42 protein-coding genes, 2 tRNA genes and 1 pseudogene (1 of these 45 only partly in view) are annotated in these 48,188 nt (G+C 61.5%); 35 read left to right on the plus strand and 10 right to left on the minus strand.

Going from position 1 to position 48,188, the window contains the following annotated elements; translation table 11 throughout:
* Window positions 1-813, plus strand: partial view of an FIST C-terminal domain-containing protein gene (locus CTR53_RS11680; RefSeq protein WP_290813215.1) — the 3' portion only. The gene continues 12 nt to the left of window position 1, outside the view; only the last 813 of its 825 coding nucleotides appear in the window; its start codon lies off the left edge, out of view; it ends in the stop codon at window positions 811-813.
* On the opposite strand, the gene CTR53_RS11685 is transcribed toward CTR53_RS11680, so the two are convergent.
* Window positions 810-1,865 carry an alcohol dehydrogenase gene (locus tag CTR53_RS11685; protein WP_290813218.1) on the minus strand — a complete coding sequence of 352 codons (1,056 nt, stop codon included), beginning with the start codon at window positions 1,863-1,865 and terminating at the stop codon, window positions 810-812. The two genes, CTR53_RS11680 and CTR53_RS11685, sit on opposite strands and share 4 nt — an antisense overlap.
* Before the next feature lie 108 nt (window positions 1,866-1,973).
* Here CTR53_RS11685 and CTR53_RS11690 point away from each other — a divergent pair, with 108 nt between their 5' ends.
* The 4 genes from CTR53_RS11690 to CTR53_RS11705 are packed head-to-tail and all read left to right on the plus strand — an operon-like array spanning window position 1,974 to window position 6,995.
* Window positions 1,974-2,738: an SDR family oxidoreductase gene (locus CTR53_RS11690; RefSeq protein WP_290813221.1), complete on the plus strand. Its 765-nt coding sequence runs from the start codon at window positions 1,974-1,976 to the stop codon at window positions 2,736-2,738.
* 6 nt (window positions 2,739-2,744) lie between these two features.
* Window positions 2,745-4,115 (plus strand): cytochrome P450, encoded by a 1,371-nt coding sequence (locus CTR53_RS11695; protein WP_290813224.1) that lies wholly within the window; start codon window positions 2,745-2,747, stop codon window positions 4,113-4,115.
* A gap of 10 nt (window positions 4,116-4,125) precedes the next feature.
* Window positions 4,126-5,526 (plus strand): amidase, encoded by a 1,401-nt coding sequence (locus tag CTR53_RS11700; RefSeq protein ID WP_290813227.1) that lies wholly within the window; start codon window positions 4,126-4,128, stop codon window positions 5,524-5,526.
* The gene (locus tag CTR53_RS11705; RefSeq protein ID WP_367158969.1) at window positions 5,523-6,995 is read left to right on the plus strand and encodes an NAD(P)H-hydrate dehydratase; all 1,473 of its coding nucleotides are present in this window, start codon (window positions 5,523-5,525) and stop codon (window positions 6,993-6,995) included. Before CTR53_RS11700 ends, CTR53_RS11705 begins: the two co-directional genes overlap by 4 nt.
* Here CTR53_RS11705 and CTR53_RS11710 read toward each other — a convergent pair.
* Complete coding sequence (locus CTR53_RS11710) at window positions 6,955-8,643, minus strand: SulP family inorganic anion transporter (protein ID WP_290813230.1); 1,689 nt, start codon at window positions 8,641-8,643, stop codon at window positions 6,955-6,957. The two genes, CTR53_RS11705 and CTR53_RS11710, sit on opposite strands and share 41 nt — an antisense overlap.
* A 465-nt stretch (window positions 8,644-9,108) precedes the next feature.
* Here CTR53_RS11710 and CTR53_RS11715 point away from each other — a divergent pair, with 465 nt between their 5' ends.
* The 4 genes and pseudogenes from CTR53_RS11715 (at window position 9,109) to CTR53_RS11730 (ending at window position 11,275) form a co-directional block, all read left to right on the plus strand.
* Window positions 9,109-9,813, plus strand: coding sequence for a hypothetical protein (locus tag CTR53_RS11715; RefSeq protein WP_290813233.1), 705 nt, complete (start codon window positions 9,109-9,111; stop codon window positions 9,811-9,813).
* 101 nt (window positions 9,814-9,914) lie between these two features.
* Window positions 9,915-9,999 (plus strand) — tRNA-Leu (locus tag CTR53_RS11720).
* A 69-nt stretch (window positions 10,000-10,068) separates the two neighbouring features.
* Window positions 10,069-10,896 (plus strand): annotated as a pseudogene (tig, locus tag CTR53_RS11725) (trigger factor); the annotation flags it as partial.
* Window positions 10,897-11,008: 112 nt separating this feature from the next.
* Complete coding sequence (locus CTR53_RS11730) at window positions 11,009-11,275, plus strand: hypothetical protein (protein ID WP_290813317.1); 267 nt, start codon at window positions 11,009-11,011, stop codon at window positions 11,273-11,275.
* 55 nt (window positions 11,276-11,330) lie between these two features.
* Here the strand turns inward: CTR53_RS11730 and CTR53_RS11735 are convergent, their stop codons facing one another.
* Window positions 11,331-11,882, minus strand: a complete 552-nt coding sequence (locus CTR53_RS11735) for a putative glycolipid-binding domain-containing protein (RefSeq protein ID WP_290813236.1) — start codon at window positions 11,880-11,882, stop codon at window positions 11,331-11,333.
* A gap of 129 nt (window positions 11,883-12,011) precedes the next feature.
* On the opposite strand from CTR53_RS11735, the gene clpP reads away from it, so the two are divergent.
* From clpP to CTR53_RS11765, 6 genes are all read left to right on the plus strand, one after another.
* Window positions 12,012-12,638: an ATP-dependent Clp endopeptidase proteolytic subunit ClpP gene (clpP, locus tag CTR53_RS11740; protein WP_290813238.1), complete on the plus strand. Its 627-nt coding sequence runs from the start codon at window positions 12,012-12,014 to the stop codon at window positions 12,636-12,638.
* Between the two features lie 258 nt (window positions 12,639-12,896).
* The gene (clpX, locus tag CTR53_RS11745) at window positions 12,897-14,159 is read left to right on the plus strand and encodes an ATP-dependent Clp protease ATP-binding subunit ClpX (protein ID WP_290813240.1); all 1,263 of its coding nucleotides are present in this window, start codon (window positions 12,897-12,899) and stop codon (window positions 14,157-14,159) included.
* A 412-nt stretch (window positions 14,160-14,571) separates the two neighbouring features.
* Complete coding sequence (lon, locus tag CTR53_RS11750; RefSeq protein ID WP_290813241.1) at window positions 14,572-16,986, plus strand: endopeptidase La; 2,415 nt, start codon at window positions 14,572-14,574, stop codon at window positions 16,984-16,986.
* A gap of 31 nt (window positions 16,987-17,017) precedes the next feature.
* On the plus strand, window positions 17,018-17,290 hold the full coding sequence (locus CTR53_RS11755) for an HU family DNA-binding protein (RefSeq protein ID WP_144069354.1): 273 nt from the start codon (window positions 17,018-17,020) through the stop codon (window positions 17,288-17,290).
* A gap of 112 nt (window positions 17,291-17,402) precedes the next feature.
* Entirely contained in the window at window positions 17,403-17,930 is a 528-nt protein-coding gene (locus CTR53_RS11760) for a PAS domain-containing protein (RefSeq protein ID WP_290813246.1), read from the plus strand.
* Between the two features lie 73 nt (window positions 17,931-18,003).
* A tRNA-Val gene (locus CTR53_RS11765) sits at window positions 18,004-18,078 on the plus strand.
* A 231-nt stretch (window positions 18,079-18,309) separates the two neighbouring features.
* On the opposite strand, the gene CTR53_RS11770 is transcribed toward CTR53_RS11765, so the two are convergent.
* Entirely contained in the window at window positions 18,310-18,552 is a 243-nt protein-coding gene (locus tag CTR53_RS11770; RefSeq protein WP_290813248.1) for a hypothetical protein, read from the minus strand.
* A gap of 491 nt (window positions 18,553-19,043) precedes the next feature.
* On the opposite strand from CTR53_RS11770, the gene CTR53_RS11775 reads away from it, so the two are divergent.
* Both CTR53_RS11775 and CTR53_RS11780 read left to right on the plus strand, forming a co-directional pair.
* The gene (locus CTR53_RS11775) at window positions 19,044-19,448 is read left to right on the plus strand and encodes an antitoxin Xre-like helix-turn-helix domain-containing protein (protein ID WP_290813250.1); all 405 of its coding nucleotides are present in this window, start codon (window positions 19,044-19,046) and stop codon (window positions 19,446-19,448) included.
* Window positions 19,449-19,561: 113 nt separating this feature from the next.
* A complete protein-coding gene (locus tag CTR53_RS11780) occupies window positions 19,562-20,131 on the plus strand; it encodes an RES family NAD+ phosphorylase (protein WP_290813252.1) in 570 nt (189 codons plus the stop codon).
* Here CTR53_RS11780 and CTR53_RS11785 read toward each other — a convergent pair.
* From CTR53_RS11785 to CTR53_RS11800, 4 genes are all read right to left on the minus strand, one after another.
* On the minus strand, window positions 20,128-21,375 hold the full coding sequence (locus tag CTR53_RS11785; RefSeq protein ID WP_290813255.1) for a site-specific integrase: 1,248 nt from the start codon (window positions 21,373-21,375) through the stop codon (window positions 20,128-20,130). The genes CTR53_RS11780 and CTR53_RS11785 overlap by 4 nt on opposite strands.
* Window positions 21,376-21,520: 145 nt before the next feature.
* A complete protein-coding gene (locus tag CTR53_RS11790; protein ID WP_290813257.1) occupies window positions 21,521-22,174 on the minus strand; it encodes a GntR family transcriptional regulator in 654 nt (217 codons plus the stop codon).
* An 8-nt stretch (window positions 22,175-22,182) separates the two neighbouring features.
* A complete protein-coding gene (locus tag CTR53_RS11795) occupies window positions 22,183-23,265 on the minus strand; it encodes an aldose 1-epimerase family protein (RefSeq protein ID WP_290813259.1) in 1,083 nt (360 codons plus the stop codon).
* Window positions 23,266-23,280: 15 nt separating this feature from the next.
* On the minus strand, window positions 23,281-24,000 hold the full coding sequence (locus CTR53_RS11800; protein WP_290813261.1) for an SDR family NAD(P)-dependent oxidoreductase: 720 nt from the start codon (window positions 23,998-24,000) through the stop codon (window positions 23,281-23,283).
* Between the two features lie 128 nt (window positions 24,001-24,128).
* Between CTR53_RS11800 and CTR53_RS11805 the strand changes: the two genes are divergently transcribed.
* The 7 genes from CTR53_RS11805 to CTR53_RS11835 all read left to right on the plus strand — a co-directional run bounded on the left by CTR53_RS11805 (window position 24,129) and on the right by CTR53_RS11835 (window position 31,343).
* Window positions 24,129-25,325, plus strand: coding sequence for a mandelate racemase/muconate lactonizing enzyme family protein (locus CTR53_RS11805; protein ID WP_290813263.1), 1,197 nt, complete (start codon window positions 24,129-24,131; stop codon window positions 25,323-25,325).
* A 141-nt stretch (window positions 25,326-25,466) separates the two neighbouring features.
* Window positions 25,467-26,723 carry an extracellular solute-binding protein gene (locus CTR53_RS11810; RefSeq protein WP_290813265.1) on the plus strand — a complete coding sequence of 419 codons (1,257 nt, stop codon included), beginning with the start codon at window positions 25,467-25,469 and terminating at the stop codon, window positions 26,721-26,723.
* Window positions 26,724-26,845: 122 nt separating this feature from the next.
* Entirely contained in the window at window positions 26,846-27,661 is an 816-nt protein-coding gene (locus CTR53_RS11815; protein ID WP_290813268.1) for a carbohydrate ABC transporter permease, read from the plus strand.
* Entirely contained in the window at window positions 27,658-28,497 is an 840-nt protein-coding gene (locus tag CTR53_RS11820) for a carbohydrate ABC transporter permease (RefSeq protein WP_290813270.1), read from the plus strand. The genes CTR53_RS11815 and CTR53_RS11820 overlap by 4 nt, the downstream gene beginning before the upstream one ends.
* A 76-nt stretch (window positions 28,498-28,573) precedes the next feature.
* The gene (locus tag CTR53_RS11825) at window positions 28,574-29,632 is read left to right on the plus strand and encodes an ABC transporter ATP-binding protein (RefSeq protein ID WP_290813272.1); all 1,059 of its coding nucleotides are present in this window, start codon (window positions 28,574-28,576) and stop codon (window positions 29,630-29,632) included.
* Complete coding sequence (locus CTR53_RS11830) at window positions 29,613-30,539, plus strand: SMP-30/gluconolactonase/LRE family protein (RefSeq protein WP_290813274.1); 927 nt, start codon at window positions 29,613-29,615, stop codon at window positions 30,537-30,539. The genes CTR53_RS11825 and CTR53_RS11830 overlap by 20 nt, the downstream gene beginning before the upstream one ends.
* Window positions 30,540-30,542: 3 nt before the next feature.
* The gene (locus CTR53_RS11835) at window positions 30,543-31,343 is read left to right on the plus strand and encodes an SDR family NAD(P)-dependent oxidoreductase (protein WP_290813276.1); all 801 of its coding nucleotides are present in this window, start codon (window positions 30,543-30,545) and stop codon (window positions 31,341-31,343) included.
* A 654-nt stretch (window positions 31,344-31,997) separates the two neighbouring features.
* Here the strand turns inward: CTR53_RS11835 and CTR53_RS11840 are convergent.
* Entirely contained in the window at window positions 31,998-32,951 is a 954-nt protein-coding gene (locus tag CTR53_RS11840; protein WP_290813279.1) for a helix-turn-helix domain-containing protein, read from the minus strand.
* A gap of 248 nt (window positions 32,952-33,199) precedes the next feature.
* On the opposite strand from CTR53_RS11840, the gene CTR53_RS11845 reads away from it, so the two are divergent.
* The 6 genes from CTR53_RS11845 (at window position 33,200) to CTR53_RS11870 (ending at window position 42,635) form a co-directional block, all read left to right on the plus strand.
* Complete coding sequence (locus tag CTR53_RS11845; protein ID WP_290813281.1) at window positions 33,200-34,174, plus strand: ABC transporter permease; 975 nt, start codon at window positions 33,200-33,202, stop codon at window positions 34,172-34,174.
* 36 nt (window positions 34,175-34,210) lie between these two features.
* The gene (locus CTR53_RS11850; protein WP_290813283.1) at window positions 34,211-35,206 is read left to right on the plus strand and encodes a sugar ABC transporter substrate-binding protein; all 996 of its coding nucleotides are present in this window, start codon (window positions 34,211-34,213) and stop codon (window positions 35,204-35,206) included.
* A 67-nt stretch (window positions 35,207-35,273) separates the two neighbouring features.
* Window positions 35,274-37,397, plus strand: a complete 2,124-nt coding sequence (locus CTR53_RS11855) for an SMP-30/gluconolactonase/LRE family protein (RefSeq protein WP_290813285.1) — start codon at window positions 35,274-35,276, stop codon at window positions 37,395-37,397.
* Window positions 37,394-38,470 carry a hypothetical protein gene (locus CTR53_RS11860; protein ID WP_290813287.1) on the plus strand — a complete coding sequence of 359 codons (1,077 nt, stop codon included), beginning with the start codon at window positions 37,394-37,396 and terminating at the stop codon, window positions 38,468-38,470. Before CTR53_RS11855 ends, CTR53_RS11860 begins: the two co-directional genes overlap by 4 nt.
* Before the next feature lie 14 nt (window positions 38,471-38,484).
* Window positions 38,485-39,981 carry a sugar ABC transporter ATP-binding protein gene (locus CTR53_RS11865; protein WP_290813289.1) on the plus strand — a complete coding sequence of 499 codons (1,497 nt, stop codon included), beginning with the start codon at window positions 38,485-38,487 and terminating at the stop codon, window positions 39,979-39,981.
* Between the two features lie 8 nt (window positions 39,982-39,989).
* Entirely contained in the window at window positions 39,990-42,635 is a 2,646-nt protein-coding gene (locus tag CTR53_RS11870; RefSeq protein ID WP_290813292.1) for an AMP-binding protein, read from the plus strand.
* 344 nt (window positions 42,636-42,979) lie between these two features.
* On the opposite strand, the gene CTR53_RS11875 is transcribed toward CTR53_RS11870, so the two are convergent.
* Window positions 42,980-43,663 (minus strand): GntR family transcriptional regulator, encoded by a 684-nt coding sequence (locus CTR53_RS11875; RefSeq protein WP_290813294.1) that lies wholly within the window; start codon window positions 43,661-43,663, stop codon window positions 42,980-42,982.
* On the opposite strand from CTR53_RS11875, the gene CTR53_RS11880 reads away from it, so the two are divergent.
* The 5 genes from CTR53_RS11880 to CTR53_RS11900 all read left to right on the plus strand — a co-directional run bounded on the left by CTR53_RS11880 (window position 43,638) and on the right by CTR53_RS11900 (window position 47,998).
* Window positions 43,638-44,216: a TRAP transporter large permease subunit gene (locus CTR53_RS11880; RefSeq protein ID WP_290813296.1), complete on the plus strand. Its 579-nt coding sequence runs from the start codon at window positions 43,638-43,640 to the stop codon at window positions 44,214-44,216. The genes CTR53_RS11875 and CTR53_RS11880 overlap by 26 nt on opposite strands.
* Window positions 44,217-44,269: 53 nt before the next feature.
* Window positions 44,270-45,151 (plus strand): amidohydrolase, encoded by an 882-nt coding sequence (locus CTR53_RS11885; RefSeq protein ID WP_290813298.1) that lies wholly within the window; start codon window positions 44,270-44,272, stop codon window positions 45,149-45,151.
* A complete protein-coding gene (locus CTR53_RS11890; protein ID WP_290813300.1) occupies window positions 45,152-46,168 on the plus strand; it encodes a hydroxyacid dehydrogenase in 1,017 nt (338 codons plus the stop codon).
* Window positions 46,169-46,194: 26 nt separating this feature from the next.
* Window positions 46,195-47,157 carry a hydroxyacid dehydrogenase gene (locus CTR53_RS11895; protein ID WP_290813302.1) on the plus strand — a complete coding sequence of 321 codons (963 nt, stop codon included), beginning with the start codon at window positions 46,195-46,197 and terminating at the stop codon, window positions 47,155-47,157.
* Between the two features lie 67 nt (window positions 47,158-47,224).
* Window positions 47,225-47,998, plus strand: coding sequence for a phytanoyl-CoA dioxygenase family protein (locus tag CTR53_RS11900; RefSeq protein WP_290813305.1), 774 nt, complete (start codon window positions 47,225-47,227; stop codon window positions 47,996-47,998).
* Window positions 47,999-48,188 lie beyond the last annotated feature (190 nt).

The raw sequence follows: 48,188 nt of genomic DNA on the forward strand, positions 1-48,188 counted from the left end.
GGCACCGTGCCCGAAGGCAGTGCGACGGTATTCACGCGGCCGACGGAACGCCCGCAGGGCTGGCTTGGCGTGGTGCATGCCGATCCGCAGGTGCCGGCCTTGCCCGAACTGATCGAGGATTTCGCCGAAGCGGCGGGTGCCTATCTGGTCGGCGGCCTGGTGGCAGCGCGTGGCCCGCGTCCGCAATGGGCCGGCAAGAGCATCGAAGGCGGCATGTCGGGTATCCTGTTCAGCGAAGCACAGCCGGTGATGACCAGCCTGACGCAAGGCTGCAGCCAGATCGGCGGTGTGCATGAGATCACGGCGGCCGATGGCAATGTGATCCTCGAACTCGATACCAAGCCGGCCTACGAAGTGCTGCGCGACAGTTTCGCCGTGCAGTCGCTCACCGATCTGCGCAAGCTCTCCAGCGGCCTGATGGTCGGCCTGCCGATCAGCGGCACGGATCGCCCGGATTACCTGGTGCGCAACATCATCGGCATCGATCCGCAGGCCGGTGGCATCGCCATCGGCGCGATGGTGGAAGAGGGCGACCAGGTCTTCTTCTGCCGCCGCGACATCGACTCCGCGGGCCGCGACATGGACCGCATGCTGGCCGACCTGAAGCGCCGCTGCGGCGACCGCATGCCGCGCGGCGCGCTGTGGTATTCCTGCATGGCGCGCTGCCAGGACCAGTTCGTGCAGTCGCCCAGCGAACTCGCCCGCATCCAGGCGGTGTTCCCCGACCTGCCGCTGGTCGGCATGTATTGCGGCGGCGAGATCGCGCAGTCGCGGCTCTATGGCTATACCGGCGTGCTGTCGCTGTTCCTCTAGGCGTCCAGCACGATGCGTCCCACCACTTCGCCGGCTTTCAGCTTCACCAGAGACTCATAGGCCTGCTCCAGCGGTGCGGCAGTGATCGGCAGCGGCGGCAGTTTCGTGGTCTGCGCCAGCGCCAGCAGTTCCTTCAGTTCGATCAGGCTGCCGACATAAGAGCCGCTGACCCGCACGCTTTTCATCACATGCAGGCCGATTGGCAGTGTCGCCGTGCCGCCGAGCAGGCCGACGGTGACCAGATGGCCGGCCTTGCGCAAGGCGCCGTAGGCGAAGTCGAAGCTGGAGGTTGAACCGGCAAAGTCGATGGCCGCCATCACGCCGCCGGTGGCTTTCAGCAATGATTTCAGCGCGCCGTCGGCCCGCGGATCGATGGCTTCCTTTGCGCCAAGCTGCAGCGCCATCTCGCGCTTGGCCGGATCGAGATCGGCCACAATGGGTGCCACGCCGGTTATGGCCTTTGCCAGCGCGACGCCATTCAGCCCGACGCCGCCGGCGCCGACGATCAGCAGGTTATGGTCGGGCTTGAGCGGGCCGATTTTCTTCAGCGCCGAATAGGCGGTCAGGCCGGAACAGGCATAGGTCGCGGCCAGCGCCGGATCGAGGCTGCCAATGTCGAGAAGATATTGCTCGTCGGGCACCAGCACATGGCTGGCATAACCGCCGTCGATGAAGATGCCGATGGATTTCTGCGCGCCGCCGCACAGATGCTCATTGCCGTCGCGGCAGGGCGGGCAGGTGCCGCAACCGATCCAAGGAAACACCAGTTTGCGCTGGCCGGCCCTGACTGTGGTCGCATCGGGACCGACCGCCGCCACCGTGCCGGTGATCTCATGGCCCGGCGTCAGCGGCAGGGCGGCGCCGCCGTTGGCTGCCACCACGCGCTTGCCGCCGCCCAGATCGAAGAAGCCTTCCCAGATATGCAGGTCGCTGTGGCAGACGCCGCATTTCTCGACGCGGACCAGAACCTCGCGACCCTTGGGCTGCGGCAGCGGCTTCTGATTCAGGGTCAGCGGCTTGCCGAATTCGGCCACCTGATAGCAGCGCAGCATGGGCGTTCCTCCTGTTGGAATGGGGGATCGTAAAAAGCGCGGCGGGCTGGTGTCCAGCCCTCAAACCGGTAAACTCCCGTGCGAAACAGGGAATCGCCGGGAGGGCCAATGCTCAAGCAGATGTTCGATCTAACGGGCCGGGTGGCGCTGATCACCGGTGCCTCGCGCGGCTTCGGTCTGGAATTCGCCAAGCTGTTCGCCGAGGCCGGCGCGCTGGTGATCCTGAATGGCCGCCATGCCGAGACGCTGCAGACCGCTGCCGATGTGGTGCGCAAGCATGGTCTGGTCGACATCGCCGCCTTTGACGTGGCCGACATTCCAGCCGGCATTGCCGCAATTGCCGCCATCGAAAAGACCCATGGCAGCCTCGACATCCTGGTCAACAATGCCGGCATGAATATCCGCAAGCCGCTGACCGACTACAAACTGGACGACTGGCGCCAGGTGCTGGAGGTCGATCTCACCGCTGCCTTTGCCCTGTCGCAGGCGGCCGGTCTTGGCATGGCGAAACGCGGCTATGGCCGCATCATCAATATCGGCTCGGTCATGTCGGTCTGGGGCCGCGCCGGCATTCCGGCCTATGCGGCGGCCAAGCATGGCATCCTTGGCATGACCAAAGCCTTCGCCGCCGAACTGGGTGTGAAGGGCGTCACCTGCAACGCCATCGCGCCGGGCTATTTCGAGACCGAGCTGAATGCCGAGCTGATGAAGAATGCGGACTTCGTGAAATACGTCACCGACCGCACGCCGCTGCGCCGCTGGGGCAAGCCCGATGAACTCGCCGGCGCCGCGCTGTTCCTGGCCTCGCCGGCCGGGTCTTACGTGAATGGCCATCTACTTACCGTCGACGGCGGCATGACCACCACGATGTAAACGCGCATGACAGCGGCCAGCAGCATCGGATTCATTCCGGCCTTCCCGGCGCGGCACGAACGCCGCCTGCCGCTGCTGCAACTGCTGAAAACGTTGCGCGAGAATGCCATCGGTACCTATACGCAGGATGCCTTCGAGCGCGACATCATCATCTATCGGCTTGGCTTCAAGCCGATGATCCTGGCCAATCACCCGAATCTGATCCGCCATGTCATGCTCGACAACGCGGCCAACTATGAGCGCGATCCGGTCGGCAAGCGGCTGCTGGAGCCCGGTCTGGGGAAGGGGTTGCTGACCAGCGAGGGTGCCGACTGGAAACGCCAGCGCCGCATGATGGCGCCGATCTTCCAGCCGCGCCGGCTTGCCGGCTTTGCCGCGATCATGACCGAGTATTCCGAGCGTCTGGCCGGCAAGCTGGCTGCGCTGCCGGCCACCTGCACGGTCGATATGGCCGAGCAGATGATGCTGCTGACATTGGATATCATTGCCCGCACCATGTTCGGCTCCGACGATGGCGCCGATGTTTCCGCCGTGGGTCCGGCGATGGACCGTTATCAGGCCACGGTGCGGCCGAATATCCCCGACCTGATCGGCCTGCCGCGCTGGGTGCCGCGCCCGGCCGCCGGCGAAGGCCAGCGCGCGCTGGCCGAAATGGATGCGATCATCAACGGCCTGATCCAGCGTCGCCGCGAGCGTAACGATCTCGGTAACGATCTGCTCGGGCTGCTGCTGGCGGCGCGCGATGACGAGACCGGAGCGGCACTGGACGACCGCGAAGTGCGCGACCAGATGGCGACCTTCTTCCTCGCCGGCCACGAAACCACCGCCACCGCGCTGGCCTGGACCTGGTATCTGCTCAGCCATGCGTCGGACGTCGAGGCTAAGCTGCATGCCGAACTCGACGGCCTGCTCGGTGGCCGCGCCGCCACCTATGCCGATTACGAGAGGCTGACCTATACGCGCATGGTGCTGGAAGAGGCGATGCGGCTCTATCCGCCAGCGCATACTACGGCGCGGCAGGCGATTGCCGAGGATCGCTTCGGTGAAATCGCCATTCCGCCCGGCACGATGGTGATCGTCTCGCCGTATATCATGCAGCGGCATCGGCTCTACTGGCGGAATCCGGATGTCTTCGACCCGGAGAATTTCGCACCGGAAAGGACCGCGCAGCGCCGGCGCTATACTTATCTGCCCTTTGGCGCCGGGCCGCGGATCTGCATCGGCCAGGGCTTTGCCATGATCGAGGCGGTGCTGATTCTCGCCACGCTGGCGCAAAAGCTGCGTGCGCGTCTCGTGCCCGGGACGAAAGTTGCACCGGTGGCAAAAATCACGCTGCGGCCTTCGCCGGGCCTGCCGATGACCATCCAGCCGCGTTGAGGAAAACGGAATGAGCGAAGACCTTTGCTATATGTCGGCTGCCGATCTGGTCGCCGCCTATCGCGCCGGAAAACTTTCGCCAGTGGAGGTGACGCAGGCCCTGCTCAAGCGCATCGCCGCAATCAATCCGAAGCTGAACGCCTACAATCTCGTGGATGAAGAGTCGGCCTTGCGCGACGCGAAGGCTTCCGAGGCGCGCTGGAAAGCCGGCAAGCCGCTCGGCCCCATCGACGGCGTACCGGCCTCGATCAAGGACATCATCCTGACCAAAGGCTGGCCGACGCTCCGCGGCTCGAAAACCGTCGATCCCAAGCAGGACTGGAACGAGGATGCGCCGGTGACAGCGCGGCTGCGCGAGGCCGGTTGCGTCATTCTTGGCAAGACCACCACGCCGGAATTCGGCTGGAAGGGCGTGACGGATTCGCCGCTGACCGGCATCACGCGCAATCCCTGGAACACCGATCTCACGCCGGGCGGCTCCTCGGGTGGCGCTTCAGCGCAAGTGGCAGCCGGACTGGGCCAGCTTGCGGTTGGTACCGATGGCGGCGGCTCGATCCGCATTCCGGCCGGCTTCACCGGCATTGCCGGGTTGAAGCCCAGTTTCGGCCGCGTGCCGGCGGCGCCGTTGAGCCCCTTCGGCACGGTGGCGCATCTTGGTCCGATGACGAAAACAGTCCGCGACGCGGCGCTGATGCTGAACGAGATGGCGAAGCCCGATGCGCGCGACTGGTTCGCGCTGCCCTATGATGACCGCGACTACACCGCGAACCTGAATGACGGCGTGAAGGGGCTGAAGATCGCTTACAGCCCGACACTGGGGTTTGCCAAAGTCGACCCGGAAATTCTGGCCGCAGTGGATGTGTCAGCAAAACAGTTTGCGGCTTTGGGCGCGACGGTCGAGCAGGTCGATCCCGGTTTTGCCGATCCCATCGAGATGTTCCATACCCACTGGTTCATGGGGGCCTTCAATGCGCTGATGGCGTTGCCGAAGGAGAAATTCGCCCAGATCGACCCGGGCCTGCAGCGCACCTTCGAGCGCGGCGCGGCGATCACCACGCGACAGTATATGGAGGCAGTGAATGCGCGCGGCAAACTCGGCGTGCAAATGCGGCAGTTCCACGAAAAGTATGACCTGCTGCTGACGCCCAGCCTCGCCGTGCTGCCGTTTACCGCCGGTCGCCTTGCGCCGGAGAATATGGGCGATGCCTACTGGACCGAGTGGACGCCCTTCACCTATCCCTTCAATCTGACGCAGCAGCCGGGCCTGTCGATCCCCTGCGGTTTCTCGAAATCCGGCCTGCCGATTTCATTGCAGCTGGTCGGCCCGATGCATGGCGATGCGCTGGTGCTGCGTGCCGGCGCCGCCTACGAGGCTGCCACCGACTGGCACAAGGCGAGACCGAAACTGTGACGCAGGCCGCCGCGCTCCTCACTGTTGGCGAAATGGCGGGTGCCGATCGCGCCGCCATCGCGCGCGGTGTGCCGAGCCTCGACCTGATGGAAGCCGCTGGTGCTGCTGTCGCGCGCATGGTGCAGCGGCATCATCCGAAAGGCGCCGTGCTGGTGCTCTGCGGTCCGGGCAACAACGGCGGCGACGGTTTTGTGGCGGCGCGGCTGCTGAAGGTGGCAGGGCGGGATGTCACGCTGGCGCTGTTCGGCGCGCGCGATGCCGTGAAGGGCGACGCCGCGGTGATGGCGCAACGCTGGAGCGGCGCGGTACGCGCTGCCACGCCTTTGCTGGTGATGCAGGCCGATGTGATCGTCGATGCGCTCTTTGGCGCGGGCCTGAGCCGCGACCTCGATGGCGCAGCGCTGGCGCTGGTCGATGCGGTCAACGAGTCCGGTGCGGCTGTTATCGCGGTCGATCTGCCCAGCGGCCTGCATGGCGACGATGGCCAGCCACGCGGGGCGGCGGCGATCCGTGCCACGCGTACGGTTACCTTCTTCCGGCCCAAGCCGGGTCATCTGCTGCTGCCGGGCCGGCTGCTCTGCGGCGAGCTTCACGTGGCCGAGATCGGCATTCCCGATGCGGTGGTGGCGGAAATCCGCCCGCTGCAATGGCGCAACGATCCGGCCTTGTGGAAGGCCGAACTGCCGCGTCTTCGTATTGATGGCCATAAATACCAGCGCGGCCATGTGTTGCTGCGCGGCGGCGACAAGCCGGGCGCGGCTTTGCTTGCCGGTCATGCGGCGCTGCGCATCGGCGCGGGACTGGCGACGCTGGCGCTGCCGCAGGAAGCGATGGCGCTGCCCGGCGGACCCGACGCGCTGATGCGCCAGCGCTGCGATGGTATTCCTGACTGGCGCGCCGCGCTGAAGGACGCGCGCCGCAATGCGCTGCTGCTCGGTCCCGGCAACGGCGCGGGCGCAGCAACCCGCCAGATGGTGCTGGATGCGCTGGCGACCAAGCGGCCGACCGTGCTGGATGCCGATGCGCTCACCGCATTCGCCGAGAATCCCAGAGCGCTGTTCGCCGCCATCAAAGGCCCGGTGGTGCTGACGCCGCATGACGGCGAATTCGCCCGGCTGTTCCCCGATCTCGGCATGCTGCCGAAACTGGCGCGCACGCGGGCGGCAGCGAAGATGAGCAATGCGGTGATCCTGCTGAAGGGTGCCGATACCGTCATTGCATCGCCGGACGGCCGCGCGGCGATCAACGCCAATGCGCCGCCCGATCTGGCCACTGCCGGTGCCGGCGATGTGCTGGCAGGTTTCGTCACCGGGCTGCTCGCGCAGGGCATGCCGGCCTTCGAAGCCGCCTGTGCAGCCACCTGGCTGCATGGCGAGGCGGCCAGAGAAGGAGGGGCGGGACTGATCGCCGACGACCTGCCGCTGCTGGTCAGGATGCCGCTGGCGCGGCTTCGGATGCAGCCAGGATAGGCTGCGCCTTTGCCAGCGCGGCGGTCAGGTTCGGCTGCAGCGCATCGGGCCCCAGCCGGTTCAGCAGTCCCATTTCGCGCAGCACCTGCAGGGGCTGCGGCTGTACGCGGGTGAGAAAGACCGCTGTGCCGCGCGCCCGGTTCTTCGCGATGAAACTGTCGAGCGCGTCGATGCCGCTGGCATCGATCAGCGGCACATTGCCCATGCGCAGGATGAAGACCCGTGGCGGTTTTTCGATACGGTCGAGGATATCGGCCAGCATGGCGGCGACGCCGAAGAAGAACGGTCCGCTGATCTCGAAGACCTCGACGCCTTTCGGGATGTCGATGGCCGCCAGCGCAGTCGCCCCCGCCTCGGTTTCGGCGCGTTCCGCCAGGTCGCGGCCGGCGATTGCGCTCACCTCGGTGGTCTGCACCAGACGGCGGATGAAGACCAGCGCGGCCAGCACGATACCCACTTCCAGCGCCACGGTGATATCGACCAGAACGGTCAGGATCAGGGTCGTTGCCAGCACCAGCTGGTCACCGCGGGGGGCATGCAGGAAATGCTTCAGCCGTTCGGCCTCACTCATATTCCAGGCCACCACGGCCAGGATGCCGGCCAGCGCGGCCAGTGGCACCATGCCCGCCAGCGGCGCCAGCAGCCACATGAAGACGAGCAGGAAAACGGCATGCAGCATGCCCGAGACAGGGGTCAGCGCGCCGGCCTTGATATTGGTGGCGGTGCGCGCCAGTGCGCCGGTCGCCGGCAGGCCGCCGAACAGTGCCGAGACGACATTGGCCACGCCCTGGCCGACCAGTTCGATATTCGAACGGTGGCGGCGGCCGGTCATACCGTCGGCGATCACACAGCTGAGCAGGCTTTCGATGCCAGCCAGCAGTGCGATGGTGACGGCGCTCGGCAGCAATTCGTACAGCCGGTGCAGCGTGATGCCTTTGGGCAGTTCGGGGAAAGGCAGCGTGTTGGGAATGGCGCCGAAGCGGCTTTCGATCGTGTCGATCGGCAGCTTGAGCAGATGCACCGCCAGCGTGGTCAGTACCACCGCGATCAGCATGCCGGGCCAGGCCGGCTTCCAGCGCCGCAGCGCGACGATCACCGCCACCGTGGCCAGTGCGATCGCCGTGCTGGCGGCGCTGAAGCTCGGTGCGGCTTTGGCATAGTCGCCCCATTTGGCGATGAAATCGGCCGGCACATGCTCCATCCGCAGGCCGAAGAAATCCTTGATCTGGGTCGAAAAGATGGTGATGGCGATGCCGGCGGTGAAGCCGGTCACCACCGGATAGGGGATGTATTTGATCAGGGTGCCAAGCTTGAATGCGCCGAGCAGCACCAGGATGGCGCCAGCCATCAGTGTCGAGATCACCAGCCCGTCAAAGCCGTGTTTCTCGATCACGCCATAGACAACGATAACGAAGGCGGCGGTCGGCCCACCGATCTGGTGCCGGCTGCCGCCCAGTGCGGAGATCAGGAAACCGGCGACGATGGCTGTGAAGAGGCCTTTGTCGGGCGTGGCGCCCGAGGCGATCGCGATGGCCATGGCAAGCGGCAGCGCAACGATGGCGACGGTGAGCCCGGCCAGCGTATCGCGACGCAGGCTGCCGAGGCCGTAGCCTTCGCGCAGACAGGTCAGCAATTTGGGTACGAACATTGTTACGGCTGCCCCTGGGGGAGGGAAGGGGAGATGGGGTATTATAATACCGCAACCCGGCTTTGGCTATGGAAAAATGCGTCCGGTTATGTATTGCGAAGGATTTGCATTAACCCTGACTCTCATCGCATGTTGCTGTATTGTTCTTTATACGATTTGTGTTTCACGGCAGGTTTCACGGAATAAGCAAAAATAAGACTCGTATAAGCATGCAATAAGCCGGAACAAGCACTGGATATAGGGTCCCGATAAGCCACCCCAAGCCTGCTTCAGGGTCGGATAAGCTGCTGATTAGACTAGTTAAAGCCATTCGGCGCCACGATCTGGCCTTTGAATCGATTGTATTCCGGTCGCACGGCCTGATCTGGATCGGCCCGCCCCGTTAACCTTCAGTAGAGTTTGCCGGTGTAAGGACAATCTGCCCCGTTTTGTCTCCCGTCTTGCTGCCGGGGCCAGGAGTTTCGGATGATCCGCGTCTTCATCGGCTACAGCCGCTCGGCCCCGGTGGCCTCCAGCGTGGCCGCCCTCAGCATCAACCGCCGCGCCTCGCAGCCGGTGGCAATCACGCATCTGGTGCTCAACCAACTGGCCGGCATCTACACCCGCCCGCATCACGAGCTGCAGTCGACCGACTTTTCCTTCTCGCGCTTCCTGACGCCGTATCTGGCCGGTTTCGACGGCTGGGCAATCTTCATGGACGACGACATGCTCGTTCTGGACGACATCGCGAAGCTGTGGGCGCTGCGCGACGAGCGCTATGCCGTCCAGGTGGTCAAGCACAATCATATCCCGAAGGAAGATGTGAAATTCCTGGGCAAGGCGCAGACCAGATACGAGAAGAAAAACTGGTCCAGCGTCATGCTGTTCAACTGCGCGAAATGCACCGCGCTGACCCCGGATTACGTCAATTCCGCCACCGGGCTGGAACTGCACCAGTTCAAATGGCTGGGAAACGATGGGCTGATCGGTGAAATCCCGCATCGCTGGAACCACCTGGCCGACTACGACCCCCATGAAAAGGACGTCGCCATCGTGCATTACACGATCGGCGGGCCGTTCTATGACGACTTCAAGGATTGCTCCTACAGCAAGGAGTGGCTGGACGAGCGCCAGCAGATGCTGCACTGCGACCAGAGTAAGGGGAAAAAGCCCGCCAGGACGGGCACTTAACGGTCAAGCTGGGGTGGGCCGGAAAACCGGCCAAAAGCCTCGCGCCGCCGTTTTGCCCGTGCTATAGACTGCGGCCTTCGCGCCGGCCCCGGTGCGGGCAAGCGGGCGTGGTGGAACTGGTAGACACGCAGGATTTAGGTTCCTGTGCCGCAAGGCGTGTGGGTTCAAGTCCCTCCGCCCGCACCAGCTTCTCCCGAGGCTGACTTACAGGGCGGCGACATCGGAATTCTAAGGACAGAGACAGGTAATTCGGTCATGCAGATCACGGAAATCAGCGCCTCGGGCCTGAAGCGCGAATACAAGGTCGTCATCAACGCCGCCGCGCTGGAAAGCACCGTCAACGAGAAGCTCGAAGCCGTCCGCGGCCAGGTGAACATGCCGGGCTTCCGCCCGGGCAAGGCGCCGGCCGCGCTGGTCAAGAAGCAGTATGGTCGCGCGCTGCTCGGCGAGGCGATGGAAGAGTCGGTGAACTCGGCCCTGCAGAAGACCCTGGAAGACAACAAGCTGCGTCCCGCCATGCAGCCCAAGGTCGACATCCAGACCTTCGAAGAGGGCAAGGATTTCGAATGCACCATCGCGGTCGAAGTGCTGCCCGAAATCATCCCGGGCGACTTCAAGCAGATCAAGCTGGAGCGTCTGGTCGTTGAGCCGAACGACACCGAGGTCGACGAATTCATGACCCGCCTGTCGGATCAGCAGAAGACCTACGAGAAGGCCGACAAGGTGTCCGAAAAGGGCGACCAGGTCGTGATCGACTTCTCGGGCAGCGTCGACGGCGTGAAGTTCGATGGCGGCACCGCCACCGACTATCCGCTGGTGCTGGGCTCCAACAGCTTCATTCCCGGTTTCGAGGATCAGCTGGTTGGCATGAAGGTCGGCGAGCAGAAGATCGTCAAGGTCACCTTCCCGGAGGCCTATGGCAACAGCGACCTGGCAGGCAAGCCGGCCGATTTCGACTGCACGATGAAGGAAGTGCGCGCCGCCGGCGCCGTCACCATCGACGACGAATTCGCCAAGCGCTTCGGCCTGCAGTCGCTGCAGGAGCTGAAGGACAACATCAAGCGCGACCTTGGTTCGGAATATAAGAACCTCTCGCGCATGAAGATGAAGCGCAGCCTGCTCGACCAGCTGTCGGACCAGCACAGCTTNNAAGGCCGAGTACAAGAAGATCGCCGAGCGTCGCATCCGGCTTGGCCTGCTGCTGTCGGAAGTCGGCCGCATCAACAATATCGAAGTGAAGTCGGAAGAAATCACCCGCGCCATGGTCGAGCAGGCCCGCCGCTTCCCCGGCCAGGAGCGTCAGGTGATGGAATACTTCCAGAAGAACCCGGAAGCAGCCCAAAGCCTGCGCGCGCCGATCTTCGAGGACAAGGTGGTCGACTTCATCGTCGAGATGGCCAGCGTCACCGACAAGACCGTGACCAAGGAAGAGCTGCAGAAGGAAGTCGAAGCGGTTTCGTAATCACCTCGCTCTCTGCGGACTGAAATCAACGCCGGGGTTCACGCCCCGGCGTTTTTCATTCCACCATGCGCCACAGTTCCGGATACAGCCTGGCAAAGCCGTTGGGGGCGATCTCCAGCACGGCTTCGTAAGGCCCCTGCGGCGAGGCGTAGCGGTAGGCCTCGCCGTCCAGGCAGGCGTAATGCTGCGGCAGTTCGATCAGGCTGGTCTGCTTCAGGTCGAACCACACGACCGGAATATCGGCCGTCTGGCCCGGCTGCAGACTTACCCGGCGCAGCTGCTGCAGGTTGGTCGCCGGCGTGAAGCCGAAATCGAGATCGACCAGATGGGCGAGGCCGTGGTTGTGTCCGTCCAGATGCCAGCCATCCTCGCGGCGCTCGATCACATGGTCGAATGGCTGCCCGGCCAGCCAGCCCTGTACGCGGCCGCGGCGGCTCTGCCAGTCGGCGCCGATCTCCACGCCGTAGCTGACCCGTGCGGGGCCATCGTCGTGACGGAAAACCGTCGTGCCGTGCAGCAGCCAGCCACCGTCGGCGCCATTGCGCTCCAGGACAGCCGAGTCATGGCCGGCGGTGTACAGGCATTCCCAGAAGGCGAGTTCGGGCATGGCTTCCTCCGATCAGATGCGATCGGAACCGGCGGTGCCGACGCAGGTTCCAGCCCCCCACCCATTGAAGGAAGCACAGGTCTGCGCCACATTACGGCAGCAACATTCCTCGTATTTCAGGGTACCCCCATGGAAAAGATGGTCGACACATACATGAACATGCTGGTGCCGATGGTGGTCGAGCAGACCAATCGGGGCGAGCGCTCGTATGACATCTATTCCCGGCTGCTGAAGGAGCGGATCATCTTCATGGTCGGCCCGGTCAATGACGTGGTCGCCTCCGTGGTGACCGCGCAATTGCTGTTCCTGGAAGCCGAGAATCCGGACAAGGAAATCTCGCTCTATATCAACAGCCCAGGCGGGCTGGTGACGGCGGGCATGGCGATCTACGACACCATGCAGTATGTCCGCCCCAAGATCGCCACGCTGTGCATCGGCCAGGCAGCTTCGATGGGCTCGCTGCTGCTCGCCGCTGGCGAGAAGGGCAAGCGCTTCGTACTGCCCAATGCGCGAATCATGGTCCACCAGCCGTCCGGCGGCTTCCAGGGCCAGGCCGCCGATATCGAGATCCATGCCAAGGAAATCCTCGATATGCGCGCCCGCCTGAACGGTCTCTATGCCAAGCATACCGGCCAGAGCATGGACAAGATCGAGGCCGCCATGGAGCGTGACCGGTTCCTGACCCCGACCGAAGCCAGGGAATTCGGCCTGGTCGACGAGGTGGTCGAGCGCCGCCCGGAACCGGCTAAGAAATAAGGCCGCCCGCCGCCTCGGCGAAATAAGCCGGAACGCCGGCCTGGGGGAGACGTTTTACCCCCTCACCGGGTTGCCGGCCGATCGTCTTGCCAGACCGCCCTTAAGCGTTAAATCATGGTTATGTGACCAGATTCCCGGACCTTAGGGTCGGGTCGGTGGGGCATCTCCGTTGTGCCGGGCGTCAGGCTTCCTTATGATGACGATTCGATGGATTAGGGCCCCGCGTCGCCCGGCGCCGGCCCGCTCAGTGGAGCAGGTATGACCAAATTGAGCGGCAGTGATTCCAAAAATACGCTGTACTGCTCGTTCTGCGGTAAGAGCCAGCACGAGGTGCGCAAGCTGATCGCCGGTCCGACGGTGTTCATCTGCGACGAGTGCGTTGAGCTCTGCATGGATATCATCCGCGAGGAGCATAAGTCGGCCCTGGTGAAGACCCGGGATGGCGTGCCGACCCCGCAGGAGATCAGCCGCGTCCTGGACGATTATGTAATCGGTCAGAGCCACGCCAAGAAGGTTCTGTCGGTAGCGGTGCACAACCACTACAAGCGCATCGGCCAGGGCGGCAAGAACAACGAAGTCGAACTCGCCAAGTCGAACATCCTGTTGGTCGGCCCGACCGGTTGCGGCAAGACGCTGCTGGCGCAGACGCTGGCCCGCATCCTGGAAGTGCCTTTCACGATGGCCGATGCCACCACGCTGACCGAAGCCGGTTACGTGGGCGAGGACGTCGAGAACATCATTCTCAAGCTGCTGCAGTCGGCCGACTACAATGTCGAGCGTGCGCAGCGCGGCATCGTCTATATCGACGAAGTCGACAAGATCAGCCGTAAGTCCGACAATCCGTCGATCACCCGCGATGTGTCGGGCGAAGGCGTGCAGCAGGCGCTGCTGAAGATCATGGAAGGCACTGTTGCCAGCGTTCCGCCGCAGGGCGGTCGCAAGCATCCCCAGCAGGAATTCCTGCAGGTGGACACCACCAACATCCTGTTCATCTGCGGCGGCGCCTTTGCCGGCCTGGAGAAGATCATTGCCGGTCGCGGCAAAGGCACCTCGATGGGCTTCGGCGCCGAAGTGCGTGGTCCCGATGAGCGCCGCGCGGGTGAAATCCTGTCGGAAGTCGAACCGGACGATCTGCTGAAATTCGGCCTGATCCCGGAATTCATCGGCCGCCTGCCAGTGATCGCCACGCTGAACGACCTGGATGAAGCCGCTCTGGTCGACATTCTGACCAAGCCGAAGAATGCACTGATCAAGCAGTATCAGCGCCTGTTCGAGATGGAAGACGTCAAGCTGACCTTCTCGGACGAGGCGGTGGCTGGCGTCGCCCGCAAGGCGATCGCGCGCAAGACCGGCGCGCGCGGCCTGCGTTCGATCCTGGAAGCCATCCTGCTCGATCCGATGTTCGATCTGCCCAACATGAACGGCGTCGAGGAAGTGGTGATCTCGCCCGACGTGGTCGAGGGGCGCGCCAAGCCGCTGCTGATCTACGCAGATCGCAAGCAGGAAGACGTCAGCGCCTGATCGCGGGCGCACGGGTTTGTGAAATTTTTTACGGGCCGCACTCCAAAGGGGCGGCCCGAAATCTTCGAGCGGCGGAAAAGCTTCGTTAAGTCCGTACCGTAGGGCAGGACGCCTGCACTGTTGCCCGGTTAACCCAACGGCATGGCTTCGCTGAGTGCGGTCTCGAATGCCGGTGCATGTCTGCCGCAAACGTCAAACAGTGCCACTTCCGGTACGCCTTGCGTGAGGCCGGCAGCGTAGCCTGTGAACGACTCGGTGACCGTCGTCACGATGTTCCCGCCGGGGTGTGGAAAAACCGCCCGTGCCTTGACGGACCTTGTTGGAATTCCCATGTTAATCGCAGTCAGGCGGCACAAAAGGACGCCTCCGCGGACCCGACTTGGTCTTGCCGCCCTCCAGGATGAAGCCACGCATGTTCACATCACCCCGCGCCCAAGTTTTCCCGGTCCTGCCGCTGCGGGACATCGTCGTATTCCCGCACATGATCGTGCCGCTCTTTGTCGGTCGCGAGAAGTCGGTGCGGGCGCTCGAGGATGTCATGAAGGACGATAAGCAGATCCTGCTGGTCGCCCAGAAGAATGCCGGTCAGGACAATCCGAACCCGGAAGACATCCACAGCGTCGGCACGATTGCGTCGGTGCTGCAACTGCTGCGCCTGCCGGACGGCACCGTGAAGGTGCTGGTCGAGGGCAGCCAGCGCGCGAAGATCGTCAAGTTCAACGAGAACGCCGAATTCTTCCAGGTTCAGGCCGAGGTCATTTCAGATGACTCCGGCGAGGGCCGTGAGACCGAGGCGCTGTCGCGTTCGGTGATCAACCAGTTCGAACAGTATGTGAAGCTGAACCGGAAGATCCCGCCCGAAGTGCTGGTGTCGCTCAACCAGATCGACGATGCCTCGAAGCTGGCCGACACGGTCGCTTCGCATCTCACGATCAAGATCAGCGACAAGCAGGAACTGCTGGAGATCGCCAGCGTGGTGGAACGTCTTGAGCGCGTTTACGCCATGATGGAAGGCGAGATCGGCGTGCTGCAGGTCGAGAAGAAGATCCGCTCGCGTGTGAAGCGCCAGATGGAGAAGACCCAGCGCGAGTATTACCTCAACGAACAGCTCAAGGCGATCCAGAAGGAGCTGGGCGAAGGTGAGGACGGCCGCGACGAAGTGGCCGAGATCGAGTTGCGCATCAAGAAGACGCGCCTCAGCAAGGAAGCCCGTGAAAAGGCGATGGCCGAGGTGAAGAAGCTGCGCTCGATGAGCCCGATGTCGGCCGAAGCGACCGTCATCCGAAACTACCTCGACTGGATGCTGTCGATCCCGTGGGGCAAGCGCAGCAAGATCAAGAAAGACATCAAGAACGCCGAGAAGGTGCTGAACGATGACCATTACGGTCTGGAGAAGGTCAAGGAGCGCATCCTTGAGTATCTCGCCGTGCAGCAGCGCTCGGGCAAGCTGAAGGGCCCGATCCTGTGCCTCGTCGGCCCGCCCGGCGTCGGCAAGACCTCACTCGGCAAGTCGATCGCGAGATCGACCGGCCGCAACTTCGTGCGCGTGTCGCTTGGCGGCGTGCGGGACGAAGCCGAAATCCGCGGCCATCGCCGCACCTACATCGGCTCGATGCCCGGCAAGGTCGTGCAGTCGATGAAAAAGGCGAAGGCCAATAATCCGCTCTTCCTGTTCGACGAAATCGACAAGATGGGTCAGGACTTCCGCGGCGATCCGTCTTCGGCGCTGCTGGAAGTGCTCGACCCCGAGCAGAACAGCACCTTCAGCGATCATTACCTGGAGGTCGATTACGATCTTTCGGACGTGATGTTCATCTGCACTGCCAACAGCCTGCGCATGCCGCAGCCGCTGCTGGACCGCATGGAGATCATCCGCATCCCCGGTTACACCGAGGATGAGAAGATTGAAATCTGCAAGCGCCACCTGATCGACAAGCAGATCGAAGCCGCTGGCCTGAAGAAGGGCGAGTGGTCAATCACCGACGATGCGCTGCGCGACCTGGTCCGCTATTACACCCGCGAAGCCGGCGTGCGTTCGATGGAGCGCGAGCTGGCCAACCTGACCCGCAAGGCGGTGAAGGAAATCCTGTCGAAGGGCGTGAAGTCGATCAAGGTGACGTCGAAGAACCTCGACAAGTATGCCGGCGTGCGGCGGCATAGCTACGGCGAGGCCGAACTGGAAGATCTGGTCGGCACCGTCACCGGCCTGGCCTGGACCGAGGTGGGCGGCGAACTGCTGACCATCGAATCCGTGATGCTGCCCGGCAAGGGACGCATGACGATCACGGGCAAGCTGGGCGAGGTGATGCAGGAGTCGGTGCAGGCTGCCCGGTCCTATGTCCGTGCCCGTGCCGTGGCCTTTGGTGTGAAGCCGCCGGTCTTCGACAAGCGCGACATCCACGTCCACGTCCCGGAGGGCGCCACCCCTAAGGACGGTCCCTCGGCCGGTATCGCCATGGTGACCTCCATCGTCTCGGTGCTGACCGGCATTCCTGTCCGCAAGGACGTCGCGATGACCGGGGAAGTGACCCTGCGCGGTCGCGTGCTGCCGATCGGCGGCCTGAAGGAGAAGCTGCTGGCCGCCCACCGGGGCGGCATCAAGAAGGTGCTGATCCCGAAGGATAATGAGAAGGACCTGGTCGAGATCCCCGACAATGTGAAAAAGGGGCTCGAAATCGTCCCGGTTTCTACCTGCGAGGAGGTGCTGAAACACGCCCTGGTCGCGGAATTGAAACCAATTGAGTGGAGCGACGTTGACGATCTCAGCAAGCCCGCCGTGGTCGAGCCTGAAAAGGAAGGCGACCGCGAGGGTGTGGTCAAACACTGACCGTGATCAGAGCAGTCCGGAGGACGCCAGCGTGAACAAGCAGGACCTGATGGCCCAGGTACGTGATACCTCGGGTCTCAGCAAGGAACAGGCCGAGCGGGCCGTGGAATCGGTCTTCGAACTCATCACCGAGGCTTTGCGCCGCGGTGAGGAGGTCAGGATCGTCGGCTTCGGCAGCTTCTTTGTTGGCACCCGGGCGGCCAGTCCGGGCCGCAATCCCCGTACGGGTGAGCGGATCGACCTGCCGCCGACCAAACAGCCGAAATTCCGTGCCGGCAAGACGCTGAAGGAAGCCGTCGGCTGACGCAGGTATTCCCCTGCAGCAGATTTCAGCGGCCGGCAGTCTCTGCCGGCCGTTTGCTGTTTATGGTGCATGTGGCAATCGCCTGCCATGATGGCGGCATGGGTGATCGGCGATGACCAGGAAAACCGGAACCACTGGCGAGCGCGCCATGCTGGAGGGCGCCAGCGGGGAGGGTGAACTGCTGGTCGAGATCGAGGGTCCGCGCCATCCGGGTGCAGTGGCACTATATCGGCTGTGGCAGAAACTGAAGCCTGCGGGAGACGGCCTTCCGCTGCGCGACGACCTCGGCTTCGAGCGGCTGACCGAACTGGGCATCGTCAGCAACTGCTTCGTGATCGAGCCGCTGGATGGCGGGCGCGACTGGCGCTACCGGCTGCTGGGCACGGCGATCACCTGGCTGTTCGGCGGCGATGCCACCAACATTCCCTTCTCGCAGCATTTCATGCCCGAGGAGGCCGAACTGTGCATCCGGCTGTCCAACCGCGTGGCGCAGTCGCGCAAACCGGTGTTCCTGTTCGGCCGTTTCCAGCCCGGCGATTTCAGCGGCACGCTGGAAACCATGTCGCTGCCCGTGCTGGGTCGCGATGGCGAAACCGTCTGGCTGATCGGTGCCAGCTTTCCGGTTGAAACCAAGCCCTGACCCGCCTTGCCGGGCGGTGGCGTCATCTGGTATGAAGACCGCCTTTGCAGCCTCGGATTTCGGGGATTGCGGCGGGCGATTAGCTCAGCGGTAGAGCGCCTCGTTTACACCGAGGATGTCGGCGGTTCAATCCCGTCATCGCCCACCATTTTTTAGGTCTCACGCCGATTTGGCGACAATTTGGCGACAAAACTCCGGGCTGTCAAATAGCGCGGAGTCTTTGCTCAACTAAAGCGCGTAGCTCTCAAAGAATGACTTGGCGGGATGGCTCGGGAGCTGCAGGGATGTAGCCTCCTCAAGAAATCGTCTTATGCTGTGAGCAGCTCGTAGCAGTCGATCGACTCTTCGGTCCTCCATCGCTGATGGCCAAATAATGCCACTACAGAATCGAGTGACGCCATTTGGCGAGATTGTCGCTGTTGCACCGCGTGGCCTTTTCACTGGCAATCGCGGCATCATTCACGACCCGTCCAACCGGACCTTGCTCAAACGTCGCTGGACGACCCGGGCCTGGATCATCTGCCTCTGCGAGTTCAAAGGGCGTCGCCGAGCGGTCATGGGCGGCCGAAGCTGGACTGAGCTTTTCTTTCTGGACGAGGCGACGGCTTTGGCGGCTGGTCATCGACCCTGTTTCTATTGCCAGCGGCAGAGGGCGACTGAGTTCAGGGATGCCTGGGCAGCCGGCAATAAATGGCCGAGACCATATGCTCCCGACATCGACCGCGTTCTCCATGCCGAGCGTTTAGATGGCCGTAGCAAACGGCTGCATCCGCTCCCAGGGCCGCTAGAGCGCTTACCGGATGGATGCTTGGTCACGGAGGGCCAGACGAGTTACTTGGTGCTAGGCGGCAGGCTCTTGCGCTGGAGTGCTTCAGGTTATGAAGCGGCGCCAACATTGCCCGCTGGCCTCCAGCTCCTAACTCCCCCATCAATCTGGTCGGCCCTCAAATCAGGCTTTAGGCCAGTTCTCCACCCCACCGCAGGTGAAGGCTCAGTATTCGGCCTAAGTATTTGATCTTCATGGATAGGTATATAGTCCGATATTGGACTTATTGTTGAATAAAGTACAAATCAATACTAAATTTATAGACAAACCATGTGAGGAGAGACGACATGGAGAAGTCAGCAAAAGCTGCTTCCCAGCTCAATCGGAAGGGTTTGTCTGGGCCTGCTCTGCGGACTTTCTTTAGGATCGCTGAAGCCTGGGGTTTGTCTGCCGAACAGCAGATGACGTTACTCGGCCAAACGACGCGTTCGACCTTCTTCGGTTGGAAGAAGGATCCCAATGTTACGCTGTCAAAAGACACGCTCGAGCGGATTTCCTACATCCTCGGCATCTACAAGGCACTGCAGATTCTGTTGCCAGACGAGAAGGCGGCTGACGCTTGGGTGAAGCGCCCCAATCAAGCGCCCTGCTTCAGTGGTCGGTCGGCACTAGATCGCATGCTGTCAGGCCAAGTAGCCGATCTATTCGTAGTCCGTCAGTATGTGGATGCGCAGCGGGGTGGCTGGTCGTAATGATGCCAGTCAGTCGCATCAGCTGGAAACCAAGCTGGCGCATAATCCCAAGCCGCTTTCCACCGATTCAACTTTTCGAGCGTGTCGCAGACCCAGCCGATCTGGATGCGGTCATGGACCTCGAAGGCTTGACCAACCCCCGTCTGCGCGACGAGGTCGGTGATATTCAGCTCGTGCCGAAAGACGAACGCGTCTCGGGGCCAGGCTCGAGCGTCATTATGGCAGCCTTCACACATTTGAACCCGGACGGCAGTCGATTTACAGACGGCTCATATGGCGTGTTCTATTCAGCTAAAGATTTCGACACGGCCATTGCTGAAACGAAATTCCATCGTGAAGCGTTTATGCGGGCGACCGACGAGCCACGCATGGAGCTCGATATGCGCGTCTATCTGGTCGATGTCGAAGGGCAGCTACATGATATTCGTGAACGGCAGGCCGATCTGCCACTTGCATATCACGCCTCGAATTACGGCGGCAGCCAGAAATTGGCGACAGAACTGCGCGACGCTGGCTCGAACGGCATTGTCTACAGCAGTGTCCGTTATGACGGCGGTGAGTGTGTTGCTGCCTTTCGCACGACGGTTCTGACAAACGCCAGGCAGGAGCGCCATCTTTGCTACATATGGGATGGCAAGGCGATCTCAACAGTCTACGAAAAACGAATTGTATCGTCAGATTAAGCCACACTACCTAAATTCAGCTCTGGCATATGGTTGCGCACTTCTGAGCCGAGATAGCTCGGGCTCAAGTGAGCATAGTAGCGCTCAGAGATCTCAGTTTTGGTATGGCCGAGATTCTTGGAAACAGCTGTTAGAGACGCGCCAGACATGACCAGAAGTGATGCATAGGTATGGCGAAAGCCATGAAAGCTGATGTGTTTAATGCCGGCGGCCTGACAGGCCGACTGTAGGCGGTAGCCGGGATCGGCTACGCGCCAGGCCTCGCCATCGGCACGACGAAAGATCAAATCACCGGGCATGAGATTATGGGTCAGCTCTTTGAAGAAGCTCTGACCTTCGTCGGTCAGGATGACGTGGCGAGCTCTAATCGTCTTTGCCGGCGCAAAATGCACGCTGCCGGCGATCGGGTCAAAATCTGCAGCCGTCAGCCGGCTGAGTTCCATGAGGCGGCCACCTGTATAAAGTGCGCCGCGCACAATCTTGCGAAAATCAGGCGCCAAGAATGGCATCAGCTTGCGGCATTCATCGGCCGTCAGATAAGCCGCATTGGCGATGAGAACGCCTTTAAACATCTTAACGCTACGCCAAGCTGTGTCATTTGCGACTTTGCCATCGCGGGCGGCAAAATTGAGTGCGGCCTTCAGGATCATTAATATGCCATTGGCGCTCTGCCGGCGCTTACGCTTCTCTTCATCTGTCTGCGGGGGTGGCGCTAAGCGACGCGGCTGGCCGAGGCCGACATGAATTGAGCGTGGGCTATTCGACAAGGCGATATGCCAGGCGCGTAGTTCAGGCGCGGTGAGATCTTCGACTCTGCGATGGCCGAATTGCGGGATGATATAGGCGTTGATCGAATACTGCGTGCGCGAAAACGACTTACGGTGTTGGCGAAACCAATCGCAATAATCGCTCATAGCTTCAGCGACGGTGTAGGGGTTGTTGCTGCGTTTTGCCGTAGGCAGTGATGCGGTACGCTTGATGGGCTCAAAAGCATTGCCGATAGGCGCCGCTTGCGGCGGGTGCAGGCTATAACGGCCGCGATCTAAGCCGCTTAAATGATCGAGCCACTTGTCGATGACATGACGATCCCAAAGCCCCAATATTGGCACCGGATGCGGAAAGCCTTTCTTGCGCAACTCGGGCAATAGTTTTGAGTAGGTCTGTTTGGTCAGGCCGAGATACGCGCACAGTGGCGCAAGGCCGATCAGGCGCGGTTGAATGGACGCTGGTTTTTGATTTGCCATGGCGCACCCTCGAGCTCGAGAAGCCAGTGACAACAAGAATTACAACAGACGGCTGATTAATCTACCGGCCAGAGGGGAATCTGATTTCCGTACTGAGTGAGAATCTGCTGTATTCAATACGCAGTCGGATAGGTTGTTGGACATCTCAAGGCCGGCTTCGTTCCAGGTGACGCCGCAGTGCAGAAATCGTCTCGTGTGACGAGACCATAATGTGATTGATCATAGCCTGCTCAGCAGTCTGCGGGCTCTGGGTCAGCAGCGCGGCTAGGATCGCGTTGTGCTCGTTGATGCGCTGCTCGCTGAATTCCTCCAGCGAGGCGACAATGTGGCGATAGCGACTGGTGCGGGCGCGGAAGCCCACTAAGCATTCCTGCAGGGGCTTGTTACTGCAAGCTTCGATAATGATGCGGTGAAAATCGGCCCCGAGTGCCAGCGCCTGTCCAAAATCACGGCTCAAGCCGGCCTGCTGCATGCCGTCGATATTCAATTTTAGCCGTTGCGTATCCTTGCGCGTCAGATTCTCAACCGCCAACCGGGTCGCCAGGCCTTCCAGCGTCGCGCGCACGGCGAACAGCTGCTCGGCTTCTTCGATGTTCAACGCGCGCACCGCGACGCGGCCCGTATTGCTGCGTTCGACGAAGCCTTCCTGTTCCAACTGCACCAGCGCTTCGCGGATAGGGCTGCGGCTGGTCTTAAAATGCTGGGCCAACTCCGGTTCGCTCAGCTTTTCGCCGGGCTTGAGCGTTCCAAGGATGATCGCTTGCCGCAATTCGCTGGTGGCTTTTTCCTGAAGCAGCATGCTCGATCTCAATCTTGGCGCAATCTTTCCAGCGCGGCTGCGCCGGCATGGATCGATAGCGTCAGGGAATAGACGATTTCTTCGCCCGGTTCTAGAAAACGGATATGTCCGCTCTGGTCCAGCTCGGCCCGCCGACTTGCGCGGTTGGTGGCCGGTTCGATCGCCAGCACATTCATACCGGGGCCGAGATGGCGCCATATCTGGAGCGCGGGCAGGGCCTTGGCGTCGTAGTCCACCTGCACCGCCAGGCCACCATTAAGACCCGGGTTGACCAGTGTTACCGAAACTCGGCCATCCGGTCCGGGGCGGGGATCAACCTCCAGGATTTCATCTGCTGCCTCCGCAGAAGGCAGCTGCTGCGTCAGGAAAGCGGCACGTGCTTCGGTTTGAGGTCCGCGACCGGGCGGCAGTAGCAAGGTGGCCTCGGCATCAAGCAGCGGGAAACCGAAATTCAGGTGATAAAGCTGCATATGCGGCGTCGGGCGGTGACCGGCATTGCGCACGCGGTCTGTGATGGTGAGCGACGCGCTGCCCAGCAGCATCTCGATGCGCCGCTGCAGTTCAAGCGTTTCGCCATACATCATGCTTTGGCGCACGAGGCCTTCGCAATGGAAGCGGCAGTCGTCGTTGTCCCAGTTTTCGCCTTGGCTTAGAAAACGCGCCGGCGTCTGACTGATGCGGCCGTGTAGCGGATACTGCGCCGTCTCGCGGCGCGGCCCGAAATGGCCGGCTGGCCCTTCGGCGGCACCACGCACATGGTCGAGACCGCAGGTCACCATCATGCCGTCCATACTGCGCAGCAGGCCAGCACCTTTCTCTTCCTCGGGGACATGCAGACCCGGCGCGCGGAAACCGTTCGCCGAGCGCCAGGACAGTGGAACGCCGTTGAAGCGCAGTTCGCCGATATCGAAACCGCGGTCCACCATCACACGCGCTTCGAGGCCCCCGCCAGAGCGCAGGTCAAGATAACGTACCGCACGCTCTGGCCCGTCGTCGTAGCTGCCAGGAACGATGCCAGCGACTTGCTCCAGCCGGCCGATGCGGCGAAGGAGTTCCGCGCGGGTGAAAGACTGGCCGAACAGGCTAACCATTGTTTGCTGAACCGTTCAGTAAGTGGCGCGACCGCCGGTGGCGTCGAACACCGCGCCGGTGGTGAAGCTGCATTCCTGGCTGGCCATCCAGCAAATCATAGCGGCGATCTCGTCGAGTTCGCCGAATCGGCCCATCGGAATCTTTGACAGCATATAGTCGATATGCTGCTGCTTCATCTGGGCAAAGATCGGCGTACGCACCGCCGCCGGCGCCAGGCAATTGGCCGTGATGCCGGTCGTTGCAAGTTCCTTGCCCAGTGATTTGATCAAGCCGATCACTCCCGCTTTCGACGCGCTGTAGGCGCTGGCATTCGGATTGCCCTCCTTGCCGGCCACCGAAGCGAGCGCGACGATTCGCCCGTAATTGCCCTTCAGCATAGGTGGGACCACAGCGCGGCAGCAATGAAACATACCGAGCAGGTTGACCTGGATGACACTGGTCCAGTCCGCCACCGGATAATCCCAAGTGGTCGTATTCGGGCCGGTGATGCCGGCGCTGGCGACCAGGATGTCGAGCCGTCCGTGCCGGGTCATCACTTCATCGGCCGCGCGTGCCACATCGGCGGCGTCGGCGATATCGACGAGCCGCGTTTCGCCGATGTCGGCGGTCTGCCGGTCCCACACTACGATCTTCGCACCTTCGGTTGCCAAACGCTCCGCCACCTGACGACCGATACCGGACGCTCCGCCGGTGACCACGGCCACCTGACCGACGAATCTACTGCCTTCTTTCATAAACCCTCTCTGCACTGGCGGCCTTTCCGCCTGCGCACAACCTACGCTTGACAGAATAAATTGTCGACCATATTCTAAAACTGTCGACAGAAATCGGCTATACAGGCCGAGACCGGGAGGAATGGGACATGAGTCGGATTACCAAGGTGGCCTGCAAACTGATCTCCGAGCCGCTGCCGGCCGGTTGGACCGCAGCGCATGGCACCAGTCACAAGCGCGATGAATGCCTGGTCTTCGTCACCACCGAGGATGGCCTGGTGGGGATGGGCGAGGCCTATCACGCGTTCTCGCCCAAGGTGATGGCCTCGATCGTCGAGGAGCATTTGGCCGATATCATCGTCGGTCGCGACTCGTCCGAGATCCAGCTGCTGTGGGAGGAGATGTTTTTCTCAGCTGGCCAGCTCGGTTCGGCGGCGGTTGCTGCGATCTCCGGCATCGACATCGCCCTGTGGGACCTGATGGGCCGGCGGCTCAATCGCCCGATCGCCGATCTGCTCGGCGGCGGCGGCGTGCGGCGTGTGCCCACTTATGTTGGCTGCATGTGCCTGGGCTTCCAGGACGCCAAGTCGCTGCGCGAGGAAGTACGCGGCTATGTCGCCGACGGTTTCACCGCGCTGAAGGTGCGCGGCGGTCTGAATCTGGAGGCCGATCTCGAGGCCGTAGCGGTCACCCGCGAGGCCGCTGGCGCATATATCGACATCATGATCGACGCCAATTCTGCGTATTCGCCGCCCGAGAGCCTGCAGCTGGCGCGCAAACTCGAGCGCTACAACACTTTCTGGCTGGAAGACCCGTTTGATTTCAGCGTCGCTTATCACCATGCCGATATGGGCTGGCTGCGCCGCAACTCGCCGGTGCCGATCGCCTCGGGCGGCAATGTCTACACGCGCTTCAACGCACGCAGCCTGATTGATGCCGGCGGCGTCGACTATCTGACGCCCGATGTCACCAAATGCGGTGGCATCTCCGAAGGCCTGAAGATCGCGGCACTGGCCAGCGCCTTCAACATCACCGTTGCACCACATACCGTGGTCGGCGTCGGCACTGTAGCCGGCGTGCATTACGCCGCAGCCCTGCCAACGCATATCCGCGGTCATCTCGAATGGGACGCTTCGGTGACGAATCCGCTTCGGGACGAGCTATGCGTGCCGGCGCTGGATATCGCCAACGGTTCGGTGTTGGTGCCGCGTGGGCCCGGTCTGGGCATAGCTCTGCCGGGACCGGATGCGCTGGAACGCTTCGCCTTCATCGCCGGCCGAGAGATTTCGATGCCGCCGCGCCAGCGCCGCTGGGACCCGAACCGACCGCAGGCAGCGGCCGAATGACCGGCCGAACTGTCGACAGAAGCTGGAGGCTTCAGCCACCTAGTCCTTGAGCAGTGTAGTTATCTGATAAAACCAACAGAACCCTAGGGAGGGGTATTCAAAATGAGGACGAAATCAAAACTTCGCTTGGCCGCGTTGGCCATGGCCGGAGCGCTGCTAGCGCCGATGGCAGCCCTGGCGCAAACGGTCACTATGTGGACGTTCCTCAATCCGGCGAACGAGACACCGCGCGATCGCGCGCTGAAGCAGATCATCGACAAGTTTGAAGCGGCCAATCCGAGCATCAAGATCAAGGTCGAGAGCCAGGTCTGGTTCACGCTGGCAGAAAAGTTCGTTATGGCGCATCGCTCGCGTAGTGCGCCTGATATCGGCTGGGTCAATGGCGAGAATATGGGCCTGTTGGTGAATGCCGGTGTGGCCGAAGATCTGGGGCCACTGATTACATCAAAATGGACGCCGGCGCAGCGTCAAGACCTGGTGCTGCCGCAGGCCTATGAATGGGTGAAGACTGGCGGCAAGCAGGTGGCGGTACCGATCATGGCGCTGTCGATCGTGCTGTTCTACCGCAAGGACTTGATGCGTGAAGCCGGCATTGATCCAGCCGGAGTCAAGACCTGGGACGACCTGGCCAGTGCTGCGGCCAAGATGCAGCGTACCAACGGCCCGAATGTCGAGCGCTGGGGCGTTGGCATGCATCTGTCGACCGACAAGACGACGATGTCGTTTGGCGCCAATGCACTGGCTGCCGCGCAGGACGGCAAGCTGTTTGGCGACAAGTGCAAAGCACTGCTGGCCAACGACAACGGTGTGCGTGCGCTCAATATGCAGGCGGACCTGATTCGCAAGCACAAGGTCGCCAGCCAGGAGAGCTTTGCCTACACGCTGGACGATGTGATCGAGCAGTTCATTGCGGGCAAGGTGGCGCTGGCTAGCAGTGGCAACGGTCGTTATGGCAACGTGATGGAAAAAGCCACCTGGAACGGCAAGGAACTCGGCATGTTGCCTTGGCCGAGCCTCGACGGCAAAAAGCCGGGCCCACAGATTATGTCGGGTTGGTTCGCCTCGATCTCGAAAGACTCGAAGCAGAAAGAGGCGGCCGCCAAATTTGTTGCCTACATGACCGGGCCGGAGGGAATGGAACTCTGGGCCGAGCCGGGTGGGCAAGTGCCGCTGTTCAAGTCCATCTTTGACAAACCGGTTTTCAAGGACGCGAAATATGACCCACTGCGCCAGTTGTCGCAGATGTGGGCCGATGCAGAAGTCTGGCTGCCGGCGGAATGCAATGCCGCACGCACCTTCGTCGACCTCAATACGGCGACGCAACGCGTAGTGCTTGGCAATGTCGATCCGATGGCGGCGCTGCGCGAAGCCGAAGCGGCTTCGGCCGGCCGGCAGTAAGTCATAAATACCAGTAAGATTTGAACGAGTGACCGGCAGAGGATGGTTGGTGCGTTATGATGGACGGACAGCGTACGCCCTTCCAGGCTTACCGATATCTTCTGCCGGCACTGGTTCTCGAAGTGGGTTTCGTCTTCGCCCCGCTTGCGCTCAGCCTGTATTACAGCGTGCACCGAGTGCGCTATTATCAGCTCGGTGATTTCAACGGCCTGCAAAACTACATCGACATTCTCAGCCACCGGCTGTTTCTAAATTCGTTCCTAGTGACCTGTAGCTTCAGCCTGATGGCACTGACGCTCACCTTCGCCACCGGCTTCGGCCTGGCACTCTTCTTGAACCGCGACACCGCCGGCAGTATTCTGCTGCGCACCGTCGTTCTGCTGCCTTACGTGATCGCCATGCTGGTTGGCTCTATGCTGCTGAAGTGGATTTTCTCCACCGATGCAGGGCTGGTACCGCTGGCTGCAGCCTGGTTTGATGTCGCCAGCCCGACCGTTCTGGCCGACCCCGAATATGCGATGGCCGCGATGGTGGCCAACGGCATTTGGCGCGACTCAGCTTTTGCCATGGTGATGCTGTTGGCGGGCTTACGCAGCATCCCGCCTAACCTGATCCAAGCGGCGCGCATCGACGGCGCCGGCTCATATATGATCTTCCGTCGCATCATCTTGCCCCTGCTGCGGCCCGCAATCTTGATTACGCTGATACGGCTGCTGCTACATTTCGCCAATGTGTTGACCTTCCCGCTGATACTCACCGGTGGCGGACCGAACAACGCGACCGATACGCTGGCGTTGCGTATCTTCCGCATCGGTTTCGAGGATTTCGATCTTGGCAAGGCCAATGCCATGGCCATTGTGCTCTGCCTCTTCAATATTGCCGCCGTGGTCTTACTGCTGGCAGTGTTCCGGAAAACACGCGGAGGGCAGAGCCTGTGATCTTCGAATCCCATTCTGGCCTGTTGCGCCGACTGTTGCGCGGTCTTCTCTCTGTGATCATCGTCGTGGCTGCGCTGTTTCCGATCTTCTGGGGCCTGATGACCTCACTGAAGCCAACGCGTGACATTGTGCAGTTCCCGCCCAGTTTGCTGCCTGCGACAGTGACCTTCGAGCATTATGTCACAATCTTTAAAGCTGGCGCTTTCGGCTTTCTGCTGAACAGTCTGCTGGTTTCGGCCGGCACCGTGGTTATATGCCTCGGCATCGGAGCTCTGGCAGCTTATGGTCTTGCCCGTTTCGAATTCCCCGGTAAACGCGCCGTAATGGTCGCTATCATCGCAGTGATGAGCATTCCGGTCGCCTCACTGCTGATCCCAACCTATACGCTGATCGCCGAAATCGGCCTGGTAAACACCCATATCGGGTTGATCCTGGTCTACAGCGCCTATCAGTTGCCGATCGTCATCTGGATCCTGGCAGCTTATTACCAAAGCCTGCCCATTGAACTTGAATGGTCGGCCATGATGGACGGCTACAGCCGATTGCAGGCTCTGTGGAAGGTAGTGTTGCCGCTGTCGCGTCCTGGGTTAATCGCGGCCGGGCTGTTCGTGGTGGTCTTTGCCTGGAACGATTTCGTCGTAGCGGTGACGCTGTTGTCGTCGGAAGAGACGCGCACGCTGCCCATTGGCATCTATAACTTCCTCGGCTTCTACGGCCGCGAATGGGGGCCGCTGCTAGCAGCTTCCATGGTTTCGACAATCCCGCTGCTGGTAGTCTTCGTTATCCTGCAGCGCTATTTCATGGCTGGCATGACCAACGGCAGCGTCAAGGGGTGAGTGGGGTATGATTCAGGATAGTGGCGCCTCCATCGCATTTCGCGGTATCGGCAAACGATATGGCGAAACCGTCGCGTTGGCCGATCTCGATTTGACGATCCAGCCGGGTGAATTCGTTTCGCTGCTGGGGCCGTCCGGCTCGGGCAAGACCACGACACTCAACATCCTCGCCGGCCTCATCAGTGCCGACAACGGTAGCATCATGATCGGCGATACCGATGTGACGCATCTATCGCCAGACCGCCGCGGCATTGCCATGGTATTCCAGAATTACGCGCTCTATCCGCATATGACGATCGCCGAGAACTTGGCATTTCCCCTGCAGGCACGCGGCCACGACTTGAGCAAGCAGGCGATTGCAGCGAAGGTCAAGGATGTAGCCGAGACGCTGGGCATCGGTCATCTGCTGGCGCGTTACCCGAAGGAAATCTCGGGTGGCCAGCAGCAGCGCGTAGCGCTCGGCCGCGCCATGGTGCGTGATCCAAAAGTGTTTCTGCTGGACGAGCCTCTATCGAATCTCGATGCGCGGCTGCGGCTCAAGATGCGCCGTGACCTCAAGGCGCTGCACCAGCGGCTGCGCTCTACCATCGTTTATGTTACGCACGACCAGAGCGAGGCGATGTCGCTGTCGGACCGCATCGCCATCTATCAGGGCGGACGGTTGCAGCAGTTCGGCGCACCGGCCGATATTTATCGCAAACCGGTGAATGCCTTCGTCGCCAACTTTATGGGCGAGCGAGAGATGAACAACCTGTCGGGCACAGTAGTACAGGTAGGCGACGGGCTTGTGTTCAGGTCCGATGGTTTGAATCTGGCGCTGCCGGCCCCCTTGAATGATTGGGCACGCTTCCAGGGCCGTGCCGTTACGCTGGGCATCCGGCCGCAGGGCGTTAAGATCGGCGAACGAACAGATGCCGTGCAATGTGAGGCGGTACTGCGGCAGGTCGAACATGCTGGCACCGAGCAATTCTATTATGCGCAGGCCGGTGGTATCGAGCTGAGCGGTGCGGCCGCGGCAGACGCGGTACTTGCCATAGAAGACCGGGTGCGGTTGTCGCTGCTGACTCGCGAACTTTATCTGTTTGATACCGCCAGCGGGGCGGCACTGGTGCAAGGTGGCGATCTGGCCGCATGATGCAGCCATGAAGCAGCTTTCCATTCATGCACGCTTGCCGGGCAATTTCCGCTCGGTCCTGAAGAACGGCTGGGCGGAACGCCGCCGTAATGGCGCGGCGGCAGACTGCTTTCTGGAGGGGCCCTGCTGCGACGAACGCGGTTGGCTGTGGTGCGTCGATATCGCCAACAGCCGCATCCTTGCGCTGTCGCCCGACGGTGCCTGGGAAGTCGGATATCAGTATGACGGCTGGCCAACCGGCCTGAAACTCGATCGGCAAGGCCGCTGCCTGATCGCGGACAATCGTTGGGGGTTGCTGCGACTCGACCCGTCAACGGGTAAGCACGAGGTGCTGGCCGATAGTTTCGAGGGTGCGCCGCTGCATGGCCCCAACGACGTGACTGTTGCCGCCAGTGGCGATGTCTATTTCACCGACCAGGGCGATTCCGACATTTTGCGGCCCTATGGTCGGATCTTTCGGTGGCGCGACGGCAAGGGGTTGGAACTGATCGCCGCGGGCTTCCCCAGTCCGAACGGCCTGGTGTTGACGCCAGACGAGCGCTTTCTCTATGTCGCGGTCACGCAAGCCAACGCGATCTGGCGCGTGATCTTGCGGCCTGATGGCGGCCTCGGCAAAGTCGGGCATTTCGTGCAAATGTCGGGTTCACTGGGCGGTGGACCGGATGGACTGGCGATGGATGACGTCAGCAATTTGCTGGTCTGCCATGCACTGGCGGGCTGCGTGATCGTCTACGACAGGTTCGGCGAACCCCTCGAACGCATCCGCACGGCCGAGGGTCTGATCCCTACCAACCTGGCATTCTCGCGACGCGAGCAGGGCCGTTTGTTCGTGACCGAAGCCGAAACCGGAACCATCCAGACCATCCGGCTCGATCATCCTGGTCACCATCCCTACACCTTGGAGTGACAGATGCAGGATTTCAGTGGACGCGTGGCTGTGGTGACGGGCGGCGGCAGCGGTATCGGCCTCGGTACAGCCGAAGCCTTACTTGCTGAAGGTGCCCGCGTTGCACTGCTCGGGCATGATGCAAATCAGATCGCCGCAGCGGTCGAGACGTTGACTGCGCGCTATCCGGATCGGGTCTGGGGTTTCGATGGCGATGTTCGCAGCCTCGCCAAGCTGGAAGCTGCCGTGCAGGACGTGATACGCCGCGCTGGCCGGATTGACCATCTGGTCTGCGCCGCGGGCATCCAGGTGCCGGGCACGGCTGTTTCGGCCAGCGAGGCGGACTGGCTGCGCGTGATTGACACCAATCTTTCTGGCACCTTCCGCGCCTGTAAGGCCGTGCTGCCGGCAATGATCGCGGGTAGGGGCGGTTCGATCGTTGTGGTTTCCTCAATCCAAGCGCTGCGCGGCAAGCCCAACGGCGTTGCCTATGTAGCTGCCAAGGGCGGGCTGAATGCGATGACGCGGGCGATGGCATTGGACCACGCCAAGGACAATATCCGCATCAATGTTGTATGCCCCGGCGTAGTCGATACGCCGATGCTGCGCGAGGCGGCCGCGCGCGTCGTAACACCGGAAACCAGCGGCGATATGCTGGTGCAGCGCTGGACCTCAGCACAGCCGATTGCAGCTGCGGTAGAAAAGCCTTGCGGGCCAGCCGACGTGGCGCAGATGGTTCTCTTCCTGCTCGGCCCTCGTGCCGCTTATGTGACCGGGGCGGAATTTACGGTCGATGGCGGACTTGGAGCTAAGTTGCCTCTCTAGTTCATCTGCTCTCTCGGGCATTTTCGGCTTCTCTATAGCTGCCGTGAAATACGAAAATCTACCGGCACGGAGAAATTCTGAATTTTGTACTGAGTGAGAGTCTAATGAGACGAACGTAGTGAGGGTGGGGATTTCGAGTAACGATGCCTACGATTGTATGCACTAAAACGTAGAAATTTATGTCCTATTGAATCTCTTGGGTTGTGCTACGAATCCTCACGGTGGGTAAGTGGGGAATCGGGGGATGGCACGCGCCGCTGTGTGTAACGCTGCACTTCTGTGCATGCTTACACTGACTTCAATGCCGGTAGTCGCAGCTGACGACCTTCTAATAACACGTGCTGCATTCAGTGGCGGTGTTACAGGTCGTGAGGCCGAGCGGCATGGGTATTGGGCGATTTCCTCGCCAGTAAATTCTGCCACTTCAGGCCGAGAAATTCCGAAACTACCCCGCGAGCTGGTATTGCGGGCTAGCCCTGGTTGGTAGATCTGGCTCAACTCAGTTCAACAATTGAATTGGATCAGTAGAATCCAAACTGAGTAGATAACCCGAGTTTGGTTCCAGCAAGGAGCAATGCATCTTCTGGGCAGTGCCTGGCCTACCTCATACTCTGCGCAGCTACAAAACCAGGCCCGTCGGCGACGCAAAGCGGCTTAGGACAATCTGCCGCGGGTGATATCGGACGGGCGGATGCCGAAGCGACGACGAAACCTCGTGCTGAAATGCGATGAACTGCTGAAGCCGACGCGATATGCCACTTCGGTCAATGAGCGGGCATTGTGACCTGAGCGCAACAGCATGTCATGCCCGAGCTCAATCCGCCGTGTCCAGATCCAGTTCGAGACCGACTGGCCTTCAAGCCGAAACAGCGTATGCAAGTAGCGCAGCGAGATGCCGTTGCTTTTAGCGATCAGTTCTGGGCTCAGGCTCTGGTCGCAGAGGTGATCCTCGATCCAGGCCTTCACCGACCGCAGGCGCGCCTTCTGCACCACCTGTTCCGTCATTGGCTCGTCGCGATGTGCCGTCTCGAAAGCCAGGGCCAGGACGTCCATCAACTCCTCGCCGAGCTTTGCGCGAGCCGGCGTGTCCAGGGCATCGCCCTGGCCGGCCAGCGTCGAACAGAATTCCACCGCGACGCGCCCGAGCCCGCGGCCGGTGCTCATGGTGGCGGCGAGCGGCGCCTGCCCATTTGCAAAACGGCTGCCGAAAGCTTCGCGCGGAATCTCAAGGTAATAGGAACGCACCTTGCCTATGCATTGCAGGTCATAAGGCTCAGATGCGCAGAACAATGCGCCGACGCCGGCTGAGGTATGGAATGAATCGCCGGACTGCAGCACGTTGACGCTACCAGTCTGGATGAACTGCACGTAGTAGCAATCCTTGTCCAGCTTCGACAGATGTGTCTTCCGCCGCGAGATCAGCTGCTGCGACACCAGGCATTCCGTCATCGCGACATTGCCGAACTGGGTCTCGCGGATGAACCCGTCGTAGTTGTCCGGGTCGTCGGCCTTGACGTTGACGTGAACGTAAACGTCGCAAATGGCATCGCGCCAGGCGGCATAGCGTTTGGCGCGATCCAGTGCATCGGTCGAGAATACCAGATCCATGACATCCTCCCGCGCCGTCCAATGGACTGCGGCCTGCCGTGCGATGCCTGCGGTCGCTTTGAGTCTCGTTCAGACTTGAACGGCGGAACGCCAGCATTCTTTGCCATTCCCCGAAGCCGGGCAACAGGAAAACGGCGAGACGCGTCGCCAGTGCACGCACAGGCAAGTTTCTTGCGCGTATGGAAAAGAACTGCTGCGCGCGAGGGTGATAGGAAAGCAGCAATAACCGGTTGGGAGGCCAACAACTCATGCTCCGCGCGGCGAATCTGACCCAGGAGCGCATCGTACTGGTGCTGGCGCTTGTCCTTACGGCAGGCTTCGCCATCTCGCTGCCGGGTTTCCTGACGCCAGAAAACCTGCTTGCGCTGGTGCGCAGTGTCTCGGTGCTGGGCGTGCTCGGCATCGCCATGGCGCTGGTGGTGATCGGGCGCGGCATCGACCTGTCGCTGGTCGCGGTGATGGCGGTGTCGCTGGCCTGGACGCTCAATCTGCTCGCCAACGGCATGCCGCTGGGCATCGCACTGCTGCTCGGGCTGGGCTTCTGCCTGCTGTCCGGCCTCATCACCGGTTTTCTGGTCGCCTATGTCGAAATCCCGGCGATTTTCGCAACGCTGGCGATGGGCACCTTCATCTACGGTTTCGGCCGCTATTTCCTGATCACGCTCGATGTCGTCTACCTGCCCGATGCGGCGCGGTCGATCGTGTGGATCGGCAGCGGCGCCTTCATGGGCATTCCGGTGCCGGTGCTGATCTTTGCCGGCGTCTGCCTGCTCGGCGCGCTGTTCCTGCGCTATGTCAAATCCGGCCGTTTCATCCGTGCCATCGGCGACAACCCGCTGGCGGCCAGGATCGCCGGCATCCCGGTGCGGCCTGTCATCGTCATGCAATATGCGCTGTCCGGGCTGATCGGCTTCGTTGCCGGACTGGTCACGGCCACGTCGGTCGCCAGCATGAACATTCGCGTGGCCAACTCCACCTTTGTCTACGACGTCATCCTTGTCGTGGTACTTGGCGGCATCGGCCTGTCCGGTGGCAAGGGCGGCGTCCGCAACGTCATCGTCGGCACGCTGCTGATCGGCGTGCTGATCAACGGCATGACGATCATGGACATCCAGTACACCGTGCAGAACGTGATCAAGAGCCTGATCCTGCTCGCGGCCATCGTCGCCGACACCATCATCAATCCCCGCGACGAGCAAACCGCACAGCAGGGCGACATCTGAAAATTCTTACATAAGCAAACCCAACGGGAGGACACCATGAAAGGTATCAAGGCGCTGCTGGCAGTAGTCGCAGCCATGTCGATCAGCACCATGGCCATGGCGCAGGGGATCGACGATCCCGCGCGGGCGGGGCATTACGCAGCCTTCAAGGGCAAGCGGGTCGTCTTCGTCCCGATCGCCATGGGCTTCGACCTCACCGAAGGCTGGGCCGCGGGCATCCGCAGCGCGCTTGAGCCGCTCGGCGTGAAATTCGAGATCCGCGACCCGAACTGGAACACCGACGCCGGGGCCCAGGCGATCACCTCGCTGATCGCCGAAAAGCCCGATGCCATCGTGGTGCACAATCCGGATGTGCAGTCCTACGCCCGCCTGCTCAAGCGCGCGGAAGAAGCCGGCATCTATGTGATCCAGGTCAACATGCGCTCCAGCTATTCGACCGACGGCTTCGCCGGCGCCGATTATGTCGGCATGGGCGAGCGCATCGCCAACCGCCTGATCGACAAATGCAGCCCGGCCAATGGCGGCAACGGCAAGATCGCCATCATGCAGGGCGTGCTGACCGCGGCGGCCAGCGCCTACCAGATGAAGGGCCTGGACAATGTGCTGTCCAAGCATCCCGAAATGAAGATCGTCTCCAACCAGGCCGCCGACTGGGACGCCACCAAGGCCCGCAGCATCATGGCCACCGTGCTGCAGCAGCATCCCGATCTGTGCGGCGGCGTCGGCTTCTGGGATGTGATGGATGTCGGCACCGGTGCCGCGATCCGCGAATCCGGCAAGAAGGTGCACTGGATCACCCAGGGCGGCGGCAATCAGGCAGCCTGCGACAATCTGAACAAGGACGTCTACAGCGAAGTGGTGAGCTACGACGTGCCCGCTCAGGCGCGCGACATCGCCGATATCATCCAGTCGCTGTTCCAGAACAAGCCGAAGCCGGGTGCGACAAAAACCACGCTGTTCTCGCCGCTCACCTTCATCACCAAGGACAACATGAAGCCCGGCGCCTGCTGGACGCTTGAGACCAAGAAGTAAGCACGCGTCATTCCGGGGCCGGACTGCATACCGGCCCCGGAACCTGATTCCTTTTCCGGGTCCGCAGATGTCGATCACAGATACCATTGCCTACTGGCGCTACCGGCTGGTGCCAGACCATATCGTTGGCGAAATCCTCGCCAAAAGGTGGATCGACAACGCGATTCCCTTCGCCATCCTGGTCGCGGTGCTGGTCGGTTTCGGCACCGCCGTGCCGGATTTCCTCAGCCTCGGCAGCATGACCGCGTTGACGCGGCAGCTTGGCGAATTCGGCCTTGTCGTGCTGGCCATGACCATCGTCATGCTAGCCGGCGGCATCGATCTCAGCGTCGGCTCGGTGCTGGCACTGGCTAATATCACCGCGCTGGCGATGCTGAACATCTTCGGGCTGCCGGTTGGCGTCGCATGCGTGATTACGCTCGCGGTGGGCGCGTCCGTCGGTCTGGTGAACGGCCTGCTGATCGGCTATCTGCGCCTGCGGGCGTTTCTCACCACGCTGGTGACGCTGATCATCGTGCGCTCCATCGTCGATATGCTGCTGCTGAAATTTGCCGTGCAGATTTCGGCCGGCTTCGTCGATTCCGCAGTCTGGGATTTCATCGGCGACGGCAAGGTCGCCCAGGTACCGTTCAGCTTCGCGCTGTTCCTCCTGATCGCTATCGTCGTGCATGTGGTGCTCAGCCGCACCCGGCCGGGCTGGCATCTGATGGCGGTGGGCGGGTCGCGGCGCTCGGCCCACAATGTCGGCATTCACGTGCGGCGCACCATCTGCCTGACCTATGTGGTCTCGGGCACGCTGGCGGCGCTGGCCGGCTTCCTGTTTGCTGCGCGCCTCGGTGGCGCCGGCTCGGATGTCGGCATCGGGCTGGAGATCACGGTGCTGACGGCAGCCGTGCTGGGCGGCAACAGTCTCGGCGGCGGTCGCGGTTCGGCGGCGAAAGCCGTGCTCGGCGCGATCACCGTCATGATCATCATCAATGGGCTGGTGCGCGTCGGTGCCGGCAGCGGCGCCAATTCTCTGATCCTCGGCCTCATCCTGCTGGCCGCAGTGGCGATCGATGTGCGCTGGCTGAAGAATCGCCACAAGGTACTGGCCAAGGTCTATGTCTCGCCGGCCTTCCGCAGCCTGCCGGCAGCGCCCGGCACCGAGCGCGACTCGGCCTCGCCCTATGCCCTGAACGATCGTCTGCGCGATGTGTCGCCAGTCGGCCTGAACCAGGTCGACGGGCCGGAGGATGTGATCCTCGACGAGAACGACCATATCTATGCCGGCACGCGCACCGGCGACATTGTGCGCTTCTTCGCGCCGGACTACACGCAGCAGGAGGTCTTTGCCCATGTCGGTGGCCGGCCGCTCGGCATGGCCTTTGCCCGCGACGGCGCGCTGATCTGCTGCATCGGCGGCATGGGGCTGTATCGCATCGGCATGGATCGCCAGATTAGCAAGCTGACCGATGAAACCAACCGCACGCCGTTCTCGATCATTGACGATGCGCGGCTGCGGTTGGCCGACGATCTGGATATCGCACCCGACGGCCGAATTTTCTTCAGCGAAGCCACCGTCCGCTATGAAATGCATGAATGGCCGGTCGACGGCCTGGAATCGCGCGGCAACGGGCGGATCATTTGTTACGACCCGCTTAGCAACACGACACGCACGGTGCTGCGCAACCTGAATTTCCCGAACGGCATCTGTATGACGCAGGACGGCCAGTCGTTCCTGTTCGCCGAAACCTGGAGTTGCAGCGTCAGCCGCTACCATTTCGACGGTCCCAAGGCGGGCAAGGTCGAAACCGTGATCCCGGACCTGCCCGGCCATCCCGACAATATCAACCGCGCCTCCGATGGCACCTACTGGCTGGCGCTGGTCGGCGTGCGCACGCCCAGCATGGATCTCGCGCTCAGGATGCCCGGCTTCCGCCGGCGCATGGCGCGGCGGGTGGCGCCCGATGAATGGCTGTTCCCTAATATCAATACCGGCTGCATCGTCCGCTTCGACGAGAGCGGCCGCATCCTCGATACGCTGTGGGATCTCGGCGGCGAGAACCACCCGATGATCACCTCGATGCGCGAACATCGCGGGCATCTCTATATCGGCGGCATCTTCAACAACCGCATCGGGCAACTGCCGCTGGCGGGGGCCGATCCGGACTGGACCGGTACGCGCTCCTACTGGGGGGATGAGAAATGAGCTTCTTCTTCACCCGGGCGCTCGATTCCTTCCTCGGTCGCAACGAAAGTGCGATCACCGTTCCAGCGTTGGACGGCGCGCTGCGCCCGAACCGGCGGCTTGATGACGCCGCCGGACGCATTCCGGTCCGCGCGCCGGGCGCACTGGCGGTCGGCCGCGACGGCCTGATGGTCAGTTCCGGCAGCGACCTGCTGCGGCTGCCCAGCGGGGAGGTGCTGTATCGCGCCTCCGCCGAGATCAGTTGCCTTGCACCAGTCGCCGGCGGCATTGCCATCGGCCTCGATGACGGCCGTATTGTCATTGTCGGCGGTGAGTTCGACGGCACTGAATTGCCCGCCCGCGATGGCGCACGCTGCCCCACGGCGATGGTCGCAGACGGCGATGCGCTGTATGTCTGCCACGGTTCGGCGCAGAATCCGCCATCGGCCTGGACGCGCGACCTGCTGGAGCGCAATGCCTCGGGCGCCATCTGGCAGATGGATTTGCGCGGCAGTCGACAGCATCGCATCGCAGCCGGCCTGGCATTTCCGGCCGGCCTGGCGCTTATCGCCGACGGCCTGATCGTATCCGAGAGCTGGAAACACCGGATCGTTCTGCTGGACAGGACCACCGGCGCGCTGCGGAAGGTGATCCAGTCCGATCTGCCGGGCTATCCGGGCCATATCGGCCATGGACCCAGTGCGAGTTCGGGCGACGGCTATGTCATGGCCATGTTCGCGCCGCGCAACCAGCTGGTCGAATTCATCCTGCGCGAGGACCAGTACCGGCGCCGCATGATGGCGGAGGTCGATCCGCGCTACTGGGTCGCGCCCAGCTATCGCAGCGGGCGGTCCTTCTACGAACCGCTGCAGGGCGGTGGCGTCAAGCATCTTGGCATCCTCAAACCCTGGGCGCCGACCTTGTCCTTCGGCATGGTCGTGCTGCTGGACGAAAACTGCCTGCCGGTCGACAGTTTCCAGAGCCGCGCCGACGGCACGACGCACGGCGTCACCGGTGCTGTCATCCATGACGGTGCGCTCTATGCGGCCTCGCGCGGCGACGATGTCGTCGCCCGGCTCGATTTCGGTTCGTAAAGGCAGGCCCGGTCATGGCGACGATTCTGGAACTGAAAAACGGCACCAAGGAATATCGCGGCGTTCCAGCCGTGAGGGACGTATCCTTCACACTCGAACGCGGCGAGGTGCATGCCTTGCTGGGCGAAAACGGCGCCGGCAAGTCGACGCTGACTAAGATGCTGGCCGGCGTGGTGACACCGACGGCGGGCGAAATCCTGCTGGACGGGCAGCCGATGGACCTGCGCGGTCCGTCGGATGCGCTGAAGAAGGGCATCGCCATGGTGTACCAGGAAACCAGCCTGGTGCCGTCGCTGACGGTGGCGCAGAACCTGTATCTCGGCGATGCCAAATGGTTCAACCGCCTGCGCGGCATCTACATCGCGGCGCAGCAGTTCCTGCAATCTCTGAATTTCCCGGTCGATCCCACCGCGCTGGTCTCCGGCCTGGGCGCAGGCCAGAAGCAGATGGTGGAGATCGCCCGCGCCGTGCACCACAAGGCGCGGGTGATCATTTTCGACGAACCGACCGGGACGCTGACGCCGGAGGAGAAGCATCACTTCTTCGCGCTGGTGAAACGGCTGCGCGCCCGGGATGTGTCGATCATCTTCATCTCCCATGCACTGGAAGAGGCGCTACAGATCTCCGACCGCATCACCATCCTGCGCGACGGCGAGCATGTCATCACCGACCGGACCGACAGTTTCGATCGCGACCGCATCGTGCGCGCCATGGTCGGCCGTACATTGTCGGACGAGTTGTACGGCAAGGCAGGCCGTCATCGCACACGGCCGGCCGGCCGCAAGGTGCTGAGCGTGCAGAACCTGTCGATGGGCACGATGGTGCGCAACAACACCTTCTCTGTCTTTGCCGGGCAGATCACCGGCATCTTCGGCCTGATCGGCTCGGGCCGCACCGAAACTGCCAAGGTGATCGCCGGTATTCTTAAGCGCGACTTCTTCCATGGCGGCCAGATACGCCTGGAAGATCGCCCGGTGCGCTACCGGGTGCCGCGGCCTGCGATCCGCGACGGCATCATCTATGTCACCGAAGACCGCAAGCTGGAAGGTTTCTTCGAAACCATGTCGGTGGCGGAGAATATTTATGTCGCCGCCATGGCCGGCGGGCAGAGCCGCTCGCGGCTTGTCAGCATGTCGGAGATGCAGCGGCTCGCAGAGACGTGGACCAAGGCACTGAATGTCAAGGTGATCAATTCGGATGCCCGCGTGATCGAACTGTCGGGCGGCAACCAGCAGAAGGTGGTGGTCAGCAAGGCACTGGTGCAGAAGCCGAAGCTGATCATCTTCGACGAACCGACCCGTGGCGTCGATGTCGGCGCCATCGCCGAGATCCACCAGTTGATCAACCGTCTGGCCGACGAAGGCATGGCGGTGATGGTGATTTCCTCCTATCTGCCGGAAATCCTGCATCTGTCGGACCGCATTCTGGTCTCGCGCCAGGGCCGCATCGTCGAGGAATTCACCGGCGGTCAGGCCGATGAGGAAACCATCATGTATGCGGCGGTGCACTGAACGTGAAGATGAAGACGACGCGCGCGATCACGGCCATTACCTCGATTGCGGATATCGAGGCCATTGAGAGAATGCCCTATGACGCGCTGATCCCGGCGCAGACCCTGCTCGACCTGTTTCGCGCCACGGCAGAGCTGCATCCCTCGCGGCCGGCGCTGACCATGATGGCAGCTGGCGGCTATACGGGAGAGGCCGTCACCCTGACGCATGCCGAGCTGTATCGTGCCATCATCCGCGCCGCCAATTTCTTCCACCGGATCAATAAAGGCGGCGTCGTGGCCTTCCTGACGCCGATCCTGCCCGGCATGGTCGAGGCGCTGTATGGCGCGCAGACGGCTGGCGTGGCCAGCACGATCAATTACCTGCTCAATGCGCGGGTGATTGCCGATTTGCTCACGGCGGAGGGCGCCGCAACACTGGTGATCCCGGCCGAAAAGCTGGACGCGGTCATCTGGGCCAAGGCGAAGGAGGTCATCGCGCTCACGCCCGGCCTGCGCAATATCGTGGTGCTGGGTGCGTCCGGCGCGGCGGTTCCTGACGGCCAGCTGGATTTCCACGCCGAGCAGGCGCGCTGCCGCGATGATGATCTCGATTTCGACAGCGCGGCCGGGCGGGACACGGTCTGCGCCCTGTTCCATACCGGCGGCACCACCGGCCGGCCCAAGCTGGTGCAGCTGACGCATGGCAACCAGATCCATGCTGCCTGGAGTTTCGCCCAGGTGCATGGCCTGGATGAGACAGATGCGGTGATCAACGGTTTTCCGCTGTTCCATGTCGGCGGTACCATCACGTCGGGGCTGTCGGTGCTGGCGGCGGGCGGCCATATGGTGGTGCCGTCGCCCTACGGTCTGCGCGACAAGGGCGTGATCGCCACCTACTGGAAGATCGCCGAGGCCTTCCGGTTGACGATTGTCGGCGGCGTGCCGACCTCGATTGCAGCCATCACCGAGATACCGATCGGTGATGCCGATATCTCCTCGGTTCGTATGGCGCTGACCGGCGGTGCCGTCTGTCCGAAGGCGGTCAGCGAGCGGTTCCAGTCGCGCACCGGCATCCGGCTGTATGAAACCTACGGCATGACCGAAACCGCGGCCGCCATCGCCTTCAATCCGGGCCGCGCCGTGCCGGTGCAGGGCAGCGTCGGATTCCGCGCGCCTTTCGCCCGCACGCGCATCACCAGCCTTGATCCCGCCCGGCCGGATGCACTCTGCGCGCCGCAGGAAAGCGGCCTGGTGCAGGTCAGCGGGCCGCAGGTGTTTCCGGGCTATGTCGATCCGGCGCATAACCGCAATACCCGCAGTACCGATGGCTGGCTGATCACCGGCGATGTCGGCTACCTCACCGAAGACCAGCGCCTGGTGCTGACCGGCCGCGAGAAGGATCTCATCGTCCGCAGCGGCCATAACATCAATCCCTCCGATATCGAGGATGTCGCCAATGTCTTCGCCGGTGTGCAGATCAGCGCGGCGGTCGGCATGCCTGATGCCTATGCCGGCGAGGTACCGGTGCTGTTCGTCGTCGCCTCGCCCGGGACCGCCATCGACATGGCGGCGCTGGAGCGGCATCTGGGCAGCGCCATCGCCGAGCCGCCGGCACGGCCGAAGCGGATCTTCCAGATCGAAGCGCTGCCGACCACCGCGGTGGGCAAGATCGTCAAGAACGAGCTGCGCGACCGCGCTATTGAGGAAAAGGTGCGGGCCGAGATTGCCGCCGCCTTCGAGCAGCCGGTCGAGGCGCGGATCCAGATCGGCAAAGACGACAAGCTGAACACGGTGGTGCGGGTCGAGATCGTGGCCTCGGACGACGGCCCGCTGCAGGCCTTACGGGCTGCACTGGAGCCGTTACCGCAACGCTATGACATCGCGGTTGCAGACGAGGCAAAGGAACCCGTGCTGCTGATCCGGTCGGGGCCTGTCGCCACCATCACGCTGAACCGGCCGGCCGCCATGAATGCGCTGTCGCCGGACGTCATGGATGCGCTGGACCGCGTGCTGGATGAGCTGCATGCCGATGAAACGGTCCGCGCCGTCATCCTCACCGGTGCCGGCAAGGCTTTCTGCGCCGGCGGCGATCTGCTCGGATTCGGCAAGGAGTTGAGCCTCGACCCGCAATCGCTGCTGGATACGCTGGCCTATAACCAGCGCGTGATGCTGAAGCTGCGGGCGCTGCCGATGCCGGTACTGGCCGCCGTCAACGGCGTGGCAGTGGCCGGTGGTCTGGAACTGATTCTCGCCTGCGACGTCGTCATCGCCGCCGAGACGGCGAAAATCGGCGACGGCCATGCCCGCTACGCCATCGTGCCCGCCGCAGGATCAACGGTGCAGCTGATGATCCGGATGCATGGGGCGCAAGCCATGCACATGCTGTTCAGCGCCGAGCTATTCTCAGCTCGCCAATGCATGGAGTGGGGGCTCGTCACCGACGTGGTCCCAGCTGATCAACTCCATAATAAGGTGCTCGACATCGCCCGGTGCTACAGTCAGCGGAGCCCAGCAGTGCTTCGGCATGTGAAAGCGCTCACACGCACTGTACATGACGGCATCGTTCAGTCTGGTCTACGTGCCGAGCTGCAGGCGTTCCGTACCCATTTGTCGAGCCACGACCTCGCGGAAGGTTTGCGCTCTTTCCGTGAAAAACGACGTCCACACTATTGATCCGGCAGGGTTTCCGACCGGTAGATATCCCAGGCTCTCCTAATCAGTAGATTCGCAATTTGGCTTCAGCGAGAGGTGACTAAAGCCAACCGGTCTCGGTGCCGGCAATTCCCGTCGATCCAGTGGCTGAAACGCAGCGCGGCTTCTGGCCAATCACTGGTCAGTAGCTTTTGCCACTTCGATCGAAGCCGACATATTAATTACGAGGCCAGTATGCGACTCGAGACGTTCTGAAGAGGCGCGCGCAGGCCGAAAAACGATGCGCAATGCTTTGTCTCTGCTCATTAGTGTTGTGGGTCAGGTTTGGTGAGCCTGACCGATAGGCTGCTCTTTCTAAATTTAGCTTACTCAGCATCCTTTGATGAATGACCTTGAATTAGGGTGTGATACGACGCGCGAAGATGAGTTTTCATTGCATGCTTGGCCAACTCAGCATCCCTGTTCTCGATGGCCAGAATGATATCCCTATGGTGATGCACGCTTCGCAACATATCTTCGTGCGAATACACATAAAAACCGCCATTCAATAGAGGGGCATCGAGGAGGTTCTCAGTGATCTGGACCAGCCTTGGTGATGCGGAAGCCTCCAGAAGCACTTCGTGGAATCCGTTATTCGCAACCTGAAGATCCATCAGGTAGTTGTGCGGCTTTTCGGTGATCAAGGCATGCATCTGATCGGTCAGGGCGCGCAGCCGCGCAACCTGAGCCGGAGTGGCGCGCTCGGCGGCTAATCCGGCGGCCTGTGATTCCAGCAGGATGCGCAGCATGTAGACTTCAGCAACATCGGCATGCGTCCATTGCGCGACGAATGCGCCACGGTTCTCCGCGCCGGTCAGCAAACCATCTTTGATCAGCCTCCGCAGCGCAAGCCGGACAGGCGTGCGGCTGACATCCAGTTCATCAGCAATATGGCTTTCCTTGAGCTGCTTACCTGGCGGGTAGGCGCCTGTCGTGATTTTATGCCTTAGGAAGTCATACACATTGTCCTGTATACGATTTTCCTTGCTCTGGCCATTTGTATCGCTCATCGGCTGCTCCAGCGGCGCCTTTATTATCGGTTGTGTGATCTTCAAGTCGCTTGGCAAAGAAGAAATCTGGGAATCTCTGATTGCGACCGGTCGAATCAGTGCCTCGATCTATCTCATCCTTGGCGCTTCAGAAGTGCTTTCCTACGTCATGACATTAGGCGGCATGGAAGACTGGATGCGGCATCTCGCGCTTGATGTCATATCGGACCCGACAGTTTTCCTCCTGGTGACGGCTGCTTTTGTATTGCTGGTGGGCACTTTCTTGGAGCCAGCCCCCGCCACCGTCCTGTTCGTTCCGATCTTCGTTCCGGCAGCGCAAAGCCTAGGTGTCGATCAGATACAGCTTGGCATCGTGTTCGTCTTGACACTCACTCTCGGCCTTCTGACGCCGCCGGTCGGGCTTTGCCTTTTCGTAGTGCAGAAGATCGGAAACCTGAAGATGTCGCAGTTGTTCAGGGCGCTCATCCCGTTCCTGATTGCGCAGTTTGTAACGGTCATTCTGCTCTGCCTCTTCACTCCGCTATCGACCTGGCTGCCGAACGCTCTGAAGTGACAAAAATGAGTGCGTTGCAAAATTCAGTGGCGTCGAAACGGCGAAAGCCGGGGATGGCTGGTATTAAGGGGGCTTGCGATTGCCACGTGCATCTGTTCGGCCCGATCGCGTCTTACCCTCTCGACGCTGACAGCCTTTATACGCCACCAGACGCTCTTTCATCCCAGTTGAGAGACGTCCAGTGGCAGCTGGGGATTGATCGCGTTGTCGTCGTACAGCCCAGCGCGTATGGCACAGACAATCGGCGGACGCTGTCCGGCGTAGAAGAACTCGGAATTTCCAGCACGCGGGCAGTGGTTTGTGTCGCGGATGATGTCACTGACCGCGAGTTGTCGGAGATGCACAAATGGGGCGCTCGCGGGATTCGAATGAATCTGGTGACGCACGGCATTCCAGGGGCGGAGGACGCGGCTGCCCGCCTGTTGCGGGCGATTGAATTGCTGCGCGGCAGCGATTGGCATATTCAGCTTTACAGCAAGCCGGATTTGCTGGTTGCGCTGGGTGAAATTATCGAGGGATCCGGCTTGCCCGTGGTGCTGGATCATTTCGCGGGTCTGCGATTTGGGGCACCCGACTTCGCCTCCCATCTGACTAATCTGAAGCTTCTCCTGCAAAACTCCCGAGCATACATAAAGCTTTCTGGCGTCAGCCATCTACGTAACGGCAGTTCGTTGGAACAAGTCCGGGAGCTAACATCTGATCTCATCGAGACCGCGCCGGATCGGATGATCTGGGGTACAGACTGGCCGCATATCGACGCAGCAAAAATGGGGCTCAGTAGCCGTGACCGGATTTTGCCCTATGAAATTGTTGACGACAGCGAGCTGCTTGACCTGTTCGTGCGGTCTGCCGCAGACCAAGCCGCACTAACGCGCATATTGGTCGAGAATCCATGTGACCTCTATGGCTTTGACCTGCCGCGTGGAGGCAAGTGAATGCGCGCTGATCTGCCGATTGCGATACTTGCCATGGATCCAAAGCTCACGCCGGACCTGATTCAGGGGCGACATCTCCAGAGTCTGGAGCAGCTGGTCAATGTGGCACGAATAGAGCCCGTCAAAGACTTTTCTGAGACAGGCATCGGCGCCCTGCTGAGCCGCGTTGAGATTCTCATTACAGGGTGGGGCTGTCCGGAGATTACCCCCATTGTGCTGGCAAGAATGCCGAAGCTTGGCCTGCTCGTTCATACTGGCTCATCGGTGAGGCCGGTGGCGGGTGCGGCAGTCTGGGAGCGTGGGATTCGTGTCGTCTCTGCGGCAGTCGCGAATGCGCCGCCGGTTGCTGAATACTGTCTAGCGATGATTCTGCTTGCCAACAAGGAAGTGTTCTATATCCGTGAGGCTTATCGCAGCGGTACGTGGGCTTGGCAGGTCCCTTGGCCGAGTAATGGTCTGACAGGTAACAATGGTGCAACGGTAGGAATCATTGGGGCATCTCGTATCGGGCGGAAGCTGATAGAACTGCTGAAGCCGTTCGACTTGGGTGTTCTGCTCTGCGACCCCACCATATCGGGAGAGGAGGCGGCCGGACTCGGCGTCGAGCTGGTTGGCCTCAACAGTCTGCTTGAGCGAAGCGATATTGTGACGATACAGGCGCCATCCCTGCCGTCGACATATCGCATGATCGGCGCTGAACAATTGGCGCTGATGAGGAATGGTTCAACACTCCTCAATACCGCTCGCGGCGCTCTTGTCGATCTTGCAGCACTCGAAAAGGAAGTCACCGCGGGCCGCCTGAAGGCAATCCTGGATGTGTCAGACCCGGAACCTCTGGGCCGAGAATCGCCACTGCTATCGAGCAGTAATGCCTTTGTCACGCCCCATATTGCGGGGGCGACAGGGGCGGAAACGCATCGGCTCATGGACCTAGCAATCGAGGAGATCCGACGCCACCGGAAAGGCGAGCCGCTCCGGCACGAGGTGACCCATGACATGCTTGATCGCGTCGCATGACAAATCCGGCTTGAGGAAGATCGGTGATGGAACGACCGAAAGTGCTCGTCGCTGACGAGATTCATCCAGAAGGCATCGCCCTGTTGCGTCAATCCGCCGATATTCTAGTCAACCGCTCGGATATTTCCTCTGCGGACGCCATCATTGTCCGCACCTTCAGGGTTGGCAGTGAGGTCATCCGCCAGGCAAAGAATCTCAAGGTCATCGGGAAGCATGGCGCCGGCGTTGACAATATCGACATTCCGGCTGCGACGGATGCAAAAATACCGGTTCTGAATACCCCAGGCGGCGCAAACGCGCTTGCTGTTGCCGAGGGCGCTGTTGCGTTGATCCTGGCAGCCGTGCGCTATCTGCGAACGGCCCACGACATGGTTACGGCAGGCTTGTATGCTGAGCGGAGTTCTTTGCTCGCCGGCCACCTTACCGAGAAGACTCTCGGGTTGGTGGGGTTGGGGAATATAGGCAGTCTGGTGGCCGGCATACTGCGTCGAGGGTTCTCGATGCATGTTATCGTCTTCGACCCTTATTTGAATGCGGAACAGGCCAAAGATGCGGGCGTGTCTTTGGTTGGGTCGCTGAAAGAGCTTCTGTCCGCTGCAGATGTAGTCTCTTTGCACGTGCCGCTGACCCCCGAGACCCGTGGCATGATCGGGGAACGAGAGCTGGCACTGATGAAACCTGATGCGGTGATCGTGAACACTGCGCGCGGTGGGCTCATCGATGAAGAGGCACTTGCATCTGCCTTGAAGAATGGCCGTTTGCGTGGCGCCGGTGTCGACGTGTTCGAGCAAGAACCGCCGCGGCCTGACAATCCATTATTTTCAGCGCCCAACATACTGCTGTCCCCACACTCGGCTGGGATCACCACCTATAGCATGCGTCAGATGGCCGATCAGACGGTCAAGCTGGTTCTTGGATGCCTGGCTGGACGGCGCCCAGAGACACTGCTCAACCCAGAAGTCTGGAAGTTCCGGCGTATGATGCGGTGAACGGTGGCGACAGAAGAATCTGAATCAATAAACGTAGCGAAGACTGACAACATTGGAGGATTAAGTCATGAAGCTTACCGAAGAGCAGATGGCGTCTTACCGGGAAAAAGGCTGGGTCGTGGTGCCTGGCGTTCTCTCTAAGGACGAACTTGGTGTGGTCGAGGGGGCGATCAGGAAGATTGCGGGTGATCGACAGGAGGGTCATACCGAGGTTTTTTATGGCCTGCACTTGAAGGATGAGCGCTTCAAGAGCTTGGTTCGGCACCCGGCACTGGTTGAGCCGACCCGGCAGCTGCTGGAGAACGACATTTATGTCATGAACTCCCGCGTCAACCTGAAGCATACCGGCGGCACGGTCATGAAGTGGCACCAGGATTTTGGCACTTTCCATCGGCTCGATGGCGTGCCCGAGCCGCGTGGCGTCATGTCAGCGGTATTCCTCGATGAGGTCAACGCCTGCAATGCGCCGCTGTTGGCAATTCCGGGGTCGCACCGTGAAGGGTTGGTTGAAGCCATTCAGACCGATCCCGATGGTCCGGCATCGACAGGTGGTAAATACCGTTTTGATATTCCGGCGGAGACCCTGGATCGTTTAGTTAAGAAGTACGGTCTGGAAGCAATTACCGGCCCGGCAGGCAGTATGCTGTACATGGATATGACCGTTGTTCATGGTTCGAGCATCAACATCACGCCGTTGCGCCGGATTATCGTCTACATCAATTACAATGCGATCGATAATCGCGGGAATACCTTCGCTCGACCGGAGGATTACTCCGCGCGTGACTTTAACGCCGTGCAGGCGCAGGAGCGCGATTGCCTGCTGCGCCATATGGCCGCCTGACAATACTGAGGAGCGCGGGTTCGCCCGCGCTCCTGAACCTTGTGAAAAGTTGGGAATGTGACTCGCGGGATTGGCTGAAACCGATCCGGCGCAGTGCAACTGTTTTCGCTGTGTTATTGGAGTGAATGATGCTGGCGAATGTTACGCTGGACGACAAATACACCCTCGAGCGCGGCCGGGTTTTCCTGAC

This window comes from Ferrovibrio sp., from assembly GCF_002796975.1.
Classification (GTDB): Bacteria; Pseudomonadota; Alphaproteobacteria; order Ferrovibrionales; family Ferrovibrionaceae; genus Ferrovibrio.

Coding starts and splice junctions, on each gene's coding strand:
- CTR53_RS11885 (WP_290813298.1), top strand. CDS start 44,270: ATGGCTGGTATTAAGGGGGCTTGCGATTGCCACGTGCATCTGTTCGGC.
- CTR53_RS11780 (WP_290813252.1), top strand. CDS start 19,562: ATGGACCTCGAAGGCTTGACCAACCCCCGTCTGCGCGACGAGGTCGGT.
- CTR53_RS11685 (WP_290813218.1), bottom strand. CDS start 1,865: ATGCTGCGCTGCTATCAGGTGGCCGAATTCGGCAAGCCGCTGACCCTG.
- CTR53_RS11715 (WP_290813233.1), top strand. CDS start 9,109: ATGATCCGCGTCTTCATCGGCTACAGCCGCTCGGCCCCGGTGGCCTCC.
- CTR53_RS11735 (WP_290813236.1), bottom strand. CDS start 11,882: ATGCCCGAACTCGCCTTCTGGGAATGCCTGTACACCGCCGGCCATGAC.
- CTR53_RS11845 (WP_290813281.1), top strand. CDS start 33,200: ATGCTCCGCGCGGCGAATCTGACCCAGGAGCGCATCGTACTGGTGCTG.
- CTR53_RS11790 (WP_290813257.1), bottom strand. CDS start 22,174: ATGCTGCTTCAGGAAAAAGCCACCAGCGAATTGCGGCAAGCGATCATC.
- CTR53_RS11895 (WP_290813302.1), top strand. CDS start 46,195: ATGGAACGACCGAAAGTGCTCGTCGCTGACGAGATTCATCCAGAAGGC.
- clpP (WP_290813238.1), top strand. CDS start 12,012: ATGGAAAAGATGGTCGACACATACATGAACATGCTGGTGCCGATGGTG.
- CTR53_RS11855 (WP_290813285.1), top strand. CDS start 35,274: ATGTCGATCACAGATACCATTGCCTACTGGCGCTACCGGCTGGTGCCA.
- CTR53_RS11840 (WP_290813279.1), bottom strand. CDS start 32,951: ATGGATCTGGTATTCTCGACCGATGCACTGGATCGCGCCAAACGCTAT.
- CTR53_RS11690 (WP_290813221.1), top strand. CDS start 1,974: ATGCTCAAGCAGATGTTCGATCTAACGGGCCGGGTGGCGCTGATCACC.
- CTR53_RS11770 (WP_290813248.1), bottom strand. CDS start 18,552: ATGACCAGCCGCCAAAGCCGTCGCCTCGTCCAGAAAGAAAAGCTCAGT.
- CTR53_RS11875 (WP_290813294.1), bottom strand. CDS start 43,663: ATGAGCGATACAAATGGCCAGAGCAAGGAAAATCGTATACAGGACAAT.
- CTR53_RS11710 (WP_290813230.1), bottom strand. CDS start 8,643: ATGTTCGTACCCAAATTGCTGACCTGTCTGCGCGAAGGCTACGGCCTC.
- CTR53_RS11870 (WP_290813292.1), top strand. CDS start 39,990: ATGAAGACGACGCGCGCGATCACGGCCATTACCTCGATTGCGGATATC.
- lon (WP_290813241.1), top strand. CDS start 14,572: ATGTTCACATCACCCCGCGCCCAAGTTTTCCCGGTCCTGCCGCTGCGG.
- CTR53_RS11900 (WP_290813305.1), top strand. CDS start 47,225: ATGAAGCTTACCGAAGAGCAGATGGCGTCTTACCGGGAAAAAGGCTGG.
- CTR53_RS11835 (WP_290813276.1), top strand. CDS start 30,543: ATGCAGGATTTCAGTGGACGCGTGGCTGTGGTGACGGGCGGCGGCAGC.
- CTR53_RS11695 (WP_290813224.1), top strand. CDS start 2,745: ATGACAGCGGCCAGCAGCATCGGATTCATTCCGGCCTTCCCGGCGCGG.
- CTR53_RS11775 (WP_290813250.1), top strand. CDS start 19,044: ATGGAGAAGTCAGCAAAAGCTGCTTCCCAGCTCAATCGGAAGGGTTTG.
- CTR53_RS11805 (WP_290813263.1), top strand. CDS start 24,129: ATGAGTCGGATTACCAAGGTGGCCTGCAAACTGATCTCCGAGCCGCTG.
- CTR53_RS11890 (WP_290813300.1), top strand. CDS start 45,152: ATGCGCGCTGATCTGCCGATTGCGATACTTGCCATGGATCCAAAGCTC.
- CTR53_RS11850 (WP_290813283.1), top strand. CDS start 34,211: ATGAAAGGTATCAAGGCGCTGCTGGCAGTAGTCGCAGCCATGTCGATC.
- CTR53_RS11795 (WP_290813259.1), bottom strand. CDS start 23,265: ATGGTTAGCCTGTTCGGCCAGTCTTTCACCCGCGCGGAACTCCTTCGC.
- CTR53_RS11800 (WP_290813261.1), bottom strand. CDS start 24,000: ATGAAAGAAGGCAGTAGATTCGTCGGTCAGGTGGCCGTGGTCACCGGC.
- CTR53_RS11810 (WP_290813265.1), top strand. CDS start 25,467: ATGGCCGGAGCGCTGCTAGCGCCGATGGCAGCCCTGGCGCAAACGGTC.
- CTR53_RS11785 (WP_290813255.1), bottom strand. CDS start 21,375: ATGGCAAATCAAAAACCAGCGTCCATTCAACCGCGCCTGATCGGCCTT.
- CTR53_RS11700 (WP_290813227.1), top strand. CDS start 4,126: ATGAGCGAAGACCTTTGCTATATGTCGGCTGCCGATCTGGTCGCCGCC.
- clpX (WP_290813240.1), top strand. CDS start 12,897: ATGACCAAATTGAGCGGCAGTGATTCCAAAAATACGCTGTACTGCTCG.
- CTR53_RS11865 (WP_290813289.1), top strand. CDS start 38,485: ATGGCGACGATTCTGGAACTGAAAAACGGCACCAAGGAATATCGCGGC.
- CTR53_RS11760 (WP_290813246.1), top strand. CDS start 17,403: ATGACCAGGAAAACCGGAACCACTGGCGAGCGCGCCATGCTGGAGGGC.
- CTR53_RS11860 (WP_290813287.1), top strand. CDS start 37,394: ATGAGCTTCTTCTTCACCCGGGCGCTCGATTCCTTCCTCGGTCGCAAC.